Source organism: Chitinophaga flava (assembly GCF_003308995.1).
Lineage (GTDB): Bacteria > Bacteroidota > Bacteroidia > Chitinophagales > Chitinophagaceae > Chitinophaga > Chitinophaga flava.
In genome coordinates, this window is sequence record NZ_QFFJ01000002.1 from 3401466 (window position 1) to 3459136 (window position 57671).

Annotated in this window: 8 protein-coding genes (1 of these 8 only partly in view); all 8 read left to right on the top strand. The window is 49.5% G+C overall.

What is annotated here, in order from left to right:
• Window positions 1-64 precede the first annotated feature (64 nt).
• Window positions 65-841: a nuclear transport factor 2 family protein gene (locus DF182_RS29020; protein ID WP_113619250.1), complete on the top strand. Its 777-nt coding sequence runs from the start codon at window positions 65-67 to the stop codon at window positions 839-841.
• 1070 nt (window positions 842-1911) lie between these two features.
• On the top strand, window positions 1912-3942 hold the full coding sequence (locus DF182_RS29025; protein WP_161964309.1) for an AMP-binding protein: 2031 nt from the start codon (window positions 1912-1914) through the stop codon (window positions 3940-3942).
• Window positions 3897-19895 (top strand): non-ribosomal peptide synthase/polyketide synthase, encoded by a 15999-nt coding sequence (locus tag DF182_RS29030; protein WP_113619252.1) that lies wholly within the window; start codon window positions 3897-3899, stop codon window positions 19893-19895. The genes DF182_RS29025 and DF182_RS29030 overlap by 46 nt, the downstream gene beginning before the upstream one ends.
• Before the next feature lie 7 nt (window positions 19896-19902).
• Window positions 19903-24618 carry a non-ribosomal peptide synthetase gene (locus tag DF182_RS29035; RefSeq protein ID WP_113619253.1) on the top strand — a complete coding sequence of 1572 codons (4716 nt, stop codon included), beginning with the start codon at window positions 19903-19905 and terminating at the stop codon, window positions 24616-24618.
• On the top strand, window positions 24615-37271 hold the full coding sequence (locus DF182_RS29040; protein WP_113619254.1) for a non-ribosomal peptide synthetase: 12657 nt from the start codon (window positions 24615-24617) through the stop codon (window positions 37269-37271). The genes DF182_RS29035 and DF182_RS29040 overlap by 4 nt, the downstream gene beginning before the upstream one ends.
• Window positions 37268-48343: a non-ribosomal peptide synthetase gene (locus DF182_RS29045; protein WP_113619255.1), complete on the top strand. Its 11076-nt coding sequence runs from the start codon at window positions 37268-37270 to the stop codon at window positions 48341-48343. Before DF182_RS29040 ends, DF182_RS29045 begins: the two co-directional genes overlap by 4 nt.
• Window positions 48340-54615: a non-ribosomal peptide synthetase gene (locus DF182_RS29050; protein ID WP_113619256.1), complete on the top strand. Its 6276-nt coding sequence runs from the start codon at window positions 48340-48342 to the stop codon at window positions 54613-54615. The genes DF182_RS29045 and DF182_RS29050 overlap by 4 nt, the downstream gene beginning before the upstream one ends.
• Window positions 54616-54653: 38 nt before the next feature.
• A protein-coding gene (locus tag DF182_RS29055; RefSeq protein WP_113619257.1) for a non-ribosomal peptide synthetase crosses the window boundary here: on the top strand, window positions 54654-57671 show its 5' portion. 3615 nt of this gene lie beyond the right edge of the window; the window shows 3018 of its 6633 coding nt (coding positions 1-3018); it begins with the start codon at window positions 54654-54656; its stop codon lies beyond the right edge, outside the window.

The following is a 57671-nucleotide window of genomic DNA, read 5'->3' on the forward strand; positions in this document are numbered from 1 at the left end:
TTTTTACCCATATTTTTTGCGGCGTAGCGCAGGTATACCTTTGACCCCACTAAATAGTAGATACATGGAATTATCAACATTATCAAACAGGGACAAAGCGGCTGCTATACAAAATAGCATTGAGACAGAGACATTAGCAGAAATCGGATTAATAAATCCGGCATCTTACAAACAGCATAACCCCCATGTTGCTACAGGGCTACAGGCAATACTGGGGCTGCACGAGCAAATGCCAATGGAGAAAGTATATACCAATGTGGTTCGCAGGTTTCAGGATGGTGACATTGGCTTTGTCCACGTAGATTATTATTTGTTCGAACCTACGGTGGCTTTTGATATCCACCGTTTTGAAAACGGTATGAGTGTGGAACACTGGGACAATCTTCAGGTCAATACCAAAAAACTCAATAAGAGCGGGAGAACAATGACCGATGGTAAAACAAAGGCAATAGATCATCATAAAACAGCGTCCAACAAGGAGCTGGCCCGCAGTTTTGTGCAGGAGGTCCTGATTGAGGGTTATACCGAGCGACTATCAACCTACTTTAAGGAAGATGAGTTGATTCAGCATAATCCACACATGGGAGATGGAGTCAGTGAGTTTTTCAATGTTTTGGAACAATGGAAAAGAGAAGGGAAACCACAGATTTACCATACTGTACATCAGGTACTGGGAGAAGGGAATTTTGTTTTGGTTTTAAGTGAGGGATACCTGCATGAGGTACATTCCGCTTTCTATGATTTGTATCGGATCGAGAACGACAGGATCATCGAACATTGGGATGTTATCGAGGAGATACCACCACTTGAAAGACGTAAGAATGAAAACGGAAAATTTTAGAACGACAAAAAAATATACAAATGCCGGGATGATACGTGAATGGTATCATCCCGGCATTTGCTTTGAATAGCGCTTGTTTATTAAGCCTGACAATAAATATTGTAATCTATTTCCTGTTATATGCGGAGATTTCGTTTTAGTACTGTAGGAGGTATTTTGCGTCGTTTCCTTTGTGGCTGAAGTTTGAATAGAATATATTTTTTTATTACTTGACAACAAGATCATAAACAGTATGTATTGGTTTGTCATGCAATCCTATTGCATGGATACGGAAGAATGTTTTGTTATATGAGTTAATTATAAGATCGTTACAGATTGAGGAAAATAATCAGTGTGCAGATGAAAACTGGAAGTTTGTTGGAACACATGTTATGTAGTTGTTGTAGATATTTGGATGATATAGTTTTTATCCCTATCTTCAGCGCATATAGTTGTCCAATTAAGACCATGCATCAAACTCAAAATACCCCGGAACTTAATGGATAATTATATACCAGGAATAGCTCCATTTTGAAAACCTATTCGCCAACTTTAAAAAAAGATCCATTCAAAATCCCTTATTAATAAGATTATTATTTAGTCATCGTAAGTGCGTCTGTTGGGAAGGTCAGATAATTATAACTGTCGACGGATTTGCATCGTGATTGTGTGAAAGCAGATAGTGCCAACAGGAATTTTTCATTGTAATTAAGGAGAATATTAAAACAGGAGGCATTGAAAAAATGTTTCCTACACCAGTTATTGCTTTAGAACGAACGGAAAAACTATGCTGTAGGTTATGGACTGTAACTACAGAAGCGACAGCTTTGTTGTTACTTCCTTGCGAACTTGATTTCCTTTACTTTTTTGAACGGCTGTGCTAGCGTATATACACCTGACGCTACACTCGCTGCTGTTCTCCTCACTCTTTTGCGAGCAGCATAAGCGCTGCTCCGATGTCTCACGAACTACTGTTACTCAGTAAAAGAAAATCTTTTACAGGGAAGCTATTGCCCTACCTGTATCAAATAGTATTAAGTCCAATGATAATGTCTGATATGGAAGACAGAACTATGTTTATTCGGCATGAAATGGATACGATAGTTGATCACCTGTTGTTTCATGCACAAAAAAGCCCGCATAAGACGGCGTTTATTATTTTAGAGGACAGCCAGGAGTTGGAAAAACGGATCTCCTACCAGGAATTGAAGACAAAGGTTGAGGCGCTGGCAGTTTATTTATATGACAAGCAGTTACCCGGTAAACGAGTGTTGCTCGTTTATCAGGGAGTATCTGATTTTATTATTTCCTTCCTGGCTTGTCAGTATGCCGGTGTGATTCCTGTTCCTGTATCCTATATCAGGGGTGGACGGCAGTTTGGTAGACTCATGAATGTTATGAATGATGCCCGGGTATCTGCTATACTCTGTACACATGAAACAGTTGTTTATCTTGAAAAGGAGCTGCATAATTTTTTGCATGTTAATGAGATCATTGTTATCTCTACAGATAATATTACCGGTGTATATAAAGGTAAGGAATCAAAACGTCCGTCGGGTAATGGTATTGCACTCATTCAATATACATCGGGGTCTACTGATCAACCAAAAGGTGTTGTTATTACGCATGAAAACCTGATCAGCAACCAACTGCTTATCAGAAACGTTTTTGGATGCACCAGTCATTCGGTTATCCTTTCCTGGTTGCCTTTCCATCACGATATGGGGCTTATTGGAAACCTGTTACATACCATATATATCGGCTGTACCTGTGTGCTGATGCCGCCTTTCAGTTTTATGCAGACTCCTGGCAAATGGCTGAAGGCCATATCAGGATATAAGGTTACACATAGTGGTGGACCTAATTTTGCCTATGACCTTTGCGTGGAGAAAGTTCCTGAAGAAGAACTGGGCCAGCTGGATCTTTCCTCCTGGAAGACAGCCTATAACGGGTCTGAACCGGTACACTATGATACAATACAACGTTTCAGCGATTACTACAAACGCTGCGGGTTTAACATATCAGCTTTCTATCCCTGCTATGGCCTTGCTGAAGCCACGTTGCTGGTAGCTGGTGTAAAGAAAGCATCTGTACCGGATGTGGTGCATATCAGGAAGGAGCCGGCTGCTGATGGAACGATCAGCATAGCAGAACCGTATTCTATCGGTTCTCAGGCCGTTGTAAGTTGCGGAGCGGTTGCTGAAGGTGTCAGCCTGAAAATAATTTCGGCTGGGAACCAGAAAGAGTGCGGAGAACTGGAGGAAGGAGAGATCTGTATAGCCGGCACTGGTGTTACCAGTGGATACTGGAATAGGAGCAACGATGATGTATTTTATGAACACGGTGATCAGCTGTTTCTGCGGACAGGAGACCTGGGCTTTGTTTACAAGGGCGAACTGTTTGTCCATGGACGATTGAAGGAAATGCTGAATGTTCGTGGTCAGAACATCTATCCTTATGATATTGAACGGATGGTGGCTTCTCTTGATACAGCCATTGAAGAGAATGGAGTGGCTGTGTTTTGCAATGATGCTTCCGATGAGGAAGTAGTGTTGGTCGCGGAGATAAGAAGAACCGCCATAAAAGATCTGGACACTGCCCGTATTATCATGCAGATTGATCAATCAGTAACCGGTTTGTCCGGTATCCTGCTGTCCGATGTAGTACTGGTCAAACCGCTGGGGATTCTCAGAACAACGAGCGGCAAGCTGCAACGTCTCCGGTGCAGGGACAACTATCAGCAGCGCCAGTTGTCCGTGATAGCGTCGAAACGTAGCTTGTCATCAGGAAAGCTGCAGATAGAAAGGGATCCCCGCCTGCTGAAAGAAGTACTTCATGAACGTTCGCCTATAACGGTGTATGCATATCTCACAGATCTCATCAGAACTTATCACGTATTGGCCACCCCGGCGGAGATACAGGAGGGGCTGTCGCTTACAGCGCTTGGCATCGATTCCCTCAGGGCTACAGAACTGGTCAATATTATCAATAACGAATTACACATCAATATAGATGTATCAAGAGTATTCCAGGATAATACTTTGCTGTCGTTGTCGCACACTATAGGACAACTATTATGGTTAAAAAACGAACACATTTCTGGGGAGGAAATTATAATATGAATGCCTTTGAAATTATCGAACTGTTAAGAAAACATAAGGTTGTACCACGCCTTGATGGAGACCAGTTAAAGCTCACAGGCGAAACGGGAAATCTACCGGCAGAGCTGATCGAAGAGGTCAGGAATAATAAGCCCGAGCTGATGGCATTTCTGGCGGAGATACAGGAAGAGCTTTATCATACTGCTATACCCGTGATCGTTGAACAACCGGATTACCCGCTTTCCAACGCACAGAAAAGAGTATGGGTAGCGGCCCAGTACGAAGGAGGGTCTGTGGCATATAACATCACGATAGGTTTCTATCTGAAAGGAAGTATGTCCATACCTCGTCTGGAGCAGGCTTTTCACCATTCGATCAGCAGGCATGAAAGCCTGCGTACAGTGTTCAGAATGGCAGCAGGAGAACCCAGGCAGTTTGTGTTGGATGATATTCCGTTTCAGCTTTCTGTTGAAGATGTCAGCAGCATGACTGATGTAAAAGAACATATACAACAGATGGCCGCCGCTATTGCTGCGACAGCGATGGACATGGAGAACGGCCCTTTGGTGTCTGCCCGTTTATGTATTATCTCTGATACAGAGTATGCATTGATCTTATGCGCCCATCATATTATTTGTGATGGCTGGTCTCTGAATATTTTCATGCAGGAAGTATTGCATTTCTATAAAAATGCGCCGGCTCCGGGAGCAGTTGAAAAGCCGTTGCGGATACAGTATAAGGATTATTCAGCCTGGCTGTCGGAGAAGACCGGCAATGCCGCTGCTGCCGCTTTCTGGAAAAAACAGTTTGAAAAACCGGCGGAACCGCTTGAACTACCTGCAGATGCTGTCAGGACAGCTGTAAAATCTTTTGAGGGCGCAACCTTTAAAATTTATTTTGAGGTTCACTTCTATGAGCAGATAACTGCTTTTTGCAACCAGCATCAGCTGTCAGTCTTTAACTTTTTCAGGGCAGTATTTACGCTGCTGTTGTATAAATTCTCAGGTCAGCGGAATATTACCATCGGAACACCTGTTGCCGGCAGGAATCATGCTGAATTGCAGGACCTGGTAGGGATGTTCGTAAACACCATACCGCTTCGGACAGACGTGAATCCGGATGAAACATTCCTGGACTTAGCCACACGGATTGCCCGCCATACCGCTACAGCCTCCAGGTTTCAGGACTACCCGCTGGATATGATAATAGATAACCTGGACATAAAAAGGGATATTAGCAGGAACCCCCTGTTTGATGTAGTGATGATGTTCCAGCACATCCCGGTGCAACATAGCGGGCTCGATAACTCCGGGGCGCATGTTTTTGAAATGATCCAGCTCGACAGGTACCTGTATGGTACGTCGCCCGTCATACGCCGGAATGCCTCCAGCAAATTTGACCTGAGCCTGAATTTCAGCAGTGACGTGGACAACAGGAGTTTTCTTGAATGGGAATATGATTCCGGATTATTCAGTCAGGAAACGATTTACCGCTACAACGAGGCTTTACGAAGCATCATCACGCAAGTGATAGCACAGCCAGATAGAACTACCGACAGTATTGATATTATTAATGAAGATGAAAGAAGGAAGATCCTGTCTGTCTTTAATCATACACCATCAGCTTACGCTTCTGGCGCCACCATTATTCGTTTTTTTGAAGAACGTGTAAAACGAATGCCGGAGCAGACAGCGCTTTTATCTGAAGGTAAGCACTTTAGTTACGGTTATCTGAATGAGATGGCCAACCGGCTCGGGGATTACCTGCGAAAGGAGTATCAGCTAAAGGCTGATGACCGTGTAGCCATTAAAACGGGCAGGAGTGAATGGTTGATCATCTCGATACTGGGCGTGCTGAAATCTGGTGCAGCTTATGTACCGGTAGACCCTTCATATCCCGAGGAGCGCGCACGTTACATACTGGAGGACAGCGGATGCCGGACAATACTGGATGAGCAGGAACTGAAAAGATTTGCAGCAATACAGGATCAATACGAACGGGATGACCTGCCTTCAGCCGCTACGCCTGATAATCTGGCCTATGTGATCTATACTTCCGGATCAACCGGAACACCCAAAGGGGTAATGGTAACGCACAGGAATGTTGTAGCCTTTCTGGAGAATTTCGGCAGCAGGTTTGGTTTGCGGGAGAACATGCACCTGGCAGCCACTACTAATTATACGTTTGATATTTCGGTACTTGAACTACTGGGCACGATAATGTCAGGTATTAAAGTACACCTGCTGGCTGATACAGATCCATCGTATGTACTGGGATATATTTCTCAGCACAATATAAATGTATTGCAGGTAACGCCTTCAAGACTAAACCAGCTGCTGGTGAGCGCAGGAGGCGATATGAATGCAATTGCCGGGCTCGATGTATTGCTGGTAGGCGGCGAGTCGCTGGGTGTACATAACTATGAACGATTGAGAACATTGGTGTCTACACGTGTTATACATGTTTACGGCCCCACTGAAACTACGATCTGGAGCACCAGTATTGAATTGAAAGCGGATACTGTATTATCAATAGGTACTCCGCTGCTCAATGAGCAGGTGTTGATCCTGGACACCGGCCTTAACCTGTGCCCTGTGGGTGTGAATGGTGAGATCTGTATAAGCGGGGCAGGTGTGGCCCGGGGATATTTAAACCGTCCGGAGCTTACAGCAGACAAATTTGTCAGCAACGAGTTCTTGCCCGGTCAAACCCTTTACAGAACCGGCGATATAGGTAAGTGGCTTCCGGATGGGAACATCCTGTTTACCGGCAGAAAGGACGACCAGCTGAAGATCAACGGTTACCGTATAGAGCCTGCGGAAATAGAGGCAGTACTGTTAAAGTACAGGAACATTGACACTGCTGTGGTGACAGCCAGTGTTAATGCCGCGGGAGAACAGGAACTGGTGGCATATCTCGTAAGTAAAGACGATATAACAATAACGGATATACGGGAATATTTAAGTGAGCATTTGCCCGCTTATATGGTGCCGGTTCATTATGTGCAGCTACCGGAACTACCGTTGACAACCAGCGGGAAGGTAGACAGGAAACGTTTGCCTTCGCTGGCTGCCGGTAGCTTGTTGTCCGGCGCTGCCTATGTAGCTCCTCGGAACACAACGGAAGAGCAGCTGGTGGAAATCTGGCAGGAAGTGCTGGGACGCGGCAACATCGGCATAAAAGATAATTTCTTTGATGCAGGAGGTCACAGTCTTAAAGCAACACGGCTGGTAAGCCTGGTACACCGGACCTTTGATGTGAAGCTGGAACTGAAAGATGTGTTCACCTATGTAACGCCTGAAACCCAGGCAGGCTTCATCCGGCATTCGCGTAAAGATGTATTTACCTCAATACCGTTAGCACCGGAGGCAGCCGATTACCCGTTGTCGTCTTCCCAGCGCCGGTTGTGGGTATTAAGCCTGTTTGAAGAAAGTAATGTGGCGTATAATATGCCTGGTGTATATCTCTTTGAAGGGGGCCTTGATCGTGATGCCCTGTCTGCGGCCTTTGCTGAATTGATCTCCCGTCATGAGATACTGCGCACTGTTTTCCGGGAGAATACGGCCGGAGAGATACGGCAGCATATCCTTCCTTCTTCTACCTTCAGGATAGATTACCTTAATCTCCGTGAAGCGGCAGACCAGAAAGAACAGCTGTCAGAGCTGATCCGGACGGCATTTGCAACGCCCTTTGATCTGAGCGAAGGCCCGCTATTACGGGCAGGGTTATACGAAATATCATCCGGTCAGTGGGTATTCGTTTATGTGATGCACCACATCATCAGCGATGGCTGGTCCATGGAAGTATTGATCCGTGAGCTGCTGGAGCTGTATCTCTCATCTGTTGAAGGTATTCCACAAAGTTTACCCTCACTCCGCATACAGTACAAAGACTATGCGGTGTGGCAGCAAAGTATACTTACAGGTGTAGAGCCGGATACCCATAAAGCCTACTGGCTGTCGGAGTTTTCAGGAGAGCTGCCGGTGTTGTCACTATTAACGGATAAACCTCGTCCTGCTATCAGGACCTATAATGGTGGGGTTATACATCGGGAGCTGGATATGCAGGTGTATGAAGGATTGAAGTCACTGACAGGCGACCATGGCAGTACGCTTTTTATGGGGCTGCTGGCTGGAGTGAACGTATTGCTGCACCGCTACACCCAACAGGAAGACATTATCATCGGCAGCCCGCTGGCGGCCAGAGAACATATTGACCTTTCAGACCAGATCGGTTTTTATGCCAATACCCTAGCCATTAGAAGCCGCTTTTCCGGAAAAGACAACTATGTGCATATACTGGAAGGGGTAAAGGAAAAAACGATCGGTGCCTATACGCACCAGGCTTACCCATTTGATGAACTGGTAACGTCGTTGTCGTTGCAGCGCGATATGAGCCGTCATCCGCTGTTTGATATAGAAGTGATCCTGCAGCAGGCCGTATCGGTTAACCGTTCCGGAGGGGATCAGGCAGGTGAACTGAAGGTAAGCCCTTATAGCGGTGTGTTGCCGCAACAAAGCCGGTTTGATATAGTGTTCAATTTCACGGAGGATGTTTCAGGGCTGAAGTTGAGCATAGACTATAACATTGATCTTTACGAAGCCTCTACGATAGCACGCTTGGCTGCTCATACCGAGCAGATGCTGTCGGCGATTATAACATCGCCATATGCAGCGATCTCCGGGCTGGATTACCTGGAAGCAGCAGAGCGTCAGCAGCTGTTGCATACATTTAATGCCGCGAATGATCCGTTTCCATCGGCAGATACACTGGTAAGCTTATTCCGCCGCCAGGTGCTTCTTACTCCGGCAGCAGTGGCTGTAGTGTATGGAGATAAACATCTAACCTACCAGGAGCTGGATGAGAAGTCAGGGTTGCTGGCCTCCTATATAAGAACGTATAATCATTTTGCGCAAGGCTCCCTGGTGGGTGTATTGCAGGACCGCTCAGAGCTGTTGCTGATCTCCATCCTGGGCATATTGAAAGCAGGAGGAGTATATGTGCCGATAGATCCTTCATATCCTTCTTCCCGCAAATCCTTTATACTGTCTGATACAGGGGCGCGTCTGCTGCTGACGCAGACATCCTACCTGTTTGATGTTGATTATTATGAAGGAGATTTGTTTGCGATGGACGTTCAGCTGGATGGCCTGCAGAATGTGCTATCAGCGGATGTACCAATCATGGGTTCAGATCTGGCATATGTGATCTATACGTCCGGGTCCACAGGTATACCGAAGGGAGTAATGATAGATCATGGCGCCATTTCAAATACGATCAGGGCCCAACAGGAGGCGTTCGGGACGCTGCCCGGGGAGCGTCATCTACAGTTCGCTTCATCGTCATTTGATGCGTCTGTGTCAGAGATTTTTGTTTCGTTATGTTCCGGAGGCGAGTTGCACATCATTGATGATGCAATGAAGCAGTCTCCAGAGCTGTTATATGGCTACATCTCAACACAAGACATCAGTATAGCGACGTTACCGCCGGCTTATCTGCAACAGGCATTTGCACATGGTTTACCAGCCCTGAATAAGCTGGTGACGGCCGGAGAAGCGGCTGTTGTTTCCCAGGCTTTGTCATTTGGAAAGCAGGGGATTTATTATAACGCCTACGGGCCAACGGAAACAAGCATTTGTGCTACTGTTTTCCGTCTTCCTTCCTCATGGGATGGCCGCAGCGGCATCGTTCCGGTTGGCCGTCCGCTTCCGAATGTCCGGATTTACATACTGGATGAGCACCACCAGCTATGTCCGGTAGGCGTAGCGGGAGAGATCTGTATAGCCGGAGCTGGCGTGGCGCGCGGTTATCTGAACCGTACAGAGCTGACAGCAGAAAGATTCATTCATCTTCCTTATGAAGAAACATCCCGCGTATATCGTAGTGGTGATCTTGGCCGCTGGCTAGCGGATGGTAACGTTGAATACCTGGGCCGGCTGGATGACCAGGTGAAGATCCGGGGTTACCGCATTGAGCCAGGTGAGATAGAGCATGTCTTACAGGACCATGAAGATGTAGCTGCTGCTGTGGTAGCAGCCCAGTCTGATGGATCAGGTGGAAAAGAACTGGTGGCCTATATCGTGAGCGACAGGGATATAACAGTAACAGACATACGTAGTTATTTGAGCCGCCGGCTGCCGGAATATATGCAGCCATCACATTATGTACAGCTGCCGGAATTGCCATTGACGGCCAGCGGGAAGGTAGACAGGAAACGTTTGCCTTCGCTGGCTGCCGGTAGCTTGTTGTCCGGCGCTGCCTATGTAGCTCCTCGGAACACAACGGAAGAGCAGCTGGTGGAAATCTGGCAGGAAGTGCTGGGACGCGGCAACATCGGCATAAAAGATAATTTCTTTGATGCAGGAGGTCACAGTCTTAAAGCAACACGGCTGGTAAGCCTGGTGCACCGGACTTTTGATGTGAAGCTGGAACTAAAAGACGTGTTCACCTATGTGACACCCGAAACCCAGGCGGACTTCATCCAGCATTCGCGTAAAGAGGTATTCTCGTCTATACTATCAGCGCCGGAAGCAGCCGATTACCCATTGTCGTCTTCCCAGCGCCGGTTATGGGTACTGAGCCAGTTTGAAGAAAGTAATGTGGCGTATAATATGCCTGGCGTATATCTCTTTGAAGGGGGGCTTGACCGGGATGCCCTGTCTGCGGCCTTTGCCGGATTGATCTCCCGCCATGAGATACTGCGTACTGTTTTCCGGGAGAATGCGGCCGGAGAGATACGGCAGCATATCCTTCCTTCTTCTGCTTTCCGGATATCCTACCTTGACCTCCGTGATGCATCAGACCAGGAAGAGCAGCTGTCGGAGCTGATCCAGACAATGTTTACAACGCCCTTTAACCTGAGCGATGGTCCGCTATTACGGGCAGGGTTATACGAAATATCATCCGGTCAGTGGGTATTCGTTTATGTGATGCACCATATCATCAGCGATGGCTGGTCCATGGAAGTATTGATCCGTGAGCTGCTGGGATTATATCATTCATCTGTTACCAATGTCCCACTGAATTTACCTTCACTCCGCATACAGTACAAAGACTATGCGGTGTGGCAGCAAGGTATACTTACAGGTACAGAGCCGGATGCCCATAAAGCCTACTGGCTGTCTGAGTTTTCAGGAGAGCTGCCGGTGTTGTCATTGTTGACGGATAAACCCCGTCCTGCTATCAGGACCTATAATGGTGGTGTTGTACATCGGGAGCTGGATATGCAGGTGTATGAAGGATTGAAGTCGTTGACAGGCGACCATGGCAGTACGCTTTTTATGGGGCTGCTAGCCGCAGTGAACGTATTGCTGCACCGCTATACCCAACAGGAAGACATTATCATCGGCAGCCCGCTGGCGGCCAGAGAACATATTGATCTTTCAGACCAGATCGGTTTTTATGCCAATACCCTTGCCATCAGAAGCCGCTTTTCCGGAACAGACAACTATGTGCATATACTGGAAGGGGTGAAGGAAAAAACGATCGGTGCCTATACGCACCAGGCTTACCCATTTGATGAACTGGTAACATCACTGTCGTTACAGCGCGATATGAGCCGTCATCCGCTGTTTGATATAGAAGTGATTCTGCAGCAGGCCGTATCGGTTAACCGTTCCGGAGGGGATCAGGCAGGTGAGCTGAAGGTAAGCCCTTATAACGGAACGTTGCCACAACAAAGCCGGTTTGATATAGTGTTCAATTTCACAGAGGATGTTTCAGGGCTGAAGTTGAGCATAGACTATAACATTGACCTTTACGAAGCCTCTACGATAGCACGCTTGGCAGCTCATACAGAGCAGATGCTGTCGGCGATTGTAACATCGCCATATGCAGCGATCTCCGGGCTGGATTACCTGGAAGCAGCAGAGCGTCAACAGCTGTTGCATACCTTCAATGCCGCGAATGATCCGCTTCCATCGGCAGATACACTGGTAAGCTTATTCCGCCGCCAGGTGCTTCTTACTCCGGCAGCGGTGGCTGTAGTGTATGGGGATAAACATCTAACCTACCAGGAGCTGGATGAAAAGTCAGGGTTGCTGGCGTCCCATATAAAGACATATAATCATTTTGCGCAAGGTTCCCTGGTGGGCGTATTGCAGGACCGCTCAGAGCTATTGCTGATCTCCATCCTGGGCATATTGAAAGCAGGAGGAGTATATGTGCCGATAGATCCTTCATATCCTTCTTCCCGCAAATCCTTTATACTGTCTGATACAGGGGCGCGTCTGCTGCTGACGCAGACATCCTACCTGTTTGATGTTGATTATTATGAAGGAGATTTGTTTGCGATGGACGTTCAGCTGGATGGCCTGCAGAATGTGCTATCAGCGGATGTACCAATCATGGGTTCAGATCTGGCATATGTGATCTATACGTCCGGGTCCACAGGTATACCGAAGGGAGTAATGATAGATCATGGCGCCATTTCAAATACGATCAGGGCCCAACAGGAGGCGTTCGGGACGCTGCCCGGGGAGCGTCATCTACAGTTCGCTTCATCGTCATTTGATGCGTCTGTGTCAGAGATTTTTGTTTCGTTATGTTCCGGAGGCGAGTTGCATATCATCGATGATGCGATGAAGCAGTCACCAGAGCTGTTATATGGCTACATCTCAACACAAGACATCAGTATAGCTACGTTACCGCCGGCTTATCTGCAACAGGCGTTTGCACATGGTTTACCAGCCCTGAATAAGCTGGTGACGGCCGGAGAAGCGGCGGTTGTTTCCCAGGCTTTGTCATTTGGAAAGCAGGGGATTTACTATAACGCCTACGGGCCAACGGAAACAAGTATTTGTGCTACTGTTTTCCGTCTTTTTTCCTCATGGGATGGCCGCAGCGGCATCGTTCCGGTTGGCCGTCCGCTTCCGAATGTCCGGATTTACATATTGGATGAGCGCCACCAGTTATGCCCGGTAGGCGTAGCGGGAGAGATCTGTATAGCCGGAGCTGGCGTAGCGCGCGGTTATCTGAACCGTACAGAGCTGACAGCAGAAAGATTCATTCATCTTCCTTATGAAGAAACATCCCGCGTATATCGCAGTGGTGATCTTGGCCGCTGGCTAGCGGATGGTAACATTGAATACCTGGGCCGGCTGGATGACCAGGTGAAGATCCGGGGTTACCGCATTGAGCCGGGTGAGATAGAACATGTTTTACAGGATCATGAAGATGTAGCTGCTACTGTGGTAGCAGCCCAGGCTGATGGATCAGGTGGGAAAGAACTGGTGGCCTATATCGTGAGCGACAGGGATATAACAGTAACAGACATACGTAGTTATTTGAGCCGCCGGCTGCCGGAATATATGCAGCCATCACATTATGTACAGCTGCCGGAATTGCCATTGACGGCCAGCGGGAAGGTAGACAGGAAACGTTTGCCTTCGCTGGCTGCCGGTAGCTTGTTGTCCGGCGCTGCCTATGTAGCTCCTCGGAACACAACGGAAGAGCAGCTGGTGGAAATCTGGCAGGAAGTGCTGGGACGCGGCAACATCGGCATAAAAGATAACTTCTTTGATGCAGGAGGTCACAGCCTTAAAGCAACACGGCTGGTAAGCCTGGTGCACCGGACTTTTGATGTGAAGCTGGAACTGAAAGACGTGTTCACCTATGTGACACCTGAAACCCAGGCAGACTTCATCCAGCATTCGCGTAAAGAGGTGTTCTCGTCTATACCATCAGCGCCGGAAGCAGCTGATTATCCGCTGTCGTCTTCCCAGCGCCGGTTGTGGGTACTGAGCCAGTTTGAAGAAAGCAACATAGCATACAATATACCAGGGGCCTATCTTTTTGAAGGGGAGCTCGACTGCGATGCCCTGTCTGCAGCCTTTGCAGGATTGATCTCCCGCCATGAGATACTGCGTACTGTTTTTCGGGAGAATGCGGCCGGAGAGATACGGCAGCATATTCTTCCTGCTTCCGCCTTCCGGATACCCTACCTGGACCTCCGTGAAGCGGCAGACCGGGAAGAGCAGCTATCAGGGCTGATTCGAACTGCGTTTGTAACACCCTTTAACCTGAGTGATGGACCGCTCTTACGGGTAGGACTATATGAAATATCATCCGGCCGCTGGGTATTCGTTTATGTGATGCACCACATCATCAGCGATGGCTGGTCCATGGAAGTATTGATCCGTGAGCTGCTGGGACTGTACCACTCATCCGTTACCGGTGTTCAACCAAATTTACCTTCACTCCGCATACAGTACAAAGACTATGCGGTATGGCAGCAAAGCATACTCACAGGTGCGGAGCCGGATGCCCATAAAGCGTACTGGCTGTCAGAATTTTCAGGAGAGCTGCCGGTGTTGTCACTGTTGACGGATAAACCCCGTCCTGCAGTCAAGACCTATAACGGCGGAGTGGTGCATCGGGAGCTGGATATGCGGGTGTATGAAGGATTGAAGTCGCTGACAGGCGACCATGGCAGCACACTTTTTATGGGGCTGCTGGCGACAGTAAACGTATTGCTGCACCGCTATACTCAACAGGAAGATATTATCATCGGCAGCCCGGTGGCGGGAAGAGAGCATGCGGACCTTTCAGACCAGATTGGTTTTTATGTCAACACCCTGGCACTACGGACACGGCTGCACGGAAAAATGGATTTCTTTAGCCTGCTGGACAACGTACGTACGTTGACGTTGGGTGCCTATGCACATCAGGCGTTCCCATTCGATGAGCTGGTGGATGCGTTGCCATTGCCACGGGATATGAGCCGCCATCCATTGTTTGATGTGATGGTGGTATTACAGCAGCATACGCTGTCAACACCGGGAGATACGTCTTTGCTGATCAGTGAATATGCAGAAGATGAGCAACCGATCAGCAAATTTGATCTTCAGTTCACTTTCCTGGAAACGGCAGGCGGATTACGTTTGAGTCTTACTTACAATACAGATCTATATGAGCAGGCTACGGCCGAACGACTGTCGTTGCATCTGGAAAGCTTGCTGGCGGCCGTTTTGGCGCTGCCGGCAACACCAATAGGCCAGATAGATTTTCTGAGCAAGGAAGAAAAAGAATTATTACAATATGGCTTCAATGATACAGCCGCTGTTTATCCTCATGATAAAACCCTGACGGCGCTGTTTGAAGAACAGGCATTCCTGATGCCTGCTGGTGTGGCGGTGATATTTGAGGACCGTACGCTCAGTTACCGTGAGCTGAACGAAGAGGCAAACCGCCTGGGTCATTACCTGCGCGCTGAATATAGTATTGGAGCGGAAGACCTGGTAGTAGTACAGCTTGAGCGCAGCGAGTGGTTGGTAATAGCGTTGTTGGGAGTATTGAAATCCGGTGGTGCGTATGTGCCGTTGGACCCTGCTTATCCACCGGAGCACCGGGATTATATTTTGTCAGACAGCGATAGCCGGGTGGTGCTGGATGAAGCAGAACTCCAACGTTTCCGTTTACGGCGTCATACCTATAGCAGTGGCAACCCTGTGGCGTTGGCAGGTGCTGAGAGCCTGGCCTATGTGATCTATACCTCAGGCTCAACGGGCCGCCCCAAAGGCTGCATGCTGGAACATGGCGGAGTGGTGAACCGTTTGTCGTGGATGTGGGAGCACTATGGCTTTGACAGTAGTGATGTGGTGTTGCAGAAAACTTCTTTTACGTTCGATGTATCTGTGTGGGAGCTGTTCCTGCCGTTATGCTGGGGGGCACAACTGGTGCTGTGCCGCCGGGAAGATGCAGGTGTTCCTGACAGGATCTGTTCCCTGATCAGGGTGCATGGAGTCACCTCCGTTCATTTTGTACCGGGTATGCTGCATGCATTTATCGCATCCCTGTCGTCGGCGCCGGAAGATCTTTCCGGTCTTAAAAGCCTCCGGCGTGTGATTACGAGCGGGGAGGCCTTGTCGTTGGGGACAGTCCGGAGCTGGTACCGTTTGCTGAACGTGCCATTGCATAACCTGTATGGACCTACTGAAGCTTCAATAGATGTCAGCTGGTATGCCACCGCAGCCACTGATATCCGCATTCCGATAGGACGTCCGGTACAGAACATCCGGTTGTATATCACTGCTCCCGATGGTCAGCTGCAACCTATAGGTGCGATAGGCGAGATCTGTATAGCTGGCGTTGGTGTAGCGCGTGGTTACCTGAACCGTGCAGAGCTGACGGCAGAGAAATTCATCCGTCTTCCCTATGAAGAAACCTCCAGTGTATATCGCAGCGGTGATCTTGGCCGTTGGCTGCCGGATGGCAATATTGAATACCTGGGCCGCATGGATGGCCAGGTGAAGATCCGCGGTTACCGCATTGAGCCGGGTGAGATAGAGCATGCTTTGCAAGGTCATAAAGATGTGGCCGCCGCTGCGGTGGTAGCCCTGCCTGATAGCTCAGGGGAGAAGGAGCTGGTAGCCTATATTGTAAGTAGCAGAGATATAACAGTAACGGATATACGTGAATATTTAGGCAGATATTTACCCGCTTATATGGTGCCGGGGCACTTTATACAGCTGCCGGAACTACCGCTGACAGCCAGCGGAAAGGTAGACAGGAAACGTTTGCCTTTGCCCGAAGCCGGCAGCCTGTTGTCGGGTACAGCTTACGTGGCCCCTCGGAACACAACAGAGAAACAGCTGGTGGAAATCTGGCAGGAGGTACTGGGACGCGGCAACATCGGTATAAAAGATAACTTCTTTGATGCAGGAGGCCACAGCCTTAAAGCAACACGGCTGGTAAGCCTGGTGCACCGGACCTTTGATGTGAAGCTGGCTCTGAAAGACGTGTTCACCTACGTGACGCCTGAGACGCAGGCGGACTTCATCCAGCGTTCGCATAAAGAAGTGTTCACCGCGATACCATCAGCGCCGGAAGCAGCCGATTATCCGCTGTCGTCTTCTCAGCGCCGGTTGTGGGTATTGAGCCAGTTCGAAGAAAGTAATGTGGCGTATAATATGCCCGGCATATATCTCTTTGAAGGAGATCTTGACCATGATGCCCTGTCTGCGGCCTTTACTGGATTGATCTCCCGTCATGAGATACTACGCACTGTTTTCCGGGAGAATGCGGCTGGAGAAATACGGCAGCATATCCTTCCTTCTTCCGCCTTCCGGATATCCTACCTTGACCTCCGTGAATCGACACGCCCGGAAGAACAGCTGTCTGAGCTGATCCGGACCGCGTCTGCAACGTCCTTTAACCTGAGCGATGGGCCGCTGTTACGGGCAGGATTATACGAAATATCATCCGGCCAGTGGGTCTTCGTTTATGTGATGCACCATATCATCAGCGATGGCTGGTCCATGGAGGTACTAATCCGTGAGCTGCTGGGATTATATCAGTCATCTGTTACCAATGTCCCACTGAATTTACCGTCACTCCGCATCCAGTACAAAGACTATGCGGTATGGCAGCAAAGCATACTTACGGGCGCAGAACCGGATGCTCATAAAGCGTACTGGCTGTCGGAATTTTCGGGAGAGCTGCCGGTGTTGTCACTATTGACGGATAAACCCCGTCCTGTGATCAAGACCTATAACGGGGGAGTCGTGCACCGGGAGCTTGATAGGCAGGTGTATGAAGGATTGAAGTCGCTGACAGGTGACCATGGCAGCACACTTTTTATGGGGCTGCTGGCGGCAGTGAATGTATTGCTGCACCGTTATACCCAACAGGAAGATATTATCATCGGCAGCCCGGTGGCGGGAAGAGAGCATGCAGACCTTTCAGACCAGATCGGTTTTTATGTAAACACCCTGGCACTACGGACACGGCTGAACGGAACAATGGATTTTCTCAGCCTGCTGGACAGCGTACGTACGTTGACGTTGGGAGCTTATGCCCATCAGGCGTTCCCATTCGATGAGCTGGTGGATGCGCTGCCATTGCCACGGGATATGAGCCGCCATCCATTGTTTGATGTGATGGTGGTATTACAGCAGCATACGCTGTCAACCCCGGGAGACGCGTCCTTGCGGATCCGTGAATATGCGGTAGATGAACAGCTGATCAGCAAATTTGATCTTCAGTTCACTTTCCTGGAAACGGCAGACGGATTACGTTTGAGCCTTACTTACAATACAGATCTATATGAGCAGGCTACGGCCGAACGATTGTCGTCGCATTTGGAAAGTTTGCTGGCGGCTGTTCTTGCGCTACCAACAACTGCAATAGGCCAGATAGATTTTCTGAGCAGGGAAGAAAAAGAATTATTACAATTTGGTTTCAATGATACAGCTGCCGTTTATCCTCATGATAAAACCCTGACGGCACTGTTTGAAGAACAGGCATCCCTTAGGCCAGCTGAGGCGGCGGTGATATTTGAAGACCGTACGCTCAGTTACCATGAGCTGAACGAAGAGGCAAACCGCCTGGGTCATTACCTGCGCGCTGAATATGGTATTGGAGCGGAAGACCTGGTAGTAGTACAGCTTGAGCGCAGCGAGTGGTTGGTGATAGCGTTGTTGGGAGTATTGAAATCCGGTGGTGCGTATGTGCCGCTGGACCCTGCCTATCCGCCGGAGCACCGGGACTATATTTTGTCAGACAGCGGTAGCCGGGTGGTGCTGGATGAAGCAGAACTCCAACGTTTCCGCTTGCAGCGCGACAGCTATGACAGTGCTAACCCTGTAGCGTTGGCAGGTGCCGAGAACCTGGCCTATGTAATCTACACCTCAGGCTCAACGGGCCGCCCCAAAGGCTGCATGCTGGAGCATGGCGGAGTGGTAAACCGTCTATCGTGGATGTGGGAGCACTATGGCTTTGATTGCAGTGATGTAGTGCTGCAGAAAACTTCTTTTACGTTCGATGTGTCTGTATGGGAGTTATTCCTGCCATTGTGCTGGGGTGCACGGTTGGTGATGTGCCGCCGGGAAGATGTGGGTGTTCCTGACAGGATCTGCTCTCTGATCAGGGCGCATGGGGTAACCTCTATTCATTTTGTGCCAGGGATGTTGCATGCGTTTATCGCGTCGCTGCCGGAAGATCTTTCGGGTCTTCAAAGCCTCCGGCGTGTGATCACGAGTGGGGAGGCCTTGTCGTTGGGAACGGTCCGGAGCTGGTACCGTTTGCTGGATGTGCCGTTGCATAACCTCTATGGGCCTACTGAGGCTTCGATAGATGTCAGCTGGTATGCTACTGCAGCCACTGATGTCCGTATTCCGATAGGACGTCCGGTACAGAACATCCGCTTGTATATCACCGCTCCCGATGGTCAGCTGCAACCTATAGGTGCGGTAGGCGAGATCTGTATAGCTGGCGTTGGTGTGGCACGCGGTTATCTGAACCGCGCGGAGCTGACGACAGAGAAATTCATTCATCTTCCTTACGAAGAAAGCTCCCGCGTATATCGCAGCGGCGATCTGGGTCGCTGGCTTCCGGATGGTAATATTGAATACCTGGGCCGTATGGATGGCCAGGTGAAGATCCGCGGTTACCGTATCGAGCTGGGAGAGATAGAACATGTCCTACAGGGACATGAAGATGTAGCCGCCGCGGTGGTTACAGCCCTGCCTGATAGCTCAGGAGGAAAAGAGCTGGTGGCCTATATCGTGAGTGATAAGGATATATCAGTGACGGATATACGCAGTTATCTGGGGCGCCGCCTGCCGGAATACATGGTGCCATCGCTTTATATGCAACTGCCGGAACTACCCTTGACCACCAGCGGAAAGGTGGACAGGAAACGTTTGCCATTGCCGGAAGCCGGAAGCCTGTTGTCCGGCGCGGCCTATGTGGCCCCGCGGAACACAACAGAGGAGCAGCTGGTAGGAATCTGGCAGGAGGTACTTGGGCGCGGCAACATTGGTATAAAGGATAACTTCTTTGAGCTGGGAGGACATAGCATAAAAGCAACAAAGCTGATTACGCAGGTTAAAAGAGAATTTAAGGTAGACCTGAGTCTTAGCCACTTTTTTGGAGAGCCAACTATAGAAACCCTGGCAGAGAAGATACATAATGATAAGTGGTTACAGTCATCTTTCCAGGAACAAAATGATGGTTTTATTGACGTAAAAATCTGATAGGAAAATGAGAACGCTGTTATCCAAACTAAGGGAGAATAATATTCATATAAAGCTGGAAGGAAGTGATCTGAAAGTAAGGCTGCCCAAACAGGGAGTAGACCCATCTATCCTGGATGAAATCAGGCTATCAAAAGACAGCCTGATCAGTTACCTGAAAACGCTGCAGGTATATGAATCGCAACAAATTCTCCCGCTCCCGGAGAACAACGGCTATATGTTGTCATCATCTCAGAAAAGATTATGGATACTCAGCCAGTATGAAGAAGGAAATGTGGCCTATAATATCCCTGGCGTATATGTATTCAAGGGAAAGCTGGACCGGGCTGCATTCAACCGTTCCTTTGAAAACCTTATCGCCCGGCATGAAATACTACGGACCATCTTCCGGGAAGATAACGATGGAAACGTAAGACAGTTTGTGCTTACTCCGGAGTTATCAGGATTTAAAATAACCATGCACGATTTACAACAGGAAGTGGACGTAGAAGCCCGGTTGCGCAGATCGTTGCAGCAATTGTCTCTTCAGCCTTTTGATTTAAGTGCGGGTCCGCTGCTTCGTGCAGACTTGTTTCAGGTGAAAGAAGATGAGTGGTTCTTCTGTTGTGTAATGCATCATATCATAAGTGATGGCTGGTCAATGGATATACTGGTCCATGAGTTACTGCACTTTTATAATGCGACTGTCAGTAATGTTCCGGCGGCATTGCCCCCCTTACGCATTCAGTATAAGGATTATGCAGCCTGGCAGCAACAGGCGCAGGGTGATGCGCAGGTAGTTCATCGTTCTTACTGGTTGCAACAGCTTGCAGGCGAATTACCTGTACTGTCGCTGCATGGTGATAAGCCCCGCCCGCCGGTAAAGACATTCAGCGGTGCAAGTGCAGACCGCATACTGGATGAGGCACTTACCAGGGATATAAAACAATTAGCCAACAGTCAGGGTATCACTTTGTTCATGGGACTGCTGACAGCTGTAAACGTATTACTGTACAGGTATACAGGGGAAGAAGATATTATTATCGGCAGCCCGGTAGCAGGAAGAAACCACCCCGATATAGCCGACCAGATTGGTTTTTATGTCAATATGCTTCCGCTTCGTACTCGTTTTAATGCGTCCGATAGTTTTGTAAAGCTACTGGGGCATGTAAAGGAAACGGTTCTGAGAGCTTATGAGCACCAGGACTATCCCTTTGAAGATCTGCTGGAGGGTTTACAACTACCACGGGATATGAGCCGCCATCCGCTGTTTGATGTGATGGTTACAGTACAGCACACCGATGATCAGCATGCCAAAATCCGGCAGCAGGTGGAAGGGGTAGAGATCAGCAGCTATGAAGAAGGTATAAACCAGCGCAGCAAATTCGACCTGGCCTTTGATTTCTTTATAACGGAAAAGACTATACGCATACAGCTCCTTTATAACACTGATATTTACGACAGCAATACTGCTGAGCGCTTGTTGACTCACCTGGAACGAATAATAGCTGCAGCTGTGGCAGCTCCGGATATTCCTGTCAGTCACCTGGATTATTTAAGCACCTCGAATAAAGCGCAGCTGTTGTCTTTCAATAGCCCTGCCCGGGAATATTTCAGCGGACAATCGGTAATAGCCTTGTTTGAAGCGCAGGCATTGGAGACCCCTGAAAGAACGGCGTTGATCTCCGGAGAAAGGAGATTTACCTACAGGGAGATAAATGAACAATCCAGCCGCATTGCCAATTATCTCCTTCATCATAATATCAGCAGGAATGATCTGGTAGGCATCATGTTGTACCGGTCGCCCTGGATGATTATTGCAGTACTGGGAATACTGAAATCGGGAGGAGCATATGTACCGATAGACCCGGATTATCCGGCTTCCCGTAAATCATACATTTATGCTGATACCGGTATCAGCGTGTTATTAACAGAAGCAGCCTGTATGTCCCGGCTGGAAGGTTACAACGGTACCATACTTGAAATGGATAAGCATGATCTGGCTGCCTACCCGGCAGCCACCGTGGATGCGGCAGTCACAGCTGACTCGCTGGCTTATGTGATCTATACTTCGGGTACTACGGGTATGCCTAAAGGTTGTGGAGTCAATCATGGCAGCCTGGCCAACTATGTGGAGTGGGCTAATCAATATTATTTCCAGGAATCTGTTTTACCGCATTTCGGTTTATATACATCCCTGTCATTTGACCTGACGGTCACCAGCCTCTATTGCCCGCTGACGCGGGGAGGTACGCTAACGGTGTTCGGCGCTGCGCGCGATCTGCCGGAGGTACTGACCACCATGTTGTCCCCGTCCAGTGGTATTAACAGTATTAAGCTGACACCCTCGCATGTGAAGCTGCTGCCTCATCTTGGATTATCATCTTCGGACATCTCCTGTGCAATATTAGGTGGCGAGGAGGTAACGTTATCGGATGTACGAATATTAAAAGGGCTGAATCCCTCTATGCGCGTCTACAATGAATACGGCCCCACGGAAGCGACGGTAGGCTGTGTGGTAAAAGAGCTGGAGGAGGACGAGGCGGTGCTGATCGGTCGCCCGGAATGCGGGGCGCTGATCTATGTGCTCGACAGCCACGGCAATCTGTGTCCCATAGGTGTCACTGGGGAATTGTATATCGCTGGCCCGGTGCTGGCGCGGGGTTACCTGCACCAGGATGCGCTGACGGCAGAGAAGTTTATAGCGGACCCTTTTCGTGCAGGCGAGCGGATGTACCGCACCGGAGACACCGGCCGCTGGCTGCCTAACAGGGAGCTGGTATACACCGGTCGTATAGACGATCAGGTGAAGATACGGGGCTACCGCATCGAGCCAGGGGAAGTGGAACGCTCGTTGTTAAGCTATGAAGGCGTGACGGCGGCAGTGGTGGTAACAAAGACAGATAGCACCGGTGCTCGTGTGTTGGTAGCTTATGTGACTGCCCACTCCACGCTGGCCCCCGATGGTCTGCGCACTTATCTGGAGAGCCATCTTCCGGCTTACATGGTGCCATCCTATTATGTACAGCTGGAAGCCTTACCACTGACCCTTAACGGGAAGGTGAACAAAAAGTTGCTGCCTGATCCCGAAGAACACGGGACTGTTGCAGGAGCGGATTATGTGGCACCTCGTAATGACCGGGAAGCATTGCTGGCTGAAGTTTATGAAGAAGTGCTGAATAGACGACCAATCAGCATCACCACCGGATTCCTGGCACTGGGAGGGGATTCAATAAAATCGATACAGATATTGTCCCGGCTTAAACAGAAAGGTTACTCCCTGAAGCCTGAAGATATTCTGATGTATCCTACCATTGAGGCGCTTGCACCACAATTGCAAGTGGCCGGCCGTATAGCAGAACAAGGAGCGATAACCGGGATTATACCGTTAAGTCCGGTCCAGTGCTGGTTCCTGAATAATCCTTCTCCGTACAAACATCACTATAATCAATCCGTATTGCTGCAAAGCCGTAAATCGGTATCTGAAGCGGCTTTGCGTGCGGTTCTCGGAAAAGTCGTATTGCATCACGATGCCTTGCGGATGGTTTATCGCCACACCACGGATGGCTGGGAACAGGAAAACCTGGGCGCTGAACAAGGGTATTCGCTGGAGGTCGTAGCCGGGGCTGATGAAACTTCTTTCCGGGAACATTGTGAGCGTATACAATCCGGTTTTGAGCTGGAAAAAGGTCCCTTGTTGCGCGCCTGCCTTTTCCGCGGCCCGGAAGCAGACCGGCTGTTGCTGGTAGTACATCATCTGGTAGTGGACGGGGTATCATGGCGGATATTGTTTGATGACCTGTCCACACTTTTGAGACAATATGATTCCGGAGAATCATTGCAACTGCCATTAAAGACCGATTCTTTCAATTACTGGCAACAGCAGCTGCTGCTTTATGCATCAGAAGCTGCGTTGCATGAGGAGGCTGTTTACTGGTCGGAGGTGGAATCTCACACCATTGCGCCATTACAGCTGGACCATGCCTCCGGCGCTAACCAGGTAAAAGATACAGAGACCCGTTCATTCACGCTGGATGAAACAATGACGGAGCGTCTTCTCACAAAATGTTACAAAGCTTATCGTACTGAAATCAACGACTTGCTGGTGACAGCACTGAGCCTGTCGTTGTCAGAAATATTAGGCCTTGAGCATATTGTATTACAGCTGGAGGGCCATGGCCGGGAAAACATCGGCGGCGATGTGGATGTAAGCCGCACGATAGGATGGTTTACTACCCTATATCCTGTTGTGATAGCCGTGAACAGGGACCGCGATATGATCCGGCAGCTCATATCCGTGAAGGAAAACCTGCACCGGGTTCCCAATAAAGGTATTGGTTACGGCATGCTTCGTTATCTGTCAGGGAAATCATATGCATTGTCGCCGGAGATCAGCTTCAACTACCTGGGAGATTTTGGTGGTAGCGTAGGTACATCCGAAGAACCGCTGTTTGAGTTCAGCGGTGATTACCACGGCGAAACGATCTCTCCGGAACGGCCGCGGGCCTTTATCCTGGAAGTATCCGGTATGATAGCCGGAGGCCAGCTACGTATAGCCGTTGGCTATAGTCGGCAGCAATATGACGCCACGACTATCGAAAACCTGCTAGCAGCTTATCACCGGCACCTGGAAGAACTGGTGAACCATTTATCAGAAGAGGAAGCAGAACATGTAAGCCCTGTTGATTTTACCTACAAGGGTGTAAGTATGGAACAATTACAAAAATTAAATCAGATGCTATGATAGAGAATGTCTATCCCTTAAGCCCTTTACAGGAAGGTTTGTATTTCCATTGGCTGAGCGCTCCTGATTCGCAGGCTTATCTGATGCAGCAAAGTTATCAGTTGAAGGGTAAGCTGAATGTAAACCTCCTGCGCAGTAGTTATCAGGAACTCGTTTCAAGACACGCAGCATTAAGAACGTTTTTTACACAGGAGCTGGGACCACAGGTGTTACAGGTGGTGAGAAAAGAAGCGGAAGCTGTATTTACCTATAAAAATATAGCGGGAGACAGCACATTCTCTGCTGAACAGTATAAGCGTGCCGACAGGGAAAAAGGGTTCAATCTGCATGCAGGGTCGCAGATGAGATTGACCGTCCTGGAATCTGATAATGATACGTATGAATTTATCTGGAGCTTTCATCACATACTGATGGATGCCTGGTGCGTAGGCATATTGATACAGGAGTTTTTTAAGATCTATTCCTGCCTGTTGAATAATATCCGCCCTTCACTGGCTCGGGTTTATCCCTATTCCGGTTATATCGAATGGTTGATGAAAACAGATAGGAAAAATTCCTTGTCTTACTGGAACCATTATCTGGATGGTTTCGATACACGGAGCAGTTTGCCCCGTCTGTCAGCACATACCAGGCAGGAGCAGGCAGACAGTGAATATGCCTTCAGCCTTTCTGCTGATATAAGCAGCAGTATCAAAACATTTTGTACCAGGGAGGAAGTAACGGAAAATACGTTTTTCCAGTCGGTATGGGCTATATTATTAAGCCGGTATAACGACAGCAACGATGTAGTATTCGGTTCCGTGGTATCAGGACGGTCCGGAGAAGTAAGAGGGATGGAGGAAATGATAGGGCTGTTTATCAATACTATTCCGGTACGTGTACAATTGGAGAATGACAGTTCTGTCAGAACGCTTTTACGGGATGTACAGCAACGATCGGTTGAAGGGCTGAAACATCACTATATCCAGCTCGCGGAGCTGCAATCAGCCGGCCAGCCACTGTTCGATCATATATTACAGTTTCAGAATGTGCCAACCCAGATGCGGACGCAGGACCTGACAGGTGGCCTTTCGCTGGTAGAGTCAACAGCCGTAGGGTACAATACTTTTGGGTTCACCTGTATTATTGTTCCGGGAGAAACTACAGGCATTAATTTTCAATATAGCGCACTCTCATTTGATAGAACGATTGTCGGACAGATAGGAGAACATCTTGTGAACCTGATCAGACAAATACTGGAACAGCCAACCGCCGCCATCAGCGCGCTAACGCTGCTGACCGAAGTGGAGCAGGAAAAAATACTGACAGATTTTAATGATACCGATACGCCGCCGCTACCATTTAAGACGATACTGGACCTCTTTAAAAAACAGGCGCTCAACAGGCCTGCACATACAGCACTGATCCACGAAAAGGAAACACTTACCTATAAAGAGCTGGACGAACAGTCGGACCGGCTGGCCAATTACCTGCTTGCAAATCACAGGGTGGCTGCCGATGAAAGGATCGGTATTATGCTCGACAGATCGGCGTTAATGATTGTCAGCATATTGGGTGTATTAAAAGCCGGGGCTGCCTATGTGCCTGTAGATCCTTCCTATCCTGAAAAAAGGAAAGCGTTTATGATGTCGGATGCGGGGATTGATTTGCTGATCACACAGTCGGATTATCTCTTTGAGCTGACTTATTACAAAGGAAAGATCTTTGCTGCAGATATTCAGTCAGAAGGATTGAAGCCGGTTGCGGAGCTGGATGCACCGCCTGTTAGGCCGGAGCAGCTGGCTTATGTTATTTACACATCAGGGTCTACAGGGAATCCCAAAGGGGTGATGGTAGAGCATGGGAATCTCCTGAACTATCTGCTGAACAATAAAACCAGTTATATCGGAGATGATGAAAATGTTACCGGCAGCTACATACATCTTTCCTACACGTTTGATGCATCACTGACTGCTATCTTCATGCCGCTGTTACACGGCAGGTCAGTGGTGATCGCAGAAAACGGTCCCGCAACTGTTTTTAATGATACGCTCTTCCGTCAATACGCACCTTATGACTTTATCAAACTGACGCCGATACATATGCAGCTACTGGAGACTGCTATGCAAAGCAACAGCAGCATGCAGTGGGCCAGAAGGCTTGTATTGGGAGGTGAGGCATTGCAGTCAGGACATATCAGCTTCCTCGCTGAAATGGGGCAGGATGTGGAGATCATCAACGAATACGGCCCTACGGAAGCCACTGTCGGATGTACAACCTATTCTTTCAGGTCTGTTGATACGGCTATCTTCCGGCAGGATATTTCAATCGGGAAACCAATTGATAATACCCGCATCTATATACTGGACAGTACCGGCAGAGTAGTGCCTGTGGGCGTTACAGGCGAGCTTTGTGTTGCCGGCGCCGGGGTGGCAAGGGGCTATTTGAATCAGCAGGAGCTGACTGCCAGAAAATTCGTACCTGACCCTTTCCGGGAAGGAGTACGGATGTACAGAACAGGAGATGCTGGCAGGTGGCTGCCTGACGGCAATATTGAATACAAGGGAAGAGTAGATGATCAGGTAAAGATACATGGATATAGAATTGAGCCGGGAGAAATAGAGCATGCGTTACAGTTACATCCGCAAATCCGTTCTGCGGTAGTGATAGTAACGACCAATAATGCAGGAGACAAGGTGTTGGCAGCTTATGTTACCAGCATGACGGCCATTGTTTCAGCAGATATACAGGCATATCTGAGTACAATATTGCCTGACTATATGGTGCCGCGGTATATAATACAGCTGGAGGAGCTACCCGTTACCTCCAATGGAAAGGTAGACAGGAAACAGCTTCCGGCGCTCTCCTATATAGAAGACATTACAGCAGCCTACGTCGCTCCGGGGAATGAAACAGAGGAAAAGCTGGTAATGATCTGGGAAGAGATTCTGGGGAAGAAGCCGATAGGGATAAAAGATAATTTTTTTGATCTTGGCGGCCACAGCTTAAAGGCCACCAGGCTGGCGGCCCAGCTTCACCGTGTATTCAATGTCAGGATTGGGCTCAATGAACTTTTTACCTTCGCCACGCCGGAAGAACAGGCGCAATTGATCACACAAGCTGGTAGCAACCAGTTCTGGGCCATACCGGCAACAGCTGCTTCGCCTCATTACCCACTGTCGTCTTCCCAACGAAGGTTATGGGTCCTCAGCCAGTTTGAGGATGGTAATATTGCCTATAATGTCTCCGGCGCATTTGAATTGTCCGGAACCCTCGATAGGTCCGCTTTCTCACTGGCGCTGGAGGCGCTGACCGACCGTCATGAAATTCTAAGAACTGTTTTCAGAGAAGACGAAAATGGGGATATCAGGCAGTTTATCATTCCTCATAAAACAAGTGACAGAATACTAACCTACAGGGATATACGACAACATGCAGCACCTTCATATCTATCTGATTGTTTGCAGGAGTTGTTCCAGGCTTCCTTTGACCTTACTGTCGGTCCTCTGATCCGTGTGGCGTTATACCAGGTGGCGGATGATAAATGGATACTGGGTTATACCATGCATCACATCATCAGTGATGCGTGGTCGATGGAGGTGATGATCAGGGAGCTGTTCGGCCTGTATAATGGATTTGTTGCGGGCGTTCCTGCCGCCTTAACGCCATTGCGTATCCAATATAAAGATTACGCAGCATGGCAACAGGAACAACTGAACGGCGCGGCCATGGAAGAGCACAGAGCTTACTGGCTTACACAGTTTGCCGGCGACCTGCCTGTACTTAACCTGCCTGGCGACCGCACCCGTCCGGTTATGAAAACATACCGGGGTAACGCTGTACACAGGCAGCTGAACAAAAAGACGCTAAAGGGTATCAAAACATTGTGCTGGGAAGAGGGTGCAACGTTGTTTATGGGATTGCTAGCAGCTGTAAATACGCTTTTGTACAGGTATACCGGCCAGGAAGATATTATCGTCGGCAGCCAGATTGCAGGAAGAGAGCATGCGGACATGGAAAACCAGATAGGCATCTATTTGAATACATTGGCCCTCCGTTCGAGGTTTAGCGCATCTGACAATTACCGCGAACTGCTGGAGAAAACCCGAGAAACAGCCATGAAGGCGTATGAGCATCAGCTATTCCCCTTCGATGACCTGGTAGACTCGCTGTCGTTGCAGCATGATATGAGCCGCCATCCGCTGTTCGATGTGTCTGTTGTATTGCAGAACGCAACCCTTCATGATACGCCGCAGCAACAGCTTACAGGGCTTCGCATGCAGGAGTTTACAGGAACGGTCAATCCTGTCAGTAAATTTGATCTTGCGTTCGACTTTGCTGAAACAGGAGAAGAACTACGCGCCAGCCTGGTATATAACAGTGATATATACGATGAAAGCACAGCGGCCAGGTTACTGGCGCATCTGGAACAGTTGTTACAGGCTGCTGTAAAAGACCCTTCTGTGGCCATCGGACAGCTTGATTATTTAAGTCCTGATGAAAAAAATAGTTTGCTGACCCTGCTGGATAATACTGCTGTAACTTATCCTGAACACAAAACAATCACCAGCCTTTTCGAAGAACAGGCTGGAAAAACGCCAGACAATATTGCCATTATATCTGAGCATACAACGTTATCTTATCTAACCCTGAATGAAACTGCCAACCAGCTGAGTGCATTTCTGAAAGAACGCTGCAGCCTTGCAGCCGGCGACCTCGTAGCCATTAAACTGGAGAGAACGGAGTGGATGATCATCACTATCCTGGCCATACTAAAGGCGGGAGGTGCCTACGTGCCGATGGACCCGGCTTATCCTCAGGAGCGTATTGATTATATGATGGACGATAGCCGCAGTAAACTGGCGGTCACAGATGAGTTACTGCTCCGGTTCAAAGAGGAGCAACATCAGTATAGTACAGGCAATCCGGTTCCAGCCGGCACTCCCGATAGCCTTGCTTACGTCATCTATACCTCAGGAACTACAGGTAATCCCAAAGGTGCGTTGATCACCCATAGGAATGTAGTCCGCCTGTTTAAGAATGACAGTGAACTGTTTGACTTTAATCAGGATGATGTATGGACCATGTTTCACTCTTACTGTTTTGATTTTTCTGTGTGGGAGATGTATGGCGCTTTGTTTTACGGAGGTAAATTGGTAATTGTTCCTACGGCGGCCACAAAGGACCCTGCAGCTTTTACCACATTGCTGAAACATACGGGAACGACTATATGTAATCAGACGCCTTCTTCTTTCTACAACATAGCAGAGCATATATTGGAGAATGAAGAGCTTCCGCTTAACCTGCGTTATGTGATATTCGGAGGCGAAGCACTCAGTCCGGGCAGACTTGCAGGATGGCATCAGCAGTACCCGGATGTGCGGCTGGTGAATATGTATGGTATCACTGAAACAACGGTACATGTTACCTATAAGGAAATTACGGAGAATGAGATAGCTGCCAATATCAGCAACATAGGACGGCCTATCCCCACATTGAGCGCATATATACTGGACCAGCACCGGCAATTGGTGCCTCCGGGGGTTTGGGGTGAACTATATGTAGGCGGGGCCGGCGTGTGCAACGGATACCTCAACAGGGAGGACCTTACCCGGCAACGTTTTGTCAACAACCCGTTCCGGGAGGGAAGCCGTTTATACCGTACCGGCGACCTGGTAAAACTGACAACGGGCGGTGAAATAGTCTATGGTGGCCGCCTTGACAGACAGGTGAAAATCCGTGGATTCCGGGTGGAACTGGGAGAGATCGTCAATGTATTACAGCAGTACGAAGGAGTCGTATCGGCGGTGGTCACAGCAAGGATCGCAGCTGACGGCGACGCAGAGCTGGTGGCCTATGTAGCCGGCGATACGGCATTACATGTTACAGACATAAAGGCTTATCTCTCCAGGCTGCTGCCTTCATTTATGCTGCCAGCCTATTATGTGGTGCTGGATGAAATTCCGCTGACGGTTAACGGTAAAGTAGACGAGAAAAAACTGCCGGACCCTGTTGCTCCGGGACTATATAACGGTAACGCATATGTGCCTCCCCGTAATACAATCGAAGAAAAGCTGGTGGAGCTATGGCAGGAGGTACTGGGCAGGCCGCAGATTAGTGTGAAGGATAACTTTTTCGAACTGGGAGGGCACAGCCTGAAGGTGACCCGGCTGGGAGCAAGAATACATAAGGTATTTGATGTGAAATTGTCGCTGAATGACCTGTTCATGCATGCTGTATTGGAAGAACAGGCGCAACTGATAGCAGGGGCGGGCCAGGATTCATTTTCCCTCATACCGGCTATTCCCCTGCAGCCACACTATCCGCTGTCCTCATCTCAGCGAAGGCTATGGATATTGAGCCAGTTCGAAGGTGGTAATGCTACATATAATATCCCCAACGTATATACGTTTTCCGGAAAACTTGATACAGTCGCATTCCTGGAAGCCCTGGAGGCCCTTGTAGACAGGCATGAAATTCTCAGGACCGTGTTCAGGGAAGATGAGAATGGAGAGATACAGCAGTTCATAGAAGAAGGTACCGCCTTAACTGCGGGCCCATTATTTTTTGATCTGCGGATGAAAAAAGATGCGCGGTTGCAACTGACGTCATTACTGGAACAATCCGTTGGGGCACCGTTCCAGTTGGCCGCAGGGCCATTGTTCCGGGTCGCATTATACCAGCTTGAGGATGATGAATGGGTCTGCTGTACTGTGATGCACCATATTATCAGCGACGCCTGGTCAATGAATATCCTGATCAGGGAACTACTGCTGCTGTATAATGCCAGGGTAAAGGAAACACCGGATCTTCTCCCTCCTTTAAGGATACATTATAAGGATTATACCGTTTGGCAACGTGAACAGCTGAGTGGGCCTGCCCTTGAACAGGACCGGTCTTATTGGCTGGAACAATTTGCTACGGACATGCCGGTACTGGAGCTTCCTGGTGATCATGGCCGCCCCTCACAAAAAACCTATAACGGGGATATAGTGAGCTACAGGGTTCCTGCTGAGACCATCAGTGCTATCACGGCACTGGCGCAGGAACAGGACGCTACTTTATTTATGGTACTGCTGGCGGCCGTAAATGTATTACTATACCGCCATACCGGGCAGGAAGATATTGTCATCGGTAGTCAGATCGCGGGCCGCGGACATACAGACCTGGAAGATCAGATTGGTCTTTATCTGAACACCCTGGCTTTGCGTGCCCGTTTCAAGGGAAACAACAGCTTCCGCGAACTCCTGGAGCATATACGCCAGGTTACATTAGGTGCCTACGACCATCAGCTGTATCCTTTTGACGATCTCGTGAATGAGCTGCATCTGCGGCATGATCCGGGACGTCATCCACTGTTTGATGTATCTGTAGTCTTACAGGATGCCGTTACCGAAGGGACTTCCTGGCAGATGGAAGGAATAAGGGTGGATAATTACGGAGATATCGAAACAAAAGTGAGCAAGTTCGATCTGGCCTTTGATTTTATAGAAGTAGGAAATGAGGTGCAGGCAAGCCTGATATATAATACTGATATATATAGCCGGTCAACGGCATTAAGATTAGCAGGGCATTTGGAGCGACTATTGTCATCCATCACCAAGAACCCTGATTTGCCGCTGTATCAGCTGAACTACCTCGACGTTGCGGAGAAAGAACAACTGTTGCATGAATTCAATAAAACAACAGCAGAGTACCCGCGTAACAGCAATATCGTATCGCTGTTCCGGGAACAAGTCAGACGTACATCCGGCAATACAGCGTTGGTATTTGAAGACCAGCGTTATACCTATCATCAGCTGGAAGAGCTGTCAGACCGCCTGTCTGATCACCTGATATCTTCTTATGACCTGCAGCAGGGTAGTTTTGTTGGAATACTGCTCAACCGGTCAGTGGACATGATCATCTCTATCCTGGCCGTGCTGAAGGCAGGATGCGCCTATGTTCCGATAGACCCCGAATTTCCTGTGGCCCGTCAGCTGTTTATGCTGGATGATACCGGATCGGGGCTGGTGATAACGGAGCCGGCATATGCTACCAGCCTTGAAGATTACAAGGGAGATATTTTTATGTTCGGCGCACCGTTGCCGGAAGCAGATGGCCCGCCGGTGTTGAAGGCAAGGGAAATCCATCCTGAAAGTATAGCCTATGTGATGTACACGTCCGGCACCACCGGTATGCCGAAAGGTGTACCAGTCCTGCACAGGGGCGTGGTTAGACTGGTGCGTTCCAGCAACTTTATACAACTTACCGGAGACGAAGTGCTGTTGTCAACGGGGGCTGTATCCTTTGATGCGACCACGTTTGAATACTGGGGCATGTTATTGAACGGAGGCCGCTTGATCCTAAGCGATAAGGATACCTTGCTGGATACCGGCCAGCTGTCGGCCCTGATCAGCAGACATAAGGTAACTACCATGTGGTTTACTGCCGGCTGGCTAAACCAGCTGGTGGATAAGGATATTGATCTCTTTGAAGGAATACGGACAATAATAGCGGGAGGCGACAGGCTTTCTGCTTTACATATAGCTATGCTGCGGAAGCAGTACCCTTCTATGGAAATCATTAATGGGTATGGCCCCACAGAGAATACCACCTTCTCATTGTATTACCCTGTCGGTACGGTAGCAGAAGATATCCCCATAGGTAGGCCTATCAGTAACAGTACAGCGTATATCCTGGACGACTATACGCAGTTGTGTGGTATCGGAATCACCGGGGAGATATATGTAGGTGGTGATGGCCTGGCAGCCGGCTACCTGAACAACCTCGCACTCACTGCAGAAAAATTTATTCCACATCCTTATATGCCAGGCGAGCAACTGTATAAAACCGGCGACCTTGGCCGATTGCTGCCGGATGGCAATATTGTGTTCATCGGAAGAAAAGACAGCCAGGTGAAGATCCGGGGATACCGGGTGGAAACAGGAGAGGTGGAAAGCGTTATCCGCCGGTATGCACAGGTAGAGAATGTGGTAGTAGTAGCAAGACCCGGTAGCGATGGAGACAAGCTCCTGGTAGCCTACGTCGTAAGCCATGAAACGTTGGAGACAGCAGACCTGCGGTCTTACCTCAGGAATATCCTCCCCGTTCATATGATACCGGCTTATTTCGTCCAACTGGAGCAATTGCCTTTAAACACCAACGGAAAAGTGGACAGAGCTGCATTACCCGATCCACATGAACTGGAAGTATCAACCGGCGTGGTGTATGTAGCACCGCGTAATGAAACGGAGAGAAAGCTGGTGCATATCTGGGAGGAAGTGCTGGAGGTGGAGAATGTGGGAGTTAAGGACAACTTCTTTGATCTGGGTGGCCACAGCCTGAAAGCTATCCGTGTGATCAGCCAGATACATAAGGTGTTTAATGTGAAACTGCCATTGAAGGATTTGTTTGCCCACCTTGTGCTGGAAGAACAAGCCGGTTTGATAGATCAGGCAGGAAAATCCGCCTTCGTGGGGATAGCGCCGGTGGAGGAGCAGCCGGATTATGTATTGTCTTCTTCCCAGCGCCGCCTGTGGGTGCTCAGCCAGTTTGAAGACAGTAACATCGCATACAATATGCCGGGAGTATATGTATTCAATGGAATGCTGGACCAGCAGGCATTAACACTGGCATTTGATACTTTGATTGCCAGGCATGAAATACTCAGAACTGTATTCCGGGAAGACGAACATGGAACTGCCCGACAAGTGGTCTGTACGCCGGAAGAATCAGGGTTCCTGTTTTCCTATACTGATTTGCGGCAGGATGCTGAACCGGAAACAGCCCTGAAGAAATTACTGGAAGATGCGGCTATCCAACCCTTCGACTTGTCATCAGGGCCGTTATTGAGGGCTGGCCTCTTCCGGTTATCGGAACACAGATGGGTGCTGAGTTATGTAATGCACCATATTATCAGCGATGGCTGGTCTATGAATATCCTGATAAATGAATTATCCGAATACTATCAGGGATATCTGAACGGTACATTCACCAAGCCAGAGCCCCTGAAGATACAATACCGGGACTATGCCGTATGGCAACAGGAGCAGTTGTCAGGAACCACGCTCGGACAACATCGCTCTTACTGGTTGAAACAGTTTGAAGGCACATTGCCGGTACTGGCTTTCCCTGGAGATCATACACGACCTGTTATTAAAACATATAATGGTGATATCGTTACTGTGACCATCAATGAAGAAATCACCAGCGGGATCAAAAAACTGAGTGGTCAGCATGGAGGCACTTTGTTCATGGGATTGCTGGCAGCGGTGAATGTCTTGTTGTTCAGGTATACAGAACAGGAAGATATTATTATCGGCACTCCTATAGCCGGGCGTGATCATGCCGATATTGCGAACCAGATAGGTTTTTATGTAAACACACTGGCATTGCGTACAGCATTTAAAGGAACCGGCAGTTATGTGGATCTGTTGAATAATGTCAGGGAGATTACCCTGGGTGCTTATGAACATCAGGTTTATCCTTTTGATGAGTTGGTGGAGGCATTACAGCTGCAGCATGATATGGGCCGTCATCCTTTGTTTGATACAGTGGTTGCCGTACAGAATAACGGTAGTGACTATACGGGATGGAACGCGCAGTCCGGTTTATCCAGTGTCAGCGAGTATGAAACAGGTGCGCTTCCTGTCAGCAAGTTCGATTGGCAGCTCACCTTTATAGAAACAGGAGACGTATTGCAGCTAGGCATTACTTACAACACCGATATATATAACCGGTCAACAGCATTAAGACTAGCAGCTCACCTGGAGCGGCTGCTGTCATCCATCATAAAAAATCCTGATCTACCATTATATCAACTGGAATATCTGGGCGATGCGGAGAAAGAACAACTGTTGCATGAATTCAATAGAACAACAGTGGAGTATCCGCGTAACAGCAATATCGTATCCCTGTTCCGTGAACAGGCAAGGCGTACCCCCACCAATACTGCACTGGTATTCGAAGACCAGCATTATACCTATCATCAGCTGGAAGAACTGTCAGACCACCTGTCTGACCACCTGATATCTTCTTATGACTTGCAGCAGGGCGGTTTTGTAGGAATCCTGCTCAACCGGTCAGCGGATATGCTCATCTCTATCCTGGCCGTGCTGAAGGCAGGATGCGCCTATGTTCCGATAGACCCCGAATTTCCTGTGGCCAGTCAGCTGTTTATGCTGAATGATACCGGATCGGGGCTGGTGATAACGGAGCCGGCATATGCCGCCGGCCTTGAAGATTACAAGGGAGATGTTTTCATATTCGGCGCGCCGTTGTCTGAAGCAGATGACATACCAGTGTCGAAGGTACGGGAAATACATCCAGAAGATATTGCCTATGTAATGTACACGTCTGGTACCACTGGTATGCCGAAAGGAGTATCAGTTCTGCACAGAGGCGTGGTTAGACTGGTACGTTCCAGCAACTTCATACAACTTACCGGAGATGAAGTACTGTTGTCAACGGGGGCTGTATCCTTTGATGCAACCACGTTTGAATACTGGAGCATGTTATTGAACGGAGGTCGTTTAATCCTAAGCGATAAGGATACTTTACTGGATACCGGCCAGCTGTCGGCCCTGATCAGCAGACATAAGGTAACTACCATGTGGTTTACTGCCGGTTGGCTAAATCAGCTGGTGGATAAGGATATTGGTCTCTTTGAAGGAATACGGACAATAATAGCGGGCGGCGACAGGCTTTCTGCTTCACATATAACTATGCTGCGGAAGCAGTACCCTTCTATGGAGATCGTCAATGGGTATGGTCCTACAGAGAATACCACATTCTCATTGTGTTACACCGTGGGCACAGTAGCAGAAGATATTCCCATCGGCAGGCCTGTCAGCAACAGTACCGCTTATATCCTGGACGACTATACGCAGTTATGTGGTATCGGTATCACCGGGGAGATATATGTAGGTGGTGATGGCCTGGCCGCCGGCTACCTGAACAACCCGCTGCTTACAGCTGAAAAATTTATTCCGCACCCTTACAAGCCTGGCGAACAACTATATAAAACCGGCGACCTTGGCCGCTTGCTGCCGGATGGCAACATCTTGTTTGTTGGAAGAAAAGACAATCAGGTCAAGGTCCGGGGATATCGCGTGGAATTGGCCGAGATAGAAAATGCCCTGCAAACCTATGCTCCTGTAAATGAAGCAGCGGTGGTAGCCAGGACGGATAAATACGGTGAGAAGGTCCTCATAGCCTACCTGGTGGCCGGCGGGGCGCTGGATGTAATCAGCCTGAGAACATACCTGGTTAGCTATTTGCCACTACATATGGTGCCTGCTCATTTTGTTCAGCTGGAGGAGTTCCCGCTGAATGCCAACGGGAAAGTGGATAGGAAAGCATTGCCGGATCCTGAAGAGGCCGGGCTACATACAGGAATTGAATATGTGGCGCCACGTAATGAAACAGAAGAAAAATTACTGTTGATCTGGCAGGAAATCCTGAGCCGAAACAAAATAAGCGTAAAGGATAATTTTTTCGAACTGGGAGGACACAGTATTAAGGCAACCCGGCTTATAGGCCATATACACAACGTTTTTGGGGTAAGTGTGAACATTCGTGAGGTTTTCAGAAGCCCCACCATAGAAGGAATGAGCGATCTTATCAGGGCTGATAAATGGGTTGGCCAATCAGTAAATGCTAATGGAAAAAGCAGAAACACTATTGAAATATGAAAGATATAACAAAGCTGATCGTAGAATTAGCTGATATGAATATTAATGTTTATCTGGAAGAGGAAAAACTGAAGATAGATTATCCTGATGGTGTGGTGTTGGATACTGTTATTCCCCGGATAAAGCAGCACAGAGAAGAATTGATAGCCTACTTGTTGTCCCGCAGGGAGAAGAACGTGCAACCGATACCGTTAGTGCCGGATGCGGCTGATTATGTACTGTCTTCTTCCCAGCGCCGTCTGTGGGTGCTGGGCCAGCTGGAAGAAAGCAATGTCGCCTATAACATGCCCGGCGTATATGTTTTTGAAGGCGAGCTTGATGTGGAGGCGTTGTCGGCAGCCTTTACGGCTTTGATAGCGCGTCATGAAGTGCTGCGTACCGTTTTCCGTGAAGACGGGCGGGGCGAAGTAAGACAGGTGGTGCGGGCGGCTTCTGCCAGCGGGTTCCGGCTGATAGAACGAGACCTTCGTTTTGCAACAGACCAGGACAGCCAGCTGGAGCAGCTGTTATTGGCCGCTGAGTCGCAGGGCTTCGACCTGTCATCAGGGCCATTGCTGCGGGCGGAACTGTATCATATGTCAGACAATCGTTGGATACTCAGCTATGTGTTGCATCATATCATCAGTGATGGCTGGTCGATGGATATTCTGATCCGGGAGCTGCTATTGTATTATAATGCAGCCCGGAGCGGAGAGCCGGCGGCATTGGCACCACTGCGTGTGCAGTACAAGGATTATGCTGCGTGGCAGCAACAGGAGCTTTCCGGCCTCTCACAACAGGGGCATGGTGCTTACTGGCAACAACATTTTTCCGGAGAACTTCCGGTGTTGTCGCTGACAGGAGACCGTACACGTCCTGCAATGAAGACCTATAATGGCGGGGTGGTGAGCCGCGTGCTGTCCATTGGTCTCTGTGCAGGTCTGCGCCAGCAGGGTAGCGATACCGGCACTACCTTGTTCATGGTGTTGTTGTCCGGATTGAATGCGTTGTTGTATCGTTATACTGGACAGGAAGATATTATCATCGGCAGTTCTATAGCCGGTCGTGAACATCCTGACCTGGCAGGACAGATAGGCTTTTATATCAATACGCTGGCGTTGCGTTCCCGTTTCAGCGGCAGCGGAAGTTACGCTTCGTTGTTGTCGCATGTGCGTGAAGTGACGCTGGGCGCTTATGAACACCAGCATTATCCTTTTGATGAACTGGTGAATGCGCTGCCTTTGCAACGGGACCTTAGCCGTAACCCGCTGTTTGATGTACAGATAGAAGTATTGGAAGGTTTTGGCGGGACGGATAGTGCAGCGTTGTCGCCAGAAGGTCTGGATATAGAAAGTTATGGCTCCGGAGAGATACACCGCAGCAAGTTTGATCTGACTTTCAGCTTTGATGCTTCGGGTGACCAGATTGCTTGTCACCTCGTTTATAACAGTGATCTCTATGACCGCAGTACCGCAGAGCGCATGTTGCAGCACCTGGAACGACTGTTGTCATCGGTAGTGTCAAACCCTTCGCAAGCGTTGAATAAGGTAGACTACCTGGGAGATGCAGAACGCTTGTTGCTGCATTCATTCAACGAGCAGCCCCGGACTTACTACAGTGGTCGCAATGTAGCTGCGTTGTTCACAGAACAGGCGCAGCAGCACCCTGCATCCGTTGCGCTGATCTATGAAGGAAACACCTACACCTACGGAGAACTGGAAGAACAATCGAACCGACTGGCGCATTACCTGCGGGAATACTATGAGGTGCATTCTGATGATCTCGTAGGCATTCTGCTGGACCGCTCTCCCTGGATGGTGGTCGCGGTTTTAGGTGTGCTGAAGTCAGGTGGGGCTTATGTACCGATAGACCCTGAGTACCCTTCATCCCGTAAGTCTTATATACTCACAGACACGAACGCACCTGTACTCCTGACACAGACCACCTACATGTTTGATGTACCTGATTATGTGGGTGCTGTTTTCGCGATGGACGTACAACTGGAAGGGCTTGACTCCCCTTCAACAGCCGTGGATGTAGAGGTCAGAGCTGACTCGCTGGCATATGTGATCTATACTTCCGGCACCACAGGTCTGCCCAAGGGCTGTGGAGTCAGCCATGGCAGCCTCGCTAACTATGTAGAGTGGGCCAACCAATATTATTTCAAGGAATCAGTATTACCTCATTTTGGTTTATATACATCCCTGTCTTTTGATCTGACGGTCACCAGCCTTTATTGCCCGCTGACACAGGGTGGCACGCTGACGGTGTTCAGCGCTACACGCGATCTGCAGGAAGTATTGACGACTATGCTGTCTCCGTCCAGCGGCATCAACAGTATTAAATTGACACCTTCCCATGTGAAACTGCTGCCTCATCTTGAGCTATCGTCATCAGACATCACCTGTGCGATACTGGGAGGCGAGGAGGTAACATTATCGGATATACGAATATTGAAAGGGCTGAATCCCGCTATGCGGATCTACAATGAATACGGCCCTACGGAAGCGACGGTAGGTTGTGTGGTGAAAGAGCTCGCGGAGGATGAGACTGTGTTGATCGGTCGTCCGGAATGCGGGGCGCTGATTTATGTGATCGATAGCAACGGCAGTCTTTGCCCGGTGGGTGTCACCGGGGAGTTATATATCGCGGGTCCTGTGCTGGCTCGTGGTTACCTGCACCAGGACGCACTGACGGCAGAGAAATTTATAGCAGACCCCTTCCGTGCAGGAGAGCGGATGTACCGCACCGGAGACACCGGCCGCTGGCTGCCTAATGGAGAGTTGGCGTACACTGGTCGTATAGACGATCAGGTGAAGGTGCGGGGCTACCGTATCGAGCCGGGAGAAGTGGAGCGTTCGCTGCTGGGTTATGAAGGCGTGACAGCGGCAGTGGTGGTAGCGAAGAAAGACAGTGCTGGCGTTTATTCACTGGTGGCCTATGTAACGGGTGATTCCGCGCTGGCCCTTGATGCCCTGCGCGCTTACCTGGAAAGCCATCTTCCGGTTTACATGGTGCCATCCTATTACATGCAGCTGGAAGCCTTGCCACTGACCCTTAACGGGAAAGTGAACAAAAAGCTGTTGCCTGATCCCGAAGAAAACGGTACCCATGGAGGAACGACATATGTGGCTCCGCAAACCGAAACAGAAATAAAGCTGGCGGCTATCTGGGAAGATATACTGGAGAAAAAACGGATCGGTGTTAAAGATGACTTTTTTACAATGGGTGGCCATAGTCTGAAAGCGATCCGCCTGGCAAATGAGATCCACCGCGTGTTTGGGGTCCGGGTAACTTTAAAGGACCTGTTCAATCACCTGGTATTGTCATCACAGGCTTTATTTATAGAGCAGGCTAAAAAAACAGACGTACAGGCGATACCGTTAGTGCCGGATGCGACAGATTATGTTTTGTCGTCGTCTCAGCGCCGCTTGTGGATACTGAGCCAGCTGGAAGAAAGCAATGTCGCCTATAATATGCCTGGCGTATATGTTTTCGAAGGTGAGCTTGATGTGGAGTCGTTGTCAGCAGCTTTTACGGCTTTGATAGCACGTCATGAAGTGCTGCGCACCGTTTTCCGTGAAGACGGGCAGGGTGAAGTAAGACAGGTGGTGCGGGAGGCTTCTGCCAGCGGGTTCCGGCTGACAGAACGAGACCTTCGTTTTGTGGCGGACCAGGACAGCCAGCTGGAGCAGCTGTTGTCGGCCGCAGAGTCGCGGGCCTTCGCCCTGTCATCAGGGCCGTTACTGCGGGCGGAGCTGTACCGTATGTCAGACAACCGTTGGGTGCTTAGCTATGTGTTACATCATATTATCAGTGATGGCTGGTCGATGAATATTCTGATCGGAGAGTTGCTGTCATATTATAATGCAGCCCGGAGCGGAGAGCCGGCGGACCTGGCGCCGCTGCGTGTGCAGTACAAGGATTATGCTGCATGGCAACGGCAGGAACTGTCGGGTCTCTCACAACAAGAGCATAGTGCTTACTGGCAACAACATTTTTCCGGGGAACTTCCTGTGTTGTCGCTGACAGGAGACCGCACACGTCCTGCAATGAAAACCTATAACGGCGAGGCGGTGAGCCGTGTACTGGCACCTGGTCTCAGTGCAGGTTTGCGGCAACAGGGTAGCGATACCGGCAGCACCTTGTTCATGGTGTTGTTGTCCGGACTGAATGCATTGTTGTATCGTTATACAGGGCAGGAAGATATTATCATCGGCAGTTCTATAGCCGGTCGAGAACATCCTGACCTGGCAGGGCAGATAGGCTTTTATATCAATACGCTGGCATTGCGCTCCCGTTTCAGCGGCAGCGGAAGTTACGCTTCGTTGTTGTCGCATGTGCGTGAAGTGACGCTGGGCGCTTATGAACACCAGCATTATCCTTTTGATGAACTGGTGAATGTGTTGCCCTTGCAACGGGACCTTAGCCGTAACCCGCTGTTTGATGTACAGATAGAAGTACTGGAAGGTTTTGGAGGGACGGATCGTGCAGCGTTGTCGCCAGAAGGTCTGGACATAGAAAGTTACGGCTCCGGAGAGATACACCGTAGTAAGTTTGACCTAACCTTCAGCTTTGATACTTCCGGTGACCAGATTGCCTGTCACCTGATTTATAACAGCGATCTCTATAACCGCAATAGCGCAGAGCGCATGTTGCAGCACCTGGAGAGGCTTCTGTCATCAGTGGTGTCCGATCCTTCACAGGCGTTGAATAAGGTAGACTACCTGGGAGATGCAGAACGCTTGTTGCTGCATTCATTCAACGAGCAGCCCCGGGTTTATAACAGTGGCCGTAATGTAGCTGCGTTGTTTACAGAACAGGCGCAGCAGCACCCAGCATCCGTTGCGCTGATCTATGAAGGAAATACCTACACCTACGGAGAACTGGAAGAACAATCGAACCGGCTGGCGCATTATCTGCGGGAATACTATGAGGTGCGGCCTGATGACCTGGTAGGTATCCTGCTGGACCGCTCTCCATGGATGGTGATCGCGGTACTGGGTGTGCTGAAGTCAGGCGGGGCTTATGTACCGATAGACCCTGAGTATCCTTCATCCCGTAAGTCTTATATACTCACAGACACCAATGCCCCCGTGCTGCTGACACAGACCAGTTACATGTTTGATGTGCCTGATTACGTGGGTGCTGTTTTCGCGATGGACGTACAGCTGGAAGGACTTGACTCCCCGGCAACAGCCGTGGATGTCGAGGTCACAGCTGACTCGCTGGCATATGTGATCTATACTTCCGGCACCACAGGTCTGCCCAAGGGATGCGGAGTTAGTCATGGTAGCCTCGCCAACTATGTAGAGTGGGCCAACCAATATTATTTCAAGGAATCAGTATTACCTCATTTTGGTTTATATACATCCCTGTCTTTTGATCTGACAGTCACCAGCCTTTATTGCCCGCTGACACAGGGTGGCACGCTGACGGTGTTCAGCACTACGCGCGATCTGCAGGAAGTACTGACTACCATGCTGTCTCCGGGCAGCGGCATCAACAGTATTAAACTGACACCTTCCCATGTGAAACTATTGCCTCATCTTGAGCTATCATCATCGGACATTACCTGTGCGATACTGGGAGGCGAGGAGGTAACACCATCGGATATACGAATATTGAAGGGGCTGAATTCCTCAATGCGAATCTACAATGAATACGGCCCTACGGAAGCGACGGTAGGTTGTGTGGTGAAAGAGCTTGCGGAGGATGAGACCGTGTTGATCGGTCGTCCGGAATGCGGGGCGCTGATTTATGTGCTCGACAGCAATGGCAGTCTGTGCCCGGTGGGTGTCACCGGGGAGTTATATATCGCGGGTCCGGTGCTGGCGCGGGGTTACCTGCACCAGGACGCACTGACGGCAGAGAAATTTATAGCAGACCCCTTCCGTGCAGGAGAGCGGATGTACCGCACCGGAGACACCGGCCGCTGGCTGCCTAATGGAGAGTTGGCGTACACTGGTCGTATAGACGATCAGGTGAAGGTGCGGGGCTACCGTATCGAGCCGGGAGAAGTGGAGCGTTCGCTGTTGGGTTATGAAGGCGTGACGGCGGCAGTGGTGGTAGCGAAGAAAGACAGTGCTGGCGTTTATTCACTGGTGGCCTATGTAACCAGCCATGCCGCGCTGGCCCTTGATAGTCTGCGCGCTTACCTGGAAAGCCATCTTCCGGTTTACATGGTGCCATCCTACTACATGCAGCTGGAAGCCTTGCCACTGACCCTTAATGGGAAAGTGAACAAAAAGCTGTTGCCTGATCCCGAAGAAAACGGCACCAATGGAGGAACGACATATGTGGCTCCGCAAACCGAAACAGAAATAAAGCTGGCGGCTATCTGGGAAGATATACTGGAGAAAAAACGGATCGGTGTTAAAGATGACTTTTTTACAATGGGTGGCCATAGTCTGAAAGCGATCCGCCTGGCAAATGAGATCCACCGCGTGTTTGGGGTCCGGGTAACTTTAAAGGACCTGTTCAATCACCTGGTATTGTCATCACAGGCTTTATTTATAGAGCAGGCTAAAAAAACAGACGTACAGGCGATACCGTTAGTGCCGGATGCGACAGATTATGTTTTGTCGTCGTCTCAGCGCCGCTTGTGGATACTGAGCCAGCTGGAAGAAAGCAATGTCGCCTATAATATGCCTGGCGTATATGTTTTCGAAGGTGAGCTTGATGTGGAGTCGTTGTCAGCAGCTTTTACGGCTTTGATAGCACGTCATGAAGTGCTGCGCACCGTTTTCCGTGAAGACGGGCAGGGTGAAGTAAGACAGGTGGTGCGGGAGGCTTCTGCCAGCGGGTTCCGGCTGATAGAACGAGACCTTCGTTTTGTGGCGGACCAGGACAGCCAGCTGGAGCAGCTATTGTCGGCCGCAGAGTCGCGGGCCTTCGACCTGTCATCAGGGCCGTTACTGCGGGCGGAGCTGTACCGTATGTCAGACAACCGTTGGGTGCTTAGCTATGTGTTGCATCATATCATCAGTGATGGCTGGTCGATGAATATTCTGATCGGAGAGTTGCTGTCGTATTATAATGCAGCCCGGAGCGGAGAGCCGGCGGACCTGGCACCGCTACGTGTGCAGTACAAGGATTATGCTGCATGGCAACGGCAGGAATTGTCGGGTCTCTCACAACAAGAGCATGGCGCTTACTGGCAACAACATTTTTCCGGGGAACTTCCGGTGTTGTCGCTGGCAGGAGACCGTACACGTCCTGCAATGAAGACCTATAACGGCGAGGCGGTGAGCCGTGTGCTGGCCCTTGGTCTTAGTGCAGGTTTGCGGCAACAGGGTAGCGATACCGGCAGCACCTTGTTCATGGTGTTGTTGTCCGGACTGAATGCATTGTTGTATCGTTATACAGGGCAGGAAGATATTATCATCGGCAGTTCTATAGCCGGTCGAGAACATCCTGACCTGGCAGGGCAGATAGGCTTTTATATCAATACGCTGGCATTGCGCTCCCGTTTCAGCGGCAGCGGAAGTTACGCTTCGTTGTTGTCGCATGTGCGTGAAGTGACGCTGGGCGCTTATGAACACCAGCATTATCCTTTTGATGAACTGGTGAATGTGTTGCCCTTGCAACGGGACCTTAGCCGTAACCCGCTGTTTGATGTACAGATAGAAGTGTTGGAAGGTTTTGGAGGGACGGATAGTGCAGCGTTGTCGCCAGAGGGTCTGGATATAGAAAGTTATGGCTCCGGAGAGATACGCCGCAGCAAGTTTGACCTGACCTTCAGCTTTGATACTTCCGGTGACCAGATTGCCTGTCACCTGATCTATAATAGCGATCTCTATAACCGCAGCAGCGCAGAGCGCATGTTGCAGCATCTGGAGAGGCTTCTGTCATCAGTGGTGTCCGATCCTTTACGGGCATTGAATAAGGTAGACTACCTCGGAGATGCAGAGCGGTTGTTGCTGCATTCATTCAACGAGCAGCCCCGTGGTTATCACAGTGGTCGCAATGTAGCTGCGTTGTTCACAGAACAGGCGCATCAGCACCCAGCATCCGTTGCGCTGATCTATGAAGGAGAGACCTACACCTACGGAGAACTGGAAGAACAATCGAACCGGCTGGCGCATTACCTGCGGGAATACTATGAGGTGCAGCCTGATGACCTGGTAGGTATTCTGCTGGACCGCTCTCCGTGGATGGTGATCGCGGTTTTAGGTGTGCTGAAGTCAGGCGGGGCTTATGTACCGATAGACCCTGAGTATCCTTCTTCCCGCAAGTCTTATATACTCACAGACACGAACGCACCTGTACTCCTGACACAGACCACCTACATGTTTGATGTACCTGAGTATGTGGGTGCTGTTTTCGCGATGGACGTGCAGCTGGAAGGACTTGACTCCCCGGCAACAGCCGTGGACGTGGAGGTCACAGCTGACTCGCTGGCATATGTGATCTATACTTCCGGTACCACAGGTATGCCTAAGGGCTGTGGAGTCAGCCATGGCAGCCTCGCCAACTATGTAGAGTGGGCCAACCAATATTATTTCAAGGAATCAGTATTACCTCATTTTGGTTTATATACATCCCTGTCTTTTGATCTGACGGTCACCAGCCTTTATTGCCCGCTGACACAGGGTGGCACGCTGACGGTGTTCAGCGCTACACGCGATCTGCAGGAAGTATTGACGACTATGCTGTCTCCGTCCAGCGGCATCAATAGCATTAAACTGACACCTTCCCATGTGAAACTGCTGCCTCATCTTGAGCTGTCGTCATCGGACATCACCTGTGCGATACTGGGAGGCGAGGAGGTAACATTATCGGATATACGAATATTGAAAGGGTTGAATTCCTCAATGCGGATCTACAATGAATACGGCCCTACGGAAGCGACGGTAGGCTGTGTGGTGAAAGAGCTAGCGGAGGATGAGACTGTGTTGATCGGTCGTCCGGAGTGCGGGGCACTGATTTATGTACTCGACAGCAATGGCAGTCTTTGCCCGGTGGGTGTCACCGGGGAGTTGTATATCGCGGGTCCTGTGCTGGCGCGTGGTTACCTGCACCAGGAGGCACTGACGGCAGAGAAGTTTATAGCAGACCCTTTCCGTGCAGGAGAGCGGATGTACCGCACCGGAGACACTGGCCGCTGGCTGCCTAATGGAGAGCTGGCGTACACTGGTCGTATAGACGATCAGGTGAAGGTGCGGGGCTACCGTATCGAGCCGGGAGAAGTGGAGCGTTCGCTGTTGGGTTATGAAGGCGTGACGGCGGCAGTGGTGGTAGCGAAGAAAGACAGTGCTGGCGTTTATTCACTGGTGGCCTATGTAACCAGTCATGCTGCGCTGGTCCTTGATCGCCTGCGTATTTATCTGGAAAGCCATCTTCCGGCTTACATGGTGCCATCCTATTACATACAGCTGGAAGCCTTGCCGCTGACCCTCAACGGGAAGGTGAACAAAAAACTGCTACCCGATCCTGAAGAGTATGGGATCAATACAGGAACAACGTATGTAGCCCCTCGCAACGAAATGGAACAACAATTGGTGTCAATTTTTGAAGATGTCTTAAACAGGCGCGAAATAGGAATCAAAGATGATTTTTTTGTGCTGGGAGGAGACTCAATAAAATCGATACAGATCGTATCCCGCTTAAAAAAGAAAGGATACACCGTTACCATACAAGATGTGATGAAGTATCCGCAGATAGAGCAACTGGCGCAGCAGGTGACTATTGCGGTTCGTACTGTCAGCCAGGAACCGGTAACAGGCCTTATACCGTTAAGCCCGATCCAGTCGTGGTTTCTGAATAATCCTTCTCAGTACCAACATCATTATAACCAATCCGTATTGCTACAAAGCCGTAAACCGGTATCCGAAGTGGCTTTGCGTGCGGTTCTCGCAAAGGTGGTATTGCATCACGATGCTTTGAGGATGGTTTACCGTCACACCGCGGATGGCTGGGAACAGGAAAACCTGGGCGCAGAACAGGGATATTCGCTGGAGGTCGTGACAGATGCTGATGAGACTTCTTTCCGGGAATATTGTGAGCGTATACAATCTGGCTTTAACCTGGAAAAAGGCCCCTTATTGCGAGCCTGTCTTTTCTGTGGCCAGGAAGTAGACCGGCTGTTGCTGGTAGTGCATCATCTGGTGATGGACGGGGTGTCATGGCGTATTTTGTTTGAAGACCTGTCTACACTTCTTACGCAATATGATTCCGGTGAGCCACTGCAGCTGCCATTAAAGACCGACTCTTTCAGTTACTGGCAGCAACAGCAACTGCTTTATGCATCAGGAGCTGCGTTGCATCAGGAGGCTGCTTACTGGTCGGAAGTGGAGACCCACACCGTTGCGCCATTACAGCTGGATCATGCCTCCGGCGCTAACCAGGTAAAAGATACAGAGACCCGTTCATTCACGCTGGATGAAACAATGACGGAGCGTCTTCTCACAAAATGTTACAAAGCCTATCGTACAGAAATCAATGACCTGCTGGTGACAGCACTGAGCCTGTCGTTGTCGGAGACATTGAGCCTTGAGCGTATTGTATTACAGCTGGAGGGCCATGGCCGGGAAAACATCGGAAGCGATGTGGATGTAAGCCGCACGATAGGATGGTTCACTACCTTATATCCTGTTGCGATAGCAGTGAACAGTGACCGCGATATGATCCGGCAGCTCATATCTGTGAAGGAAAACCTGCACCGGGTTCCCAATAAAGGCATTGGTTACGGCGTGCTTCGTTATCTGTCAGGAAAATCATATGCGTTGTCGCCGGAGATCAGCTTTAACTACCTGGGGGATTTTGGTGGTGGAGTAGGTACATCGGAAGAACCGCTGTTTGAGTTCAGTGGTGATTACCATGGTCAGACGATTTCACCTGAACGGCAGCGGGACGTTATTCTGGAAATATCCGGTATGATAGCCGGGGGCCAGCTACGTATAGCCATTGGCTTTAGTCGGCAGCAATACGACGCCACGACCATAGAAACCCTGCTGGCTGGCTATCGCCGGCACCTGGAACAACTGGTGAACCATTTATCAGAAGAGGTGGCCGAACATACCAGTCCTGTCGACTTTACCTACAAGAGTTTAAGTATGGAACAATTACAAAAACTAAATCAGATGTTATGATAGAGAATGTCTATCCCTTAAGCCCTTTACAGCAGGGGTTATATTTTCACTGGTTGAATGCGCCCGGGGCCTCTTTCTATTTTGAGCAGACGAGTTACCGTATAAAGGGAAAACTGGACATTGCGCTGCTGGAAAAGAGCTATCAGATGCTGGTTGCACGCCACGCGGTTTTGAGGACCTTCTTTACCCAGGAATTTGGTGAGTCGTTATTGCAGGTGGTGAGAAAGGAGGTGACCGGTGGCTTTATATACAAGGATGTGTCCCTGGTAAAGGACTTCTCCATAGAAGATTATAAGAAGGTTGACAGGGCGAAGGGCTTCGACCTGCACAGCGGGTCGCAGATGCGTTTGAGCGTATTGGAGCTGGGAGAAGATAGCTACGAGTTTGTTTGGTGCCATCATCACATTTTAATGGACGGATGGTGCGTGGGAATTCTGGTGAAAGAATTTCTTTATATCTATCATAGTCTTGTGCGGAATACTGTTCCTGTACTAGGTAAAGTCTACCCTTATTCGAATTATATTGAATGGCTGGGCAATATTAACAAGGATGTGACACTTCAATACTGGCAGCATTATTTAACCGGTTATAACAGGCTTAGCAGCATACCATCATTTTTCAGAAGAGAGGAGTCCGGGTACGATAACCGGGAGATGAAATGCAGCCTGCCGGAAGAAACAAAAGCAGCGGTGAAGGACGTTTGCGGCCGGTTGGGGATCACGGAGAACATATTTATGCAGGCCATGTGGGGGATATTGCTGGGTAAATATAACAACACCAATGATGTTGTTTTCGGGTCAGTTGTTTCCGGCCGTCCGGCAGAATTGGAAGGAGTGGAAGAAATGATCGGCCTTTTTATCAATACCATCCCGGTACGGGTGCAGGTACAAAAAGATTCGACCATAAGATCACTATTGAGAGCGCTCCAGGAAACGTCCATTGAGAGCAGCCGGCATCATTATGTGCAGCTGGCGGAAATTCAATCTGAGAGCGAGTTAGGCAGGGATCTTTTTGATCATATCATGATCTTTGAAAACTATCCTGCACAGAAGATGATTGAAGATAGTATGGAAGAAGGAAACACGGATACCGGGCCAAGCCTGGAACTGTTTTCCGCCAGTGCGTTTGAACAGACCAACTACGATTTTACAGTTACCATTATACCGGGGACTACTACCACAACAATACAATTTAATTATAACGGTATCGTATATACGGAAAATCAGATTGTACGCCTGTGTGGGCATCTGCTGAAAATAATAACACTGGCCGCAAAGAACCCCGATCTACTGGTAACAGCCGTTGACTATCTGAGTACAACGGAAAAGGACGAGCTATTGGGCAAGTTCAATGATACCGCCCGGGATTATCCCGACAAGTTGCTGGTAGCGCAGTTTGAGGAACAGGTGTCCAGGAGGCCCGGGGCAATTGCGCTGGAATTTGAGGGCCGTACATTGAGTTATGCAGCACTGAATGCGCTCGCCAATCAGTTAGGGAATTATTTACGCAGCCACTATCATATCGGGGCCGGAGATCTCGTTGCAGTAAAACTGCCACGAAGTGAATGGATGCTGATAACGATACTGGGTATACTGAAGTCGGGTGGCGCATATATTCCTGTCGATCCGGTATTTCCTAAGGAACGTATTGACTATATATTGTCAGACAGTGGTGCCAGCATGATTATTGACGAAGCGGCGCTGGCTGCATTCCTGGAGGTACAGAATAGTTATAGCAGTGATAATCTCCCATTGATCAATCAACCCGGGGACATCGTTTATGTAATTTATACTTCGGGGTCAACTGGTGCTCCCAAGGGTGTAATGGTGGAGCATGCAGGTATGCTGAATCATCTGTATGCCAAAATAATTGATCTGCAGCTGAATGAACAGAGCGTCGTTGCACAGAATGCTGTTTATACCTTCGATATTTCTTTCTGGCAAATGTTCGCCGCGCTCGTATGCGGAGGAAAGACGATCATCTATCCGGAACACTTGCTGCTTGATCCTGCCGGCCTGCTCAGGACAGTGGCAGAGGATAAGGTGACCATTCTGGAACTGGTGCCTTCTTATATGACTGCTGCCATGCAGGATGAACAGTTTGTGGCTCCTGATGGTCTTCGTTTTCTGCTGGTAACAGGGGAAGCCGTGAACAGGGCATTATTGGAAAAATGGTTCAGTCTGAGTGCTGTGCCTGTCGTGAATGCCTATGGTCCTACAGAAGCGTCTGATGATATCTGCCATTTCTTTATGTATGAGACGCCGGTATCCACCAATATCCCTCTCGGAAAGCCAATACAGAACCTGCGTATTTATATACTGGATAAAGACATGCAACTATGCCCGCCGGGCATAAGTGGAGAGATATGTGTTTCCGGAATAGGCGTGTCAAGAGGATATCTGAACCGCGAAACACTTACTGCATCCCGTTTTATAGCCGATCCGTTCCGCGCAGGCAATCACCGTTTATACCGCACGGGTGATCTGGGATACTGGTTGCCGGATGGGAACATTGCATACCTGGGAAGAATGGACGAACAGGTGAAAATCCGCGGACACCGTATAGAGCTGGGTGAAATAGAAAATGCGCTGCAACGCTATCCAGGTATTGATGCCGCTGCAGTGACGGTTGTTCAGGACAAACAAGGAGAGAAAGTGCTGGCCGCCTATATTGCCGGAAACGGACTAGAGGATATTCAGCCCATACATCATTACCTCAAAGGGTTATTGCCGGTTTATATGCTGCCGGCTCATTATATACCGCTTGCTGCATTGCCGCTTACTGCCAACGGAAAGCTTGACCGCAGAGCGCTGCCAGGACCGGAAGGGACTGGCCTGAATGCCGGTGCGGAATATGTGGCCCCTTCAGGTGAAGCAGAAAAAAAACTGGTATTGATATGGCAGGAAGTATTAGGGAAAAAGAAAATAGGCATAAAGGATAATTTTCTGGACCAGGGAGGGCATAGCCTGAAGCTGATGCGCCTTGCCACGGTGATACACCGCGAGTTTGATGTCAAAATACCGTTAAAGGATTTATTTGCGAATCTTATACTGGAAGACCAGGCGAAGTTGTTATCACGGAGTAGTAAAACAGCTTTTGTCACCATCGCCCCGGCCGAAGCAAGGACCGTTTATCCCTTGTCTTCTTCCCAGCGCCGTTTGTGGATATTGTCACAGTTTGAAGAAAGTAATATTGCCTATAATATTCCAGGCGTTTTCCGCTTTCACGGAAACCTGGATACACAGGCGTTGACATATGCTTTGAACAGTATGGTGGAACGCCATGAAATACTGAGGACTGTTTTCCGCGAAGACGAGACAGGTAATATTATGCAGGTCATATTGCCTGTTGCAACTGCCGGCTGCAAGATCACCGGTATCGATTTACGGCATGCAGCGCATCCCAGGCTGGATGAGCTGGTGAATCAATCCTTCACAGCGCCCTTCAACCTTGCGGAAGGGCCATTGTTACGTACTACGCTGTATCAACTGGCGGATGATGAATGGGTGTTTGCTTATGTATTGCATCATATCATCAGCGATGGGGTATCTATGGGTATCCTGATGAAAGAGCTGTTGCTGCTTTACAATACCCATATGAAAGGAGAGCCTGCTCCGCTCGTCCCCCTGCGCATTCAGTATAAGGATTATGCTGTATGGCAGCAGGAACAGTTATCTGGTGATTTGCTGAAAGAACACAGTACATACTGGATGAAACAGTTTGAAGGCATATTGCCGGTGCTGCAGATGCCCTACGACCGGCCCAGGCCAGTGATTCAGACATATAGCGGCCGCGTGGTGAAAAAACTGCTGGACAGAAAAACAAGCGAAAATATAAAAGCACTTTGTCAGGAACAGGGAGCCACATTGTTTATGGGCCTGCTGGCAGCAGTGAATATACTGCTGTTCAGGTATACGAACGGTGACGATGATATCATTATCGGGACTCCTGTTGCCGGCCGCGAACATGCTGATCTGGAAGGCCAGATCGGCGTATACATCAATACGCTTGCGCTCAGGACAAAGCTTATGCCTACAGACAGGTTTCGTAAAGTCCTTGAAAAGGTCAGACAGGTAACGCTGGATGCTTATGAGCACCAGGTGTATCCTTTCGATGAACTGGTAGATGCCCTCAAACTGCCACGTGATACGAGCCGTCATCCTCTGTTTGATGTGATGGTGGAATTGCAGCACCAGGATGATAATGAGGAAGGCCTTGATGGTATTAGTGTACGGGATTATGAAGAAGCGGTACAGGTAGTCAGCAAGTTTGATCTCCAGTTTTCTTTTACCGAAACCGCCAACGCATTGCAGCTGTCAATTGAATACAATACAGATATTTATGAGCATGCCACAGCTGAACGTTTGTCTTTGCACCTGGAAAGCTTGCTGGAGGCCATTCTAGCGCTGCCGGCAACGCCAATAGCACAGATAGATTTTCTGAGCAGGGAAGAAAAGGAATTATTACAATATGGCTTTAATGATACAACCGCTGTTTATCCTCACGATAAAACCCTGACGGCGCTGTTTGAAGAACAGGCATCTCTTATACCTGCTGATGTGGCTTTGATATTTGAGGATCGTAAGCTTAGTTATCGTGAGCTGAACGAAGAGGCGAACCGCCTGGGCCACTATCTGCGCGCTGAATATGGTATTGGACCTGAAGACCTGGTAGTAGTACAGCTTGAGCGCAGCGAGTGGCTGGTGATAGCGCTGCTGGGAGTATTGAAATCCGGTGGTGCGTATGTTCCGCTGGACCCTTCCTATCCGCCGGAACACCGGGATTACATTTTGTCGGACAGCGGTAGCCGGGTGGTGCTGGATGAAACGGAACTGCAACGTTTCCGTTTGCAGCGTGATACCTATGACAGTGGTAACCCTGTGGCATTAGCGGGGCCGGAGAGTCTGGCCTATGTGATCTATACTTCAGGATCAACGGGCCGGCCGAAAGGCTGCATGCTGGAGCATGGCGGAGTGGTGAATCGCCTCTCGTGGATGTGGGAGCACTATGGTTTTGATAGTACTGATGTGGTGTTACAAAAAACCTCATTTACGTTCGATGTATCAGTGTGGGAGCTGTTCCTGCCTATCTGCTGGGGCGCACGGCTGGTACTATGTCGCCGGGAAGATGCGGGCGTTCCTGACCGGATCTGTTCCCTGATCAGGGCGCATGGAGTTACCTGTGTTCATTTTGTGCCCGGCATGCTGCACGCATTTATCGCGTCGCTGTCGTCGGAGGATCTTTCGGGCCTTCAAAGTCTCCGGCGTGTGATCACGAGCGGAGAGGCATTATCGGTAGCAACAGTTCAAGGCTGGTACCATTGGTTGGACGTACCGTTGCATAACCTGTATGGGCCTACTGAAGCTTCGATAGATGTCAGCTGGTATGCCACTACAGCCGCTGATGTCCGCATCCCGATAGGGCGTCCGGTACAGAACATCCGGTTGTACATTATCGGTCCGGATGGTCAGCTGCAACCGCCAGGGGTAGCGGGAGAGATCTGTATAGCAGGGGTGGGTGTAGCGCGCGGTTATCTGAACCGTGCAGAGCTGACAGCAGAGAAATTCATTCGTCTTCCCTACGAAGAGAGTTCCCGCGTATATCGCAGCGGTGACCTTGGCCGTTGGCTCCCGGATGGCAATATTGAATATCTGGGCCGGATGGACGATCAGGTGAAGATCCGGGGTTACCGTATCGAGCTGGGTGAGATAGAACTTGCCTTACAATGTTATGAGGGCATGACCGCCGCTGTAGTGATCGCCAGGATCAATAAATCCGGAGAGAAAGAACTGGTGGCTTATCTGGTAAGTAAAGCAGCGATAAATGTAACGGATATACGTAGATATCTGTCTGCAAAGCTACCTGCCTATATGCTCCCTGCTCATTATGTACAGCTTGATCAGCTGCCTGTGACCACCAACGGGAAAATATATAAGTCGGCCCTGCCGGATATTGATACGCTGGAAACCCTCACAGATGTATCCTATGTGGCCCCCGGTAACGAGATCGAAGAGAAACTTGTATGGATGTGGCAGGAAATACTGGGGAAAGAAAGGATCGGGATAAAGGATAATTTTTTTGATCTGGGAGGGCACAGCTTAAAAATCATTAAGCTGATCACGATGATAAATGCCGCTTTCCTCATCCGCATAAGCATTCAAAGCATATTCAGGGCAGCAACGATAGAAAATATCGCTGAGCAGGTCCGCTTTATCCTTGACCAGAATGAACAGAAGAAACAAGCCGGGAAACGGGTACGAGTGGACCTTTGAACAGGCTGTAATTCATAACTCATAATACTTACTGTCATATGATGACACTATTAAAAAAGATCAGAGAACACAACCTGCTGCTGGAAATAGTTGAAGGAAAGCTGGAAGTATTTACGGATGGGCAGGCGCCGGATCCTTTGCTGCTGGCGGAGATCAGGGAGCGTAAAAGTGAGCTGGTTGAGTTCTTGCTGGCTAATGATCAGGCAAATTTCGATACTTCATTTAAGATAAATATTCCTGTCATCCCCGTTGCCGAAAGCTATCCTTTATCTCCATCCCAGCGCAGGATGTGGGTGCTCAGCCAGTTCCGGGAAAGCAGCATTGGCTACAACATGTCCGGTGCTTACGTATTTGAAGGTGCATTCAACGATGCGGCGCTGACAGCGGCGTTCCATGCCCTTATTGCGCGGCATGAGATATTGCGGACGGTGTTCCGCGAAGATGAGCATGGGGTGGTAAGGCAGTTCATCCTGCCGGCGGAGCGCGTGGGTTTTGCAGTTGCCAGCCATGATCTGCGTACAGCCATTGACCCTGGAGCTGCTGCCGCAGCGCTGGGACATGAAGCTTTCATCCAGCCATTCGACTTTGTATCAGGGCCGCTGCTACGTGCAGGCCTGTATCAGGTTGCAGACAACAAATGGATCTTCACCTATGTGATGCATCATATCATCAGCGATGGCTGGTCTATGGGAATTTTGTTCAGGGAGGTGCTGGGGCTATACGATTCCTTCATTAAAGGCAATGCCAGCCCGCTACCGCCGCTTCGTATCCAGTACCGTGACTATGCGTCGTGGCAGCAGGAGCAGTTGAGCGGCGCCCTGCTGGAATCGCATAAACGTTACTGGCTGGGGCAGTTTGACGGAGATGTTCCCGTGCTGGAACTGCCGTCAGATAAGGTGCGGCCAGCAGTTAAGACCTATAACGGTGGTGCAGTGGTGCGTCGTAGCATAAATGCTACAGGCATGAGGGTACTGTTGCAGCCGTCCGGGGCAACGTTGTTTATGGGCCTGCTGGCGCTGGTGAAAGCCTTGTTTTACCGTTACACACAACAGGGAGATATCACGATCGGCACTCCTGTTGCAGGGCGTGAACATGCCGACCTGGAAGATCAGATAGGATTTTATGTAAACACCCTTGCCTTGCGGACGCGCTTCAGTGGGGATGACAGCTACCGGATGCTGCTTCATCGGGTAAGAGATGTGGCACTGGGAGCCTATGAGCATCAGGTGTACCCATTTGATGAACTGGTAGACGAGTTAAAGGTGCAACGCGATATGAGCCGCAATCCGCTGTTTGATGTGCAGGTAATAGCTGATAATGCGGAAAGCCCCCGTGGTGAGGAGCCTTCCGGTGGGAAAGACTGGCAGGCGAGGAATTATGAAGGAGTCGTCAACAGGGGAAGTGTGTTTGATCTGGTGTTTCATTTTACAGAAACAGCAACAAGCCTGGAAACAGAAGTCGTGTACAACACGGATGTGTTCAGCGAAAGAAATATCATTCAATACCTCGACCATCTGGAGAACCTGCTGGAAGCCGTGCAGTTGGCGCCAGACACTCCCATCAGCCAGTTGGCATATCTGGGAGAAGAAGAGCAGCATCAATTGAATGGATTCAATAACACCGGCCGGCCTTTTGCTGCAGACGCCACTCTGGTAAGTCTTTTTGAGCAACAGGTAGCCCTTACACCAGATGCAACCGCGGTGGTATACGGAAATACGAAATTAAGCTATAAAGAGCTGGATGAGCGGTCCGGGCTGCTGGCGTCTTATCTGCGCCGTCGCGGTTATGGGATGGCAGACCATCTTATCGGGATCATGCTGGACCGCTCAGCGAATCTGGTGATCTCCATACTGGGAGTACTGAAGTCCGGAGCGGCTTATGTACCTATAGATCCGTCTTATCCGCGTTCCCGCAAGTCCTATATCCTGGAAGATGCGGGGATAGGGCTGCTACTGACGGAAACGTCCTGTCTTTTCGACCTGGATTATTACAACGGAGAAATCTTTGCTACAGATGTGCAGCTCTCAACGCTTGAACGGGAGCTGGATGAAGCGAAACCGGTGATACATCCTGAACAGCTGGCGTATGTGATCTATACTTCCGGTTCTACAGGAACACCCAAAGGCGTCATGATTGAGCATGGGGCTATCACGAATTCTGTACTCGGCCAGCAGGTGATGTTACAGGTAAATGAGGGCGACCGGAACCTGCAGTTCTGTTCTCCTTCATTCGATGTATCCGTCTTTGAAATATTCATCACTTTATCCGCAGGTGCGGCGCTGTACATCATCAATGAGGATGATAAACGGGATGCTGCCAGGCTGGAACGCTTCATCACGCAGGAAAAGATCGATATGGTGACATTGCCTGCCGCATACCTGGGGATGCTGGACATGAGCAGGGTACATACCCTGAAGCAGCTGGTGGCAGGAGGTGAGGTGCCCAGGGTGGATATAGTGACTGCGTTTTCACAGTATGGGAATTTCTATAACGCTTACGGGCCTACGGAATCGGCTGTCTGTGTATCCCTGTTTAAAGTTGGCAGAGGGGCAGCGGACATTGCTGACCCGTTGCCGCTGGGGCGGCCACTTGCCAACGTGGAGCTGTATATCACCGACGACAACAACAAACTGCTGCCAATCGGCGTAGTGGGAGAGATCTGCATAGGCGGCGCGGGGCTGGCACGCGGATATCTGAATAACCCGGACCTCACCGCAGAGAAGTTTGTACAACATCCTTTTAAACCAGGACAAAAGCTATACAGGACGGGTGATCTGGGTAAATGGGCGCCTGAGGGGAATATAGTATTCACAGGAAGAAAAGATAACCAGGTTAAGATAAGAGGCTACCGGATTGAACTGGAAGAAATTGAACTGGCCCTGCGGCAACATCCGGGCATTGATGAGGCAGTGGTGACGGCAACACCGGATAAAAAAGGCGAAATGTCGCTGTACGCTTACATCACCGGCAAATCATCTTTTAATATATCAGAAATACGTGCGTGGTTAAGCACCATGCTGCCCGGGTACATGATTCCTCATCGCTACATGGTAGTA

Coding starts and splice junctions, on each gene's coding strand:
- DF182_RS29020 (WP_113619250.1), top strand. CDS start 65: ATGGAATTATCAACATTATCAAACAGGGACAAAGCGGCTGCTATACAA.
- DF182_RS29025 (WP_161964309.1), top strand. CDS start 1,912: ATGGATACGATAGTTGATCACCTGTTGTTTCATGCACAAAAAAGCCCG.
- DF182_RS29030 (WP_113619252.1), top strand. CDS start 3,897: ATGGTTAAAAAACGAACACATTTCTGGGGAGGAAATTATAATATGAAT.
- DF182_RS29035 (WP_113619253.1), top strand. CDS start 19,903: ATGAGAACGCTGTTATCCAAACTAAGGGAGAATAATATTCATATAAAG.
- DF182_RS29040 (WP_113619254.1), top strand. CDS start 24,615: ATGATAGAGAATGTCTATCCCTTAAGCCCTTTACAGGAAGGTTTGTAT.
- DF182_RS29045 (WP_113619255.1), top strand. CDS start 37,268: ATGAAAGATATAACAAAGCTGATCGTAGAATTAGCTGATATGAATATT.
- DF182_RS29050 (WP_113619256.1), top strand. CDS start 48,340: ATGATAGAGAATGTCTATCCCTTAAGCCCTTTACAGCAGGGGTTATAT.